This is a genomic window from Shewanella sp. 492, from assembly GCF_059338445.1.
The window spans coordinates 2,306,863-2,364,533 of record NZ_CM181702.1 but is presented as its reverse complement, the minus strand read 5'-3'; the positions used below and the strand labels follow the sequence as shown (position 1 = coordinate 2,364,533).

At 44.9% G+C, this 57,671-nt stretch carries 52 protein-coding genes, 2 tRNA genes and 3 rRNA genes (2 of these 57 only partly in view); 43 read left to right on the top strand and 14 right to left on the bottom strand.

The genetic code is table 11. The features are described from left to right. From AC5YBX_RS10650 to AC5YBX_RS10630, 5 genes are all read left to right on the top strand, one after another. On the top strand, positions 1-605 hold the 3' portion of the coding sequence (locus AC5YBX_RS10650) for a Rossmann-fold NAD(P)-binding domain-containing protein (RefSeq protein ID WP_475514206.1). Its footprint begins 208 nt before the window's first position; only the last 605 of its 813 coding nucleotides appear in the window; the start codon falls outside the window, past its left edge; the stop codon is at positions 603-605. Positions 606-969: 364 nt separating this feature from the next. Continuing rightward, positions 970-1,236: a DUF4212 domain-containing protein gene (locus AC5YBX_RS10645; protein WP_110456929.1), complete on the top strand. Its 267-nt coding sequence runs from the start codon at positions 970-972 to the stop codon at positions 1,234-1,236. A 12-nt stretch (positions 1,237-1,248) separates the two neighbouring features. Further along, positions 1,249-2,967, top strand: a complete 1,719-nt coding sequence (locus AC5YBX_RS10640; protein WP_494521546.1) for a sodium:solute symporter family protein — start codon at positions 1,249-1,251, stop codon at positions 2,965-2,967. Between the two features lie 359 nt (positions 2,968-3,326). Further along, a complete protein-coding gene (locus AC5YBX_RS10635) occupies positions 3,327-5,174 on the top strand; it encodes a DUF294 nucleotidyltransferase-like domain-containing protein (protein ID WP_494521547.1) in 1,848 nt (615 codons plus the stop codon). Between the two features lie 16 nt (positions 5,175-5,190). Then, positions 5,191-5,850 (top strand): exonuclease domain-containing protein, encoded by a 660-nt coding sequence (locus tag AC5YBX_RS10630; protein WP_494521548.1) that lies wholly within the window; start codon positions 5,191-5,193, stop codon positions 5,848-5,850. Positions 5,851-6,003: 153 nt separating this feature from the next. On the opposite strand, the gene AC5YBX_RS10625 is transcribed toward AC5YBX_RS10630, so the two are convergent. Next, positions 6,004-7,068 carry a ketoacyl-ACP synthase III gene (locus AC5YBX_RS10625; RefSeq protein WP_494523642.1) on the bottom strand — a complete coding sequence of 355 codons (1,065 nt, stop codon included), beginning with the start codon at positions 7,066-7,068 and terminating at the stop codon, positions 6,004-6,006. An 839-nt stretch (positions 7,069-7,907) separates the two neighbouring features. On the opposite strand from AC5YBX_RS10625, the gene AC5YBX_RS10620 reads away from it, so the two are divergent. Then, on the top strand, positions 7,908-8,492 hold the full coding sequence (locus AC5YBX_RS10620; RefSeq protein ID WP_494523641.1) for a uracil-DNA glycosylase family protein: 585 nt from the start codon (positions 7,908-7,910) through the stop codon (positions 8,490-8,492). Between the two features lie 180 nt (positions 8,493-8,672). Next, a complete protein-coding gene (gene gmhB, locus AC5YBX_RS10615) occupies positions 8,673-9,233 on the top strand; it encodes a D-glycero-beta-D-manno-heptose 1,7-bisphosphate 7-phosphatase (protein ID WP_494521551.1) in 561 nt (186 codons plus the stop codon). A 93-nt stretch (positions 9,234-9,326) separates the two neighbouring features. Here gmhB and AC5YBX_RS10610 read toward each other — a convergent pair whose 3' ends face one another. Continuing rightward, positions 9,327-11,495 (bottom strand): sulfatase-like hydrolase/transferase, encoded by a 2,169-nt coding sequence (locus AC5YBX_RS10610; RefSeq protein WP_494521552.1) that lies wholly within the window; start codon positions 11,493-11,495, stop codon positions 9,327-9,329. 46 nt (positions 11,496-11,541) lie between these two features. After that, positions 11,542-11,946 carry a hypothetical protein gene (locus AC5YBX_RS10605; RefSeq protein ID WP_494518880.1) on the bottom strand — a complete coding sequence of 135 codons (405 nt, stop codon included), beginning with the start codon at positions 11,944-11,946 and terminating at the stop codon, positions 11,542-11,544. A 473-nt stretch (positions 11,947-12,419) separates the two neighbouring features. Here AC5YBX_RS10605 and AC5YBX_RS10600 point away from each other — a divergent pair, with 473 nt between their 5' ends. The 21 genes from AC5YBX_RS10600 (at position 12,420) to rrf (ending at position 33,597) form a co-directional block, all read left to right on the top strand. After that, complete coding sequence (locus AC5YBX_RS10600; RefSeq protein WP_494523640.1) at positions 12,420-13,928, top strand: L,D-transpeptidase family protein; 1,509 nt, start codon at positions 12,420-12,422, stop codon at positions 13,926-13,928. Positions 13,929-14,486: 558 nt separating this feature from the next. Next, positions 14,487-14,633 carry a hypothetical protein gene (locus tag AC5YBX_RS10595; RefSeq protein ID WP_494523639.1) on the top strand — a complete coding sequence of 49 codons (147 nt, stop codon included), beginning with the start codon at positions 14,487-14,489 and terminating at the stop codon, positions 14,631-14,633. After that, positions 14,630-14,836, top strand: a complete 207-nt coding sequence (locus AC5YBX_RS10590; protein WP_494523638.1) for a Flp family type IVb pilin — start codon at positions 14,630-14,632, stop codon at positions 14,834-14,836. The genes AC5YBX_RS10595 and AC5YBX_RS10590 overlap by 4 nt, the downstream gene beginning before the upstream one ends. A gap of 92 nt (positions 14,837-14,928) precedes the next feature. Next, a complete protein-coding gene (locus tag AC5YBX_RS10585; RefSeq protein WP_494523637.1) occupies positions 14,929-15,498 on the top strand; it encodes an A24 family peptidase in 570 nt (189 codons plus the stop codon). Position 15,499: 1 nt separating this feature from the next. Beyond that, positions 15,500-16,864 (top strand): DUF8689 domain-containing protein, encoded by a 1,365-nt coding sequence (locus tag AC5YBX_RS10580; protein ID WP_494523636.1) that lies wholly within the window; start codon positions 15,500-15,502, stop codon positions 16,862-16,864. A gap of 53 nt (positions 16,865-16,917) precedes the next feature. Then, positions 16,918-17,760, top strand: a complete 843-nt coding sequence (gene cpaB, locus AC5YBX_RS10575; protein ID WP_494523635.1) for a Flp pilus assembly protein CpaB — start codon at positions 16,918-16,920, stop codon at positions 17,758-17,760. 37 nt (positions 17,761-17,797) lie between these two features. Further along, on the top strand, positions 17,798-19,255 hold the full coding sequence (locus tag AC5YBX_RS10570) for a type II and III secretion system protein family protein (RefSeq protein ID WP_494523634.1): 1,458 nt from the start codon (positions 17,798-17,800) through the stop codon (positions 19,253-19,255). Between the two features lie 15 nt (positions 19,256-19,270). Beyond that, positions 19,271-19,558 carry a hypothetical protein gene (locus AC5YBX_RS10565; protein ID WP_494518887.1) on the top strand — a complete coding sequence of 96 codons (288 nt, stop codon included), beginning with the start codon at positions 19,271-19,273 and terminating at the stop codon, positions 19,556-19,558. Beyond that, positions 19,558-20,877, top strand: coding sequence for a pilus assembly protein TadG-related protein (locus AC5YBX_RS10560; protein ID WP_494523633.1), 1,320 nt, complete (start codon positions 19,558-19,560; stop codon positions 20,875-20,877). The genes AC5YBX_RS10565 and AC5YBX_RS10560 overlap by 1 nt, the downstream gene beginning before the upstream one ends. 9 nt (positions 20,878-20,886) lie before the next feature. Further along, positions 20,887-21,360 carry a TadE family protein gene (locus tag AC5YBX_RS10555; RefSeq protein ID WP_494518889.1) on the top strand — a complete coding sequence of 158 codons (474 nt, stop codon included), beginning with the start codon at positions 20,887-20,889 and terminating at the stop codon, positions 21,358-21,360. Continuing rightward, complete coding sequence (locus AC5YBX_RS10550; protein ID WP_494523632.1) at positions 21,357-21,791, top strand: TadE/TadG family type IV pilus assembly protein; 435 nt, start codon at positions 21,357-21,359, stop codon at positions 21,789-21,791. Before AC5YBX_RS10555 ends, AC5YBX_RS10550 begins: the two co-directional genes overlap by 4 nt. Positions 21,792-21,881: 90 nt before the next feature. Then, positions 21,882-23,129 (top strand): CpaE/TadZ family protein, encoded by a 1,248-nt coding sequence (locus tag AC5YBX_RS10545; protein WP_494523631.1) that lies wholly within the window; start codon positions 21,882-21,884, stop codon positions 23,127-23,129. Between the two features lie 15 nt (positions 23,130-23,144). Beyond that, on the top strand, positions 23,145-24,470 hold the full coding sequence (locus AC5YBX_RS10540; RefSeq protein WP_494523630.1) for a TadA family conjugal transfer-associated ATPase: 1,326 nt from the start codon (positions 23,145-23,147) through the stop codon (positions 24,468-24,470). A gap of 11 nt (positions 24,471-24,481) precedes the next feature. Further along, positions 24,482-25,459, top strand: coding sequence for a type II secretion system F family protein (locus tag AC5YBX_RS10535; RefSeq protein ID WP_494523629.1), 978 nt, complete (start codon positions 24,482-24,484; stop codon positions 25,457-25,459). Between the two features lies 1 nt (position 25,460). Further along, on the top strand, positions 25,461-26,432 hold the full coding sequence (locus tag AC5YBX_RS10530) for a type II secretion system F family protein (protein ID WP_494518894.1): 972 nt from the start codon (positions 25,461-25,463) through the stop codon (positions 26,430-26,432). 51 nt (positions 26,433-26,483) lie between these two features. Then, positions 26,484-27,479, top strand: coding sequence for a tetratricopeptide repeat protein (locus AC5YBX_RS10525; protein WP_494518895.1), 996 nt, complete (start codon positions 26,484-26,486; stop codon positions 27,477-27,479). Positions 27,480-28,204: 725 nt separating this feature from the next. After that, positions 28,205-29,751: ribosomal RNA gene (locus AC5YBX_RS10520) — 16S ribosomal RNA — on the top strand. A 126-nt stretch (positions 29,752-29,877) separates the two neighbouring features. After that, a tRNA-Ile gene (locus AC5YBX_RS10515) sits at positions 29,878-29,954 on the top strand. Between the two features lie 135 nt (positions 29,955-30,089). Further along, positions 30,090-30,165: transfer RNA gene (locus AC5YBX_RS10510), tRNA-Ala, on the top strand. A 317-nt stretch (positions 30,166-30,482) separates the two neighbouring features. Continuing rightward, positions 30,483-33,376, top strand: a 23S ribosomal RNA gene (locus AC5YBX_RS10505). Between the two features lie 105 nt (positions 33,377-33,481). Further along, a 5S ribosomal RNA gene (gene rrf / locus AC5YBX_RS10500) occupies positions 33,482-33,597 on the top strand. The 16S, 23S and 5S rRNA genes sit together here with 2 tRNA genes alongside, the layout of an rRNA operon. Positions 33,598-33,797: 200 nt before the next feature. Here the strand turns inward: rrf and AC5YBX_RS10495 are convergent. Continuing rightward, positions 33,798-34,460, bottom strand: a complete 663-nt coding sequence (locus tag AC5YBX_RS10495; protein ID WP_494518897.1) for a YccT family protein — start codon at positions 34,458-34,460, stop codon at positions 33,798-33,800. Positions 34,461-34,627: 167 nt separating this feature from the next. On the opposite strand from AC5YBX_RS10495, the gene AC5YBX_RS10490 reads away from it, so the two are divergent. Both AC5YBX_RS10490 and corA read left to right on the top strand, forming a co-directional pair. Beyond that, positions 34,628-34,993: a hypothetical protein gene (locus tag AC5YBX_RS10490; protein WP_494518898.1), complete on the top strand. Its 366-nt coding sequence runs from the start codon at positions 34,628-34,630 to the stop codon at positions 34,991-34,993. Positions 34,994-35,183: 190 nt separating this feature from the next. Continuing rightward, positions 35,184-36,131 carry a magnesium/cobalt transporter CorA gene (gene corA, locus AC5YBX_RS10485; RefSeq protein ID WP_494518899.1) on the top strand — a complete coding sequence of 316 codons (948 nt, stop codon included), beginning with the start codon at positions 35,184-35,186 and terminating at the stop codon, positions 36,129-36,131. A 29-nt stretch (positions 36,132-36,160) separates the two neighbouring features. Here the strand turns inward: corA and AC5YBX_RS10480 are convergent, their stop codons facing one another. The 4 genes from AC5YBX_RS10480 to AC5YBX_RS10465 form a co-directional block, all read right to left on the bottom strand. Continuing rightward, positions 36,161-36,490, bottom strand: a complete 330-nt coding sequence (locus AC5YBX_RS10480; protein WP_494518900.1) for a DUF3135 domain-containing protein — start codon at positions 36,488-36,490, stop codon at positions 36,161-36,163. A gap of 127 nt (positions 36,491-36,617) precedes the next feature. Then, positions 36,618-37,883, bottom strand: a complete 1,266-nt coding sequence (locus AC5YBX_RS10475; protein WP_494518901.1) for a cyclic di-GMP phosphodiesterase — start codon at positions 37,881-37,883, stop codon at positions 36,618-36,620. Positions 37,884-38,157: 274 nt separating this feature from the next. Further along, positions 38,158-39,507 carry an ATP-binding protein gene (locus AC5YBX_RS10470; protein ID WP_494518902.1) on the bottom strand — a complete coding sequence of 450 codons (1,350 nt, stop codon included), beginning with the start codon at positions 39,505-39,507 and terminating at the stop codon, positions 38,158-38,160. Continuing rightward, the gene (locus AC5YBX_RS10465; protein WP_494518903.1) at positions 39,498-40,172 is read right to left on the bottom strand and encodes a response regulator; all 675 of its coding nucleotides are present in this window, start codon (positions 40,170-40,172) and stop codon (positions 39,498-39,500) included. Before AC5YBX_RS10465 ends, AC5YBX_RS10470 begins: the two co-directional genes overlap by 10 nt. Before the next feature lie 242 nt (positions 40,173-40,414). On the opposite strand from AC5YBX_RS10465, the gene AC5YBX_RS10460 reads away from it, so the two are divergent. The 3 genes from AC5YBX_RS10460 to AC5YBX_RS10450 are packed head-to-tail and all read left to right on the top strand — an operon-like array spanning position 40,415 to position 43,475. Continuing rightward, positions 40,415-41,269, top strand: coding sequence for a putative selenate ABC transporter substrate-binding protein (locus AC5YBX_RS10460; protein ID WP_494518904.1), 855 nt, complete (start codon positions 40,415-40,417; stop codon positions 41,267-41,269). Positions 41,270-41,272: 3 nt separating this feature from the next. Then, positions 41,273-41,959, top strand: a complete 687-nt coding sequence (locus AC5YBX_RS10455) for an ATP-binding cassette domain-containing protein (RefSeq protein ID WP_494518905.1) — start codon at positions 41,273-41,275, stop codon at positions 41,957-41,959. Beyond that, positions 41,952-43,475 carry a PhnE/PtxC family ABC transporter permease gene (locus tag AC5YBX_RS10450; protein WP_494523628.1) on the top strand — a complete coding sequence of 508 codons (1,524 nt, stop codon included), beginning with the start codon at positions 41,952-41,954 and terminating at the stop codon, positions 43,473-43,475. Before AC5YBX_RS10455 ends, AC5YBX_RS10450 begins: the two co-directional genes overlap by 8 nt. A gap of 270 nt (positions 43,476-43,745) precedes the next feature. Here AC5YBX_RS10450 and AC5YBX_RS10445 read toward each other — a convergent pair whose 3' ends face one another. Further along, the gene (locus AC5YBX_RS10445) at positions 43,746-44,339 is read right to left on the bottom strand and encodes an acyl carrier protein phosphodiesterase (RefSeq protein WP_494518907.1); all 594 of its coding nucleotides are present in this window, start codon (positions 44,337-44,339) and stop codon (positions 43,746-43,748) included. 174 nt (positions 44,340-44,513) lie between these two features. Between AC5YBX_RS10445 and AC5YBX_RS10440 the strand changes: the two genes are divergently transcribed. The 9 genes from AC5YBX_RS10440 to AC5YBX_RS10400 all read left to right on the top strand — a co-directional run bounded on the left by AC5YBX_RS10440 (position 44,514) and on the right by AC5YBX_RS10400 (position 52,654). Then, on the top strand, positions 44,514-44,678 hold the full coding sequence (locus AC5YBX_RS10440; RefSeq protein WP_494523627.1) for a hypothetical protein: 165 nt from the start codon (positions 44,514-44,516) through the stop codon (positions 44,676-44,678). A gap of 71 nt (positions 44,679-44,749) precedes the next feature. Beyond that, positions 44,750-45,790 carry a tRNA preQ1(34) S-adenosylmethionine ribosyltransferase-isomerase QueA gene (gene queA, locus AC5YBX_RS10435; RefSeq protein WP_494523626.1) on the top strand — a complete coding sequence of 347 codons (1,041 nt, stop codon included), beginning with the start codon at positions 44,750-44,752 and terminating at the stop codon, positions 45,788-45,790. A gap of 168 nt (positions 45,791-45,958) precedes the next feature. After that, positions 45,959-47,083 (top strand): tRNA guanosine(34) transglycosylase Tgt, encoded by a 1,125-nt coding sequence (gene tgt, locus AC5YBX_RS10430; protein WP_494518909.1) that lies wholly within the window; start codon positions 45,959-45,961, stop codon positions 47,081-47,083. Positions 47,084-47,111: 28 nt separating this feature from the next. After that, on the top strand, positions 47,112-47,444 hold the full coding sequence (yajC, locus tag AC5YBX_RS10425) for a preprotein translocase subunit YajC (RefSeq protein ID WP_028773077.1): 333 nt from the start codon (positions 47,112-47,114) through the stop codon (positions 47,442-47,444). 38 nt (positions 47,445-47,482) lie between these two features. Further along, positions 47,483-49,333 carry a protein translocase subunit SecD gene (gene secD / locus AC5YBX_RS10420; protein WP_475514189.1) on the top strand — a complete coding sequence of 617 codons (1,851 nt, stop codon included), beginning with the start codon at positions 47,483-47,485 and terminating at the stop codon, positions 49,331-49,333. 13 nt (positions 49,334-49,346) lie between these two features. Further along, a complete protein-coding gene (gene secF / locus AC5YBX_RS10415) occupies positions 49,347-50,294 on the top strand; it encodes a protein translocase subunit SecF (RefSeq protein WP_494523625.1) in 948 nt (315 codons plus the stop codon). A gap of 234 nt (positions 50,295-50,528) precedes the next feature. Continuing rightward, positions 50,529-50,846 carry a putative signal transducing protein gene (locus AC5YBX_RS10410; RefSeq protein ID WP_494518911.1) on the top strand — a complete coding sequence of 106 codons (318 nt, stop codon included), beginning with the start codon at positions 50,529-50,531 and terminating at the stop codon, positions 50,844-50,846. 252 nt (positions 50,847-51,098) lie between these two features. Next, on the top strand, positions 51,099-52,010 hold the full coding sequence (locus AC5YBX_RS10405) for a precorrin-2 dehydrogenase/sirohydrochlorin ferrochelatase family protein (RefSeq protein ID WP_494518912.1): 912 nt from the start codon (positions 51,099-51,101) through the stop codon (positions 52,008-52,010). A gap of 89 nt (positions 52,011-52,099) precedes the next feature. Continuing rightward, positions 52,100-52,654, top strand: a complete 555-nt coding sequence (locus AC5YBX_RS10400; protein ID WP_494518913.1) for a YaeQ family protein — start codon at positions 52,100-52,102, stop codon at positions 52,652-52,654. A gap of 80 nt (positions 52,655-52,734) precedes the next feature. On the opposite strand, the gene AC5YBX_RS10395 is transcribed toward AC5YBX_RS10400, so the two are convergent. From AC5YBX_RS10395 to AC5YBX_RS10385, 3 genes are all read right to left on the bottom strand, one after another. Further along, entirely contained in the window at positions 52,735-54,183 is a 1,449-nt protein-coding gene (locus AC5YBX_RS10395; RefSeq protein WP_494518914.1) for a carbon starvation CstA family protein, read from the bottom strand. Positions 54,184-54,369: 186 nt separating this feature from the next. After that, positions 54,370-55,080, bottom strand: a complete 711-nt coding sequence (gene btsR, locus AC5YBX_RS10390) for a two-component system response regulator BtsR (protein WP_494518915.1) — start codon at positions 55,078-55,080, stop codon at positions 54,370-54,372. Then, positions 55,077-56,771 (bottom strand): LytS/YhcK type 5TM receptor domain-containing protein, encoded by a 1,695-nt coding sequence (locus AC5YBX_RS10385; protein ID WP_494523624.1) that lies wholly within the window; start codon positions 56,769-56,771, stop codon positions 55,077-55,079. The genes btsR and AC5YBX_RS10385 overlap by 4 nt, the downstream gene beginning before the upstream one ends. A gap of 181 nt (positions 56,772-56,952) precedes the next feature. On the opposite strand from AC5YBX_RS10385, the gene AC5YBX_RS10380 reads away from it, so the two are divergent. Further along, a complete protein-coding gene (locus AC5YBX_RS10380; protein WP_494523623.1) occupies positions 56,953-57,195 on the top strand; it encodes a YecH family metal-binding protein in 243 nt (80 codons plus the stop codon). Between the two features lie 63 nt (positions 57,196-57,258). Here the strand turns inward: AC5YBX_RS10380 and AC5YBX_RS10375 are convergent, their stop codons facing one another. Further along, positions 57,259-57,603 (bottom strand): replication protein RepA, encoded by a 345-nt coding sequence (locus AC5YBX_RS10375; RefSeq protein WP_494518918.1) that lies wholly within the window; start codon positions 57,601-57,603, stop codon positions 57,259-57,261. After that, positions 57,590-57,671: the 3' end of an AAA family ATPase gene (locus AC5YBX_RS10370; protein WP_494518919.1), read on the bottom strand. The gene runs 587 nt beyond the window's last position; only the last 82 of its 669 coding nucleotides appear in the window; its start codon lies off the right edge, out of view; its stop codon occupies positions 57,590-57,592. The genes AC5YBX_RS10375 and AC5YBX_RS10370 overlap by 14 nt, the downstream gene beginning before the upstream one ends.

Genomic DNA, 57,671 nt, shown 5'->3' with positions numbered 1-57,671 from the left:
ATGCGATAGTCATTAATATCCCCCCAGGGCTTCGCCGTGGCGACACTGGTTATCTTGCGCGACTTGAACGTCTACTGACGCTGATGGGCGACCATGCCTATCAGCGCATTATCTTTATTAGCACCACAGGCGTGTATCCTGCTAATGGCAAGGTGCAACATGAAGCTGACGCCAAAGCATATAACGATACCAGTGAGATCCTGCTGCAGGCTGAAGCCATGTTTACAGGGGCGGTTGTTGTTCGATTTGCCGGATTGATGGGGCCTAAACGTCATCCGGGGCGTTTTCTAGTCGGTAAAACGGGCTTAACTGGGGCAATGTTATCGGTCAACATGACTCACCTTGATGATTGTGTCGGCGGCGTGATGGCCTTACTTACCCATCAAGGCCCACTGGCGCCAGCTTATAATATCTGCTCCCCCGATCATCCTAATAAGGTTGCATTCTATCAGCGCGCGGCGGCAATGCTCGGTTTAGCTGAGCCAGAGTTTGCCTCATCGGGAGATAAGGCCGAGGATAAAGTGGTCGACGGCTCGCTCATTTGTCAGCAGCTGGGTTATCAATATTGCCATCAGGATCTATTTAATACGCTTAACTTTTGTTAGCCCTTCAATTTAACAATAACTTGGTGTACTCACCAAGTTATTGTTAGCCAACATTGCCCGTTTTGCCAAGGTCAGAGTTTACTGCTTCATTTTATCCATACAAGTGTAACCATTTCTCAAGTCACCCGGCGCGCTAGTAATTAACGAATTAGTCACATTTCTGTTCGACATTAGTCTAATGTTGCCGTTTCATATTTTGCTTGCGTTACGCTTACGTAAACCTGTATCTGATTGTTTTTAAATTGTTAATTTAGAGCCCGCTAAAAGGTTTACGCTGGCGTTAGACTAAGGTCGTGATTGTTGTTGCGCAGATGCTTGCTAGATTAAATTTTGATTTAATCATAATTAGCACAGGGGAGTCGTAATGGCTTTTGAAAATAACGAAAAGGCAGAAGGATACTGGCGTGAGAATTTACGCTTGGTACTTGGACTGCTGGCAATATGGGCTGCTGTTTCATTTGGCTGTGGCATTTTACTGGTCGATGTACTTAATGAAATCCATTTTATGGGCTTTAAGTTGGGCTTCTGGTTTGCTCAGCAAGGGGCTATCTATGTATTCGTTGCGCTTATTTTTGTCTACGTGGCGAAAGCCAACACGCTAGATAAAAAATACGGTGTTCATGAAGATTAAGGAGTAACGAATATGGATATACAAACATTAACTTATCTGATTGTTGGCGCAACCTTCGCGCTTTACATTGGTATTGCGATTTGGTCTCGTGCTGGTTCGACTAAAGAATTTTATGTCGCTGGCGGTGGTGTCCATCCTATTATGAACGGTATGGCAACAGCGGCTGATTGGATGTCTGCAGCGTCATTTATTTCGCTTGCTGGTATCGTCTCTTTTGTTGGTTATGACGGCTCTGTCTACCTGATGGGCTGGACCGGTGGCTACGTATTACTGGCGCTATGTATGGCACCTTATCTGCGTAAGTTTGGTAAGTTTACCGTACCTGACTTTATTGGCGACCGTTATTATTCTCAGACAGCGCGCACGGTGGCGGTGATCTGTGCCATCTTTATCTGTTTTACTTATATTGCAGGACAAATGCGTGGTGTAGGAGTAGTGTTCTCACGTTTCCTCGAGGTTGAGATTGAAACTGGAGTGTATATCGGTATGGGCGTGGTGTTTTTCTATGCCGTGCTCGGTGGCATGAAGGGGATCACTTATACACAGGTTGCACAATATTGCGTATTGATTTTCGCTTTTATGGTGCCTGCTATCTTTATCTCTATCATGATGACGGGACATATTTTGCCGCAAATTGGCTTTGGGGCCGAACTGATTGATGCCGCGGGCAATGGGACTGGGGTCTTTTTGCTTGAGAAACTCGATGGCCTCTCGGCGGAACTGGGTTTCTCCCAGTATACAGAGGGCTCTAAGAGCATGATTGATGTGTTCTTTATCACTGGAGCCTTGATGTTTGGGACGGCAGGTTTACCACACGTGATTGTTCGCTTCTTCACGGTACCAAAGGTGAAAGATGCTCGAGTGTCGGCTGGTTGGGCATTGGTGTTCATCGCCATTATGTATACCACGGTGCCTGCTTTGTCAGCGTTCTCTCGTGTAAATATGATTGAGACCATTAATGGTCCAGATGCTAGCGGTGTTGCTTATGAAACTGCGCCTGACTGGATTAAAAATTGGGAAAAAACCGGTTTGATTAGTTGGGATGATAAAAATGCCGATGGAAAGCTTTATTATGCCAATGGTGAGGCCAATGAAATGACGATTGACCGCGATATCATGGTACTCGCAACGCCTGAAATTGCTAATTTGCCTGCTTGGGTTATTGCATTGGTGGCTGCGGGAGGCATGGCTGCAGCGCTGTCGACAACAGCTGGTTTGCTATTGGTGATTTCAACGTCGGTTTCACATGATCTACTGAAGAAAAACTTGATGCCTGATATCTCTGATAAAAAAGAACTTATGTATGCCCGTGTAGCGGCTGGTTTAGGCATCGTTATGGCTGGCTACTTTGGTATTAATCCACCCGGTTTCGTGGCTGCGGTGGTCGCGATAGCCTTTGGTTTAGCAGCATCATCCTTGTTCCCTGCGATCATCATGGGGATCTTCTCTCGCACCATGAACAAAGAAGGTGCGGTCGCAGGTATGGTAACCGGTTTGCTGTTTAGTGCTGCGTATATTATTAACTTTAAGTTTATCAATCCTGCAGATAATAATCCTGAGCATTGGTTATTGGGTATTTCGCCAGAAGGGATTGGTATGCTTGGTATGATAGTAAACTTTACCGTGGCCTTTATTGTCAGCAGAGTGACGACAGCCGTACCCCAAGATGTGGTGGATATGGTTGAGTCGATTCGCTTCCCTAAAGGGTCTGGCGAGGCGCATGATCATTAATCAATCATGATCTTAAGTTAAGAAGGAGCGCTGAGCGCTCCTTTTTTATGACTCTGGTTGCGTAGCATGATGTGTGGAGGCATTAATCGATTAGCTACGGTGTCATTGGGAATAAACATGGATAAATGTATCGATTTGGCTGGCCATAAGTCGTATAGCAAGATGTGATGACTCAAGGTTATAGTGATATTTAGCGGTGGTTTTATGTTGAGCGAGTCAAGCACATACTGTATTTATATCCATCCAGTCATGATAATAAGCCGGTGTGCCTTACATCTATCATTCGCTCACTGCTTCATTTTATTATGATAACGAGTTAGAGGATCAATCGATCCTCACATTACTTGATGAGGTCGATTATGGATGCCAGTGAGTTACAACCCATCACCGATTTTTTGCGCCAGCTTCCGCCATTTGACACTTTGTCTGCCAGCACTTTAGCGCGCTGTTGCCGTACGTTGACCATAGGCTACTACAGTAAAGCCTCAACCTATGTGCCGTTAGATGAAAGCCATCCGCAGTTGTATATCGTCCGCAGTGGCGCATTTGAGGTGCACGGTGATGACGGTGACTTAATTGATAGGTTAGGTGATGGCGACTTTTTTGGTTTTCCCTCTTTACTGTCTGGCGAGAAAATAAGCAATAAAATTCAAATTCTTGAAGATGGTCTAGTCTATCATCTCGACCCCGATACTTTTAATCAACTACGCAGTGAAAGCCGTGAATTTGATCGCTTTTTTAATCGCGCCTTTGCTAAACGTTTACGTCACCAAAGCCGTTTCAAGGCTAAAGAATTAGGCTCCACCAGTCGGGTGAGTAGTTTGATGTCTAAACAGCCACTGACACTCGATATCAACGCCAGCGTGACCCAAGCGGCCTGCTTAATGCGCGATTCGCGGGTGTCGTCCTTGTTAGTTATCGACAATCATAAACTGGCCGGTATTTTAACCGACAGAGATTTACGTAATCGGGTTTTAGCGCTGGGGCATGATGGCCAATTGCCTGTGCATCAAGCCATGACCAGCCATCCCATAACCTTATCCTCAAGTGCCTTAGTGTTTGAGGCGATGTTACTGATGAGTCAGCATAATATTCATCATTTACCGATAGTGGATAACGAGTTACCCGTGGGCGTGGTCAGTAGCACAGATATTTTACGCGGACAAAGCTCGCAGCCTTTATTGTTGATTGGTGAAATTGAGCGACAAAACAGTTTGGATAGTCTCATCGCTGTCAGTAAACAGATCCCGCTGTTGTTGCAAAACCTCATCAGCGCTGATGCCAGAGCCGAAGAGATTGGTCGCGTACTCACGTCGGTAACCGATGCCCTTACTCGGCGACTGATCTTACTTAATCAGCAGATCTTGGGCCAAGCGCCTATGCCTTTTTGCTGGTTGGCCTTTGGCTCTCAGGGGCGGCAAGATCAGGTGGCGTGTTCAGATCAAGATAACGGTTTATTGTTAGCCCATGATATGGATGAACAGGCCAAGGGGTATTTTGATGCACTCACCAAAGCGGTATGTGCCGGCCTAGATAGCTGTGGTTATATCTATTGCCCTGGTGACATCATGGCGCAAAACCCTCAATGGCAAATGAGTTTAAAGCAGTGGCAAAATAAGTTTCATCATTGGGTCGATAGCCCAGAGCCTAAGGCGTTAATGCATGCCAGCATCTTTTTTGATATGCGCTGTGTTTATGGGCCACAGAGTTTATTTGACAGTCTGCAATCGCAGGTGCTGGCATCGACTAAAGACAATGACATTTTTTTAGCTGGGATGGCGGGTAACTCGCTACAAGTCTCTCCGCCGCTGGGTTTTTTTAAAAAATTTGTCTTAGAGCGTGATGGTCAAGAGGTTAAAGGAATCGATTTAAAGCATAAAGGCAGCGTCTTAATTAACGATATTGCCCGTGTTTATGCGCTCTCAGCGGGGATTAAAGAGGTTAATACTGCCAAGCGCATCCGCTTATTGATGGAGCAAAACATTATTAATCGTAAAGATGCGCTTAACCTTGCCGATGCTCATGAGTTTATCGCACATATTCGCTTATCAAACCAGGGTTATCAATTTACCCATAATCAGCAGCTTAGCAACTATTTGATGCCCCAAAACTTGTCATCACTGGTGCGCCATCAACTGCGTGATGCCTTTAAAGTGGTGCATGATGCGCAGGCAGGTTTGAAGCTTAAGTTTATGCGGAGTTTTTAAGGTGCTGCATCAGTCCATGCTTAAAAGTCGTTTATGTTGGCGCACGGCAACAACCAAGCATCCACAGTTTAAGGCCTATCAGCAGGTATTATTGGATAATTTAGGCAAAACTATCGATCAAGTGAGTCTAGTGGCCATCGATTTGGAAATGACTGGGCTGAACCCTGCTTGCGATCAAATCTTGAGTATTGGTGTCGTCCCGATTCAGCAGGGGCGGATTTTACTGCAACAGGCACAACATAAACTGGTGCAAATTGAGGGCAGTGTCGGTCAAAGCGCTACCATTCACGGAATATTAGATATGCATTTGCAGCAAGCCGTGCCGATAAAAACGGCGATGCAGTGGTTTTTAGATGCGACTCAAGGCAAGGTATTAGTGGCGCATCACTCGCCCTTGGATTTAGCCTTCTTACAGGTCGGGCTTGCTCAAGCTTTTGATGAACACATTAAGCTGATGGCAGTTGATACCTTGGCGCTGGAAAAAAAGCGCTTGCTGCGTCAGCATGAGGTATTACAAAAGGGGGCCTTGCGCTTGGGCGCTAGTCGAGCCCGTTATGGGTTACCCGTTTATGCGGCCCACAATGCGTTAATCGATGCGATTGCCTGTGGTGAATTATTATTAGCTCAGGTTGCGGCCATGGGCGGTCACAGGCTTAAAGTGAGTGAGCTGTTTTAGCGGCATTCTTGGTTACCGATGAGCGCTGTAATTACATTTTGCTAAATGCGGTCAGTATTGGGCGTGGGTTATAAAAGCGCTTTAATAAAAAACGTCGGTCAATGCCGACGTTTTATCTTTATCAAGGCGTGTGCGCCCTAGATTGTATGGCGATTAACCACAGAAATGCTTAACGGCTTTGGCGACCAGTTCGATGCCGGTTTTATCACAAGGCGGCAGTTCAGCATCAGATGGGTTAATTGGGGTGATACGATCGCCCCATTTAAACAACACGGCTGCCGAGGTTAGGCCAGCGCCAAAGGCACAAGATAAAATGGTTTGATTCGGTTTAATCATCCCTTTTTCCAGTGCGTCGCAGATAGCAATCGGAATGGTTGCCGCAGAGGTGTTACCGTAATTGGCAATGTTGACCACGGCTTTTTCTTTAGGGATCTTCATGCGGCTGATTAGGGTGTCAATAATGCGCTCATTGGCTTGGTGCGGAATGACCCAGTCGATATCATCTTTATCTACGCCACATTTTTCAAGCACTTGGGTACTGAGTTTGCCCATGCCAGCGATGGCACGCTTAAAAATTTCTTGGCCATTGAATTCGATATAGAAGTCCAATGACGATGCGCTAAAGCGATCCATGGCGGTGCCAAAACTAGTTTTAAGGATGTCGCGCGCTGCAGGATCGTTATTCAGTTCATAGCCTAAAATACCACCGGCTTGGTCGCTCGCTTCCACTACCACGGCGCCAGCGCCATCGCCAAACAATACCGCGGTATCACGGCGTGACCAATCAAGATAATAAGAGAGACGTTCGGCGCCAATCACCAGTACTCGCTTAGATTGACCACTCTTAATTTGTGAGCTGGCCAGACCAAGTCCATAGAGAAAACCACTGCAGGCGGCGTTGATATCAAAAGCGCCACAGCTTGCGCCAATATTGGCTTGTACCGTTGATGCAATATTAGGAATTAAGGTATCTGGACTCGCGGTAGCTAAGATAATTAAATCGATATCACTGCCTTCAAGCCCGGCTGCAGCCAATGCACGCTGGGCGGCAACCGATGCCAATTCCGATGTGTTGACATGGCTAATGTGTCGTTGGCTTATGCCAGTGCGAGGCTTAATCCATTCATCTGACGTATCGATAAAAGTCGCAAGATCATGGTTTGTAAGCGTGGCGGGGGGAACACATTTTCCCCAACCTGTAATGGTGGCGTACTGCATCTTATATTCTCTCAAAATAATAAAGGCAGAAGCACAGCTCTGCCTTATCGAACTAATCTAAATAAGCCTAGCAATAAGTTGATAAATCAACCGTGATCTAGTCGACTTGTTGTGCAAGCAGATGCTTAAATGTATCTGCTGCATCTAATGTGTGTTCCCTAAGTACAGAAACGGATTTTCTACATCTCTAGCGGCACAGCACGAGTAGGATGCTATGGGGCAGCTTTAGTGCTAGTGCCTGTCAATAACAACTGTAAATGAATATTGCGGTCGAGATTGGTGTTTACATCATAATAAAATCAAGCGTCCGGGCGATTATCGGCTTGATAGAAACAGGTATGAAACTGGCTATTGAGTTCACTCCTGCCACCAGAGATACGGTGTATATTGCTTGCTTGATCCAACGCAGTTTTACAGACAGATTCCGCTTACTGCGATATCTCCTGACTGCATGTTCTCTCTTAAGGTTCTCACTACACTTAGTTTGTATACTTTGTGAACACATAAGGCCAGCTCGGCTCATACTTGTCGTAATGTATATGCATGATAGTCGCTGAGCCGGATAAGATTACCGTTTATAACGCTATAAATAAAGGGAAACTGTGGTTTCGCTGTACATAAAATGACGCTTGTAAGCCAGTGTAAGCCGAGGTGATGTGTGTATGATTGGCCTATAATGGCGCATTAGGTTAACGGTAGTGTTTGAATTTATCGTTATGGTTTAGATAAGCTCACGGCAAACCCGTGGATCAATAGCAAAATAAGGCAGGTACATCATTTCCAGCGACATCATTATCATCAATTCAAAGCGGCAGCTTTTAGCAGATCAAGGCTCGACGTTGAGTCGGTTAGTCAATGAGGTAGCGCAGTGCCAGTTGTGCCGAGCGTATTTACCGTTGGATGCTCGGCCGATCATTCAGGCGGCGGCGCAGGCTAAAATTTTGATCGCAGGACAAGCGCCCGGCAGGGCGGCAAATGAGACCGGTGTGCCTTTTCATGATGCCAGTGGTGAGCGCTTACGTCAGTGGTTGGGTGTTAGTCGTGAGCAGTTTTATGATCAGCAGTTGTTTGCCATTTTACCTATGGCGTTTTGTTATCCTGGCAAAGGCAAAAGTGGCGATCTGCCGCCTAGGCCAGAATGCGCCGTAATGTGGCGACATAAACTATTAAGTCAGCTGACAGAGGTTAAGCTGACCCTAGTGATTGGTCAATATGCCCAAGCCTACCATTGCCCAACGCCTAAAGGCAGTGTTGCCTTAACCTTGACTCAGCGAGTCAGAAATAGCTGTACCGATCAAGATGAAGTATTGCCGTTGCCTCATCCTAGCCCGCTCAATAACCGCTGGTTAAAGGCCAATCCATGGTTTGAAATTGAAGTCTTACCTTCGCTAAAACAGCGGGTTGCTGAAATTATTGCTGACTAATTTGAACTCAGGTTTACCAACAAGATAACTTTCACTGTGGAACATGAGTTTAAAACCCTAGTCAATAAGATAATTTTATTCATTTTGTATTCATTATAGAGATAGAGCGGTGCATTTTAGTGATTGTGGTGTGATAATAGTGTCCATTAAATTGTGTTGTTCTGATTTGGGGTATTTCCTGTGAATCCTGCTGTGTTCCTAGATAGAGATGGTGTCATCAATATTGACCATGGTTATGTACATCAAGTGGATGATTTTGAATATATTGACGGTGTATTCGAGGCGTGTGCCGAATTAAAGCAGATGGGCTATAAACTGGCTGTAGTCACCAATCAGTCAGGCATCGCCCGTGGACGCTATAGCGAAGAGCAATTTCACCGTTTAACCGAATGGATGGATTGGAACTTTGCCGATAAAGGCGTTGAGTTAGATGGCATCTATTACTGTCCGCATCATAGTGATAAAGGCATTGGTGAATACAAAATCGATTGTGACTGCCGTAAACCCAAGCCGGGAATGCTCAATAGTGCGGCGCAGTTTTTAGCGATCGACCTGTCAACATCGGTCATGGTTGGCGACAAGCGTGATGATATGTTAGCAGCTGAAGCAGCCGGTGTCCCAACACGTATCCTAGTTCGTACCGGTAAAGAGGTGACTGATGAGGCCATTGCCGCTGCGACCGTGGTTCTCGATTCAATCGCCGATGTGCCTAAGTACCTACGTACTTTGGCAGCGGGTTAACGGAGACGCTCATTCCAAAGTGAACTCTGCCACGCATTATTTAGCTTAATCGTGAACAATAGCGTTGACTGCCGCCTAAAGATTATGTGGTGGTTAGCGCGATAATGGAACATCTTGTCCCTTGACATACTGTGCGTGATCAGTGTTGACAGCCCTGTTTTTGCTTAGCTGTAGCTTAAATGAAGGGCTGCATGCGCTGCGTGGTGTACCAATAAAATCTGCTTGATAGTGCAAGCATAATGAATCGAGCATCGTTTCCCAAGGCGCATTCCCCGAATAATCGCTGAGGTTATGCCAGCGCTTGTTTGCCGTATCCACTAAGATAAGCCGTTCATCTTTAGGCAGCATAACCAGTTGCCAGTGCTCGGCATACACTGAGCGTTGCTTTAATTGGATATTATTGTAATAGGACTCAGGTTTCATTACCGCTCGTCCATCATCCCTTATCTCGTAATGGGATGCGGTTTCTGACATCACCTTTTTATTATCGATAAAGCTGGTATTAATTGAACGCACTGGCAGTGACGATTCGACAAATATATGTCTGTTATTACTAAAGCTCAGCTCCTGTGGCAGTTCTTCGCCATCGAATATCATGTCTTCATCTATCGATGCTCTAGAGGCGGTATGGGTGAGTTCTGACATTATTGTTGGTGCTAGGTCAATCAATGAAAATAAACCCTCTACTTTGCCAGCAGGGTTTATCGGTTTACCATCTCGATACCTTAATGAAGCGAGCACCACCTGCGATTGTTCCTGAGATAGAATGTTTGTGCCATGTCCCCATGCGGCGACATTGAGTGCTGTTGGAACAATAGCAGGGTCTGTTTGTACCAAACTATCAGCGGCAACGAGCTTATCTTGACTCAATAAAAAGCCTTCACCGTGATCCGATAACAGGTAGACCACAGCGTTGTCTAGTAGGCCGCCTTGGCGCAATTTGCCGATAAAGTCGGCAATCTGTACATCAACTTTTTTAATCATTTCGCTGTACATATAGTGATTGTAATTACCATCCCAACGTGATTTATCCAGCTCGATAAAATCCTTTGAGGTGAAAGGCCAATGTAATTGACAAAAATGTACCGCTAAAAAATTAGGTTTATCGACCGACAAACTCTGAAGAACCTCATGATTAAACAGCAAAGGATCGTAAGTTTTCCCATAGGCGCGATTGATATAGAGATAGGGAAATAACTTGCGCGATAGCGGAGCATTAATCATTAAGTTAACCAAGGGGAGATCAGCTACATTCGAGATAACTGCATCGGCAGCCCCTACTTTGGGGCCAACAACGCGATCGAAGCCATAACTAGCATCGATTTGATTGAAGCGGCGCTCATCGATGGCATAGGTGGTCTGATAGCCACTGGCAGAAAGCTGCTTTAATATGGGAAACGGTTTTTCGACGAATTCTGGCGGTGCAAGGTTAAACCTAGCGCCGTTATTAATGGGGTATAAGCCTGATAAAATCCCCATCCACGCTACATAAGTACGACCTTGCGGCGTATAGGTTTGATTATAAATCAATGATTGCGACAATAACTGATTCAGTGTTGGTGCAAGCGATCTATCGGCGCCGCGATAAGCAAGGTGATCTGGACGTAAACCATCAATACCGATAATAAAAATATTAGGCTGATCGTGACTCTTGGGGAGCGTCGGTGTGCTTGTGTTGCTGCTAAAAAGATAAACAGGCACCAAGCTAAACACCAATAGGCTAATGGTGAATAGAATGCTTAGTCCTCTTTTCTTACTAGCGATGGTGTCCATCAAAGCATAAACAAGATTCGCTAACAGTAATAGCGCTAAAGTCGCTACTGCTATACCGCTTGCCAGCGGCGTGCCACGAAAAAAACCCAGTAACGATGTCGGATAAAAATAGGCATTTGCTGACAGCACAAAAATGCAGTGCACTAGTAACAGCACCAACCAAATTTGTGTTTTGACATTATCATTAGAGCAGGTAGCAAACCATGGGCGGCAGGAAAGGGTGATCACCAAAGCCCAACCTATATGCAGTACCAAGACCATTAGCGCAAAATAGATCAGGTCTAACACCAAACCACTACTCACTAAGTGCTCATCTTCGATATGAGTCATAGCATTGGCAATTGAAAAGACAGAGTAATACTGGATTAGCTGTTTATAGTTAATCGCAATAACAATAAACAACACCAGCAAGGCAAACGTTCTGAAAAAGGTGCGCGCAAGTGTGACAGTGCTTGCTGGGGTAATGTTATGTTTTATTGTATTAGGCATAGTCTCTCAATCATATCTTGCTATGAGGGTTTAAATACCTCGGCTTTTACTTTAGTTTGTCGAGTTCAATAGCGCCATCGATAGGCTGCTGTGTATTTAGCTTTAGGTCCTGTGTCGAGTTCGATGCTGCGCGCGCAATCTTGCGACTCGTTGGTGGGGTCGCGCTGTCAGTGTCAAGCCTATCTACAGTTGACTCGTTTATCTGAGTGGCCATATTGACTTGAAAGTCATCGAAATTAGCCAATAAAGTATCTTCATTACCCGATGGCCAATCACCCAGTAATAGATAACGCTCTGCTAATGTCTTACCCGATTCAGTGTCGGACTTTAAGGCTAGATGCGTTTTTACCCCTCTCCAGGCTGGGTAGATAATGGTCAGTAATAATAGGCTTATTAGCACGATTAATATCACTTGCAGTCGCTGCGGCTGAGTTAATTTTATATTGTTCATGCTTAATAATTATCCTGCACTCTTTACATAGGTAACATAGGTAACATAGGTAATAGCTGCATATAGGCAATCGCTACGGCACTGCATTTATGTCGCTGTGATTAATCTGATATTTCAAGTATAGATGACTCATTAATCTCTGATGTCAGTCGCGCTGTTTAGCATACGTAAGCTTGACAAAACTAGCGGCTTTATCCTATTCACTTATCTAAAAAAGGTCATACAACAAACAATAGTCCCTAATCATCTTGTTTAAAAGTGATGTATGAGCTAAACCTGAGCTAATGACTACACTTAAGTGGACCTTGGCATCATTTCATTAAGGTGGCTTATTATTAAACTTTGACCGTGATAAACGCCTCTATGATTCGATTTTATACTTTGAACTCTAATCGTGACTGGCAGCAGTACTCAATGTTGTTAGGTGGGTGCTAGGTATATATGAACTCAGATAAATGGATGATATCGACAACATGAAACCTTATTTACTCAGCGAACGATTACTCGCATTTACCTGTGTTTTGCTCTACCTCATCGGCCTGCCAGCGTTGGTGACGGCTGAACCAGTCTTACAGACAGCGCAGCTTAATCAGCCAGTGAAACATGAGCCGGCGTTTATTTGGCTCAATGAGCAAGGCCCGAAGCCAATTACGCTCGATATGCTCTCACTCGCGCAAGACCTAGGCTTTTGGCAGCCAACAAACGAGCCATTGGCTGGCGCTTATACTCCAGCTTCTAATGCGGTAGATGACCGCTATTCACAACTATTTATCGATATGATCCAAACCATAAGGCTAGGACAGGGCAATGCAGCGCTGTTGAGTGTGGAACAATTACGCCGCGCCGCACAAGCTCAGCGGTTACATAACCTGCTCGATAGCATGTTACCCGAACATAAACAGGTGCAATTGTTACGCGAGCAAATTAGGCACTATCAACAACTTGAACGATATGTATGGCCATCAATTTCGCCCATGTCATACCGTTTTGGACAAAGATCGCCCGAAATAGCCAAATTGCGCTGGATGCTGACTCAATTAGGTGACTTACCAGCTAAGGCGCCTAACAATTATCGTGATGCGATTTATGATCCTGTCCTCGTTAGCGCCATCAAGCATTTTCAACTAAGGCACGGATTAACTCAAAGCGGAGAACTCGATAACGCGACGCTGCAAGCCTTACATATATCACCATCGCAGCGAATTTTGCACCTGCGCCAAGCCTTATTTCGCTGGTTTGCGTTACCCACGCAACTGCCGCAACGCTACCTGTGGGTCAATATTCCGGCCTACCAATTACAGATCATGGAAAATGACACCAGCGTATTGAATATGCGAGTGATTGTCGGCAAACCCGCCACGCCGACGCCACAAATGGTGACCACACTTACGCTAGTGACATTGAACCCGACCTGGACCCCGCCCAGAAGTATTGTTTATGGAGAGTTATTGCCTAAAAATGGCCGCTCGCCAGGGTATCTGGCTGCCCATGGGTTTGAGCTGCGTAAAGTCAGTCAAGGTCATTCTTCAGTGATACCATTGGCAAACCAATCGTCTAAGCAAGTTGCCGCTCTACTGAGCGAGTATCAACTCGTGCAGCAACCCGGCGCTAATAATTCATTGGGGCGCTATCGATTTTCTATTCCAAATAATGAAGCGATTTATCTGCATGACACCCCGATTAAGTCGCTGTTTACCCATCAAGACCGCGCCTTGAGCCATGGTTGTGTGCGTTTGGAACAAGCTGATGCCTTAGTTAACTATCTATTAAATCAGCATATTAAGCAGTTGCCCGCGGTTATTAAAGATGCGTTAACACAACCATCGCCGCGTTATATTAAGTTAGCAGAACCGTTGCCCGTATTAATGACCTATTTAACCACTTGGATAGATACGAATGGAGTGGTGCAGTTTCGCCCCGATATTTACCAGTTAAACCCCCCCTTAAGGCGAATAGAGGACAGCCTAGCGATTAGGCGCTAGCCCGTCACTCCTAGCTTTTCACTTATAGCTCGTCACTTATAGCCCGCTCAAGCATCGCCTATGATGTATTTCTTATGACTCGGTTAATCTAGGTTAATAACGGCTAAAGGATAACGGCGCTGAAGTCGTTAGCTGTGTATTGCGTTATAGCATTAGCCTAGTCATTTTCGCTGTCTTGGAGGTGCCTTACTGTCGCCCAATAAAGCTGTCACATAACAATGCAACATCAAGCCTTATGCTTCCTTTTACGACAACATTCTTGCTACTACTTGCTATTAAGCGTCTTGCCTAAACTCATTGTATTGGAAATATAATGTTGCCATAAAGCGCAATAGCCTTGCGGTAATTATTTATTTTTTATTTTTAAGCTGTGTATTGTAAAAACTTTGCTACCTTTAAATGTAACAGCAATGTGAAATGGTGCGATTTTACCTCCAATTGCTGCACAGCAGGCTAGGTCGCGAGCGTTAGGGCTTGTACCTGCCATTATCAACGATTGGCAATAGTAACCAATGCTCGACAACAAATAATGGCACCGTTGAATACAAGGAAAACGAGATGGTGAAGCAGAAAGTGAGTTATGAAAGTGAGCTAGATGAGCATAAGCAAGTTTACGTATCGCGTCATGATATCACTCAGTATCTCGGCACTCAGTATCTCGACAGTATGCCCTTTAGGTCGTTAGTCGTTAGGAGAAAATTATGAACCTTACTAACATATTGAAAGATTTTATTGAAGATGAAAGTGGCTTAACGGCAGTGGAGTATGCCATCGCCGGTGGCTTGGTGGTCGGCGGTATGATTGCTGCGTTTAACCTATTAGGTGATAACGCAACGAGTAAAATTAACTGTTTAGCGGGTGCAGTTGAGGGCGCGAGTGCCGATTGTACGACAGCTGCAGGCTCTTAAGATAACTAACTTAGTATGGATTGCCTAGTTTGCCCTACAAGCTAGGCTTTCATAATACTTATTTTGTGCCTATTTAAAGAGATCCTATCTCGATGACAGATGCCCAGTTAGTGCTTCAAATTACGTTGGCAGCGCTGTTTTTTATCATCGCCATCGCTACCGACTTAAGATCGCAACGCATTCCTAATGCCTTGTCACTGGCAGCGATTTTCTGTGGTTTTGTCATCAACGGATATTATGCGCAGCTTAGTGGCTTGCTGTTAGCTAGCTTTGGTTTTGCCCTGGCATTTATCATCTTGTTTCCGGTATTTGTGATTCGGGTTCTCGGCGCTGGCGACATTAAGTTAATGATGGGGATTGGCGCCTTAATGGGGCCAGAATTATTAGCCTGGAGCCTGTTATATGGCGTTGCAGCAGGCAGTGTCACCAGCTTGATACTTGTGGTGTGGCGCACCGGTTTTAGTGGTGTAGTCAACACGCTTAAGCGTTATTGGGACTGCATTTACTGCAAAACCTATTTCAAACCTGAGTCTGGCGAAGCAGCGGGACAAAAAGTGCCCTATGCTCCCGCATTGGCCATTGGCTGGCTGGTGGCTTGCAGCATCAACTATGATTTACCCAGTATTTATTTGCAGTTAAGCCATTCTTTAGCGGGGGCGTAATATGTTGCGAGCGGATGTGGACCATAATGCGACAGTTGAGCCATTGTCTAAGCCATTGTCGCAACATACAGAGTTGCAACAGACTGAACCTCAAAATGTTGTAGACGTTAGTCAATTAGCGCCTAAGCCTATTACCTTAGACGCCACAGGGCTTTCAGAGTCCTTATTGTTAGATCTCTTGGTAAAACATATATTTAGCGCAGGAGTGCTCACCAAAGAGTTGATGGTTGCTAAAATGGGTATAACTGGGGGGATTTTACAATACCTGCTCGATACCGCCAAAAAGTTAGGTTGGGTTGAAAACCGTCAGACTACAGCAGATGGTCAGATGCGCTATGCCTTGAGTCATACGGGTGAGATACATGCTAAGTTGGTTTTTAGCCGCAGCGGTTATCTCGGTCTCGCTCCCGTGCCGCTTAAACAATATATTCCCATCTGTAAGCAGCAATCGAGCCGAGCTCGCCCCATCACCTATGAGATGCTCGAACAAGGCCTTAAGGCGCTCGTGTTACCCCAAGATCTGCTTTATAAAATCGGGCCTGCCATGAATTCCAGTCGGCCAGTATTGATCTATGGCCCACCGGGCACAGGTAAAAGTTACCTGTGTCGTCACCTTAATCTTACTTTAGGCGATGCGGTACTTATTCCCTATGCGATTGCCATAGGGAATGAAATCATACAAGTTTTTGACCCTGAGTTGCATCATCGCACAGAAGTGGAGGCGATAAAGAACCCTTTAGACTTAGGCAGCGGTCACGATCCAAGATGGATCAAGTGTCAACGCCCTCTGAGGATCACCGGCGGTGAGCTTACTGCTGAAATGTTAGAAGTACAGTTTGATACTCACAGCCGCACCTATATGGCCCCGCTGCAGCTCAAAGCCAATAATGGCATTTTATTGCTCGATGATTTAGGTCGGCAACGTATCAGCGCCAAACAGCTTTTTAACCGTTGGATTATTCCGATGGAAGAGCATAGAGACTTTTTAAATTTACAGTCGGGCGAACATTTTGAGATCCCATTCGAGCTGATTCTACTCTTCTCTACTAACCTAGATCCTAAAGAATTAGTCGATGAAGCATTTCTTCGACGACTCGGGTACAAGATCCATTTTGAGGCATTAGATGCACAGCTTTACCGTAAAATTTGGTTTCGGGTGTGTGATGAGCTTGGGCTGAGTTGCAGTGAAGAGACGTTTTTGCATTTGATTAACCAATACCATCAAAAATTCGCTAAGCCACTGATCCCTTGTTATCCACGTGACTTACTCGGGATCATGTCTGATCAGATCTGTTTTATGAAACTTAAACCAGAGGTAACACCATCACTCATTGACTCTGCTTGGTCCATCTATTTTGTTGAATAATGAAAATAAAGATATGTTTTAGTTAACATTTTAGTTAACAACGGGAGTTCACTATGAATAACAAAACGATTCTTTTTGTCGTCTTGTCGCTGATATTTGGTGTGATGGCGGTTTTCCTCGCTCAAAATTGGCTCGAGTCTAACAGCAGTGTTGCTAATGTGGCTGATACCACCAGTGTTGTCACTGTCTCTAGCCTAGTGCCTATGGGCACCATTATCGATCGTAAACATTTAGTCTTAACGCCCGTGCCCGAAGGTATAGTACCTCAAGGCTCGGTGACAAAGTTTGAAGATGCCGAAGGTAAAGTCGTTAATCAAAAACTCTATCCTGGTGAAATATTACGCCAAGAAAAACTCACTAACAAAGGTGAAGGCAGCACACTAGCTAGCCTTATTCAACCTAACATGCGTGCGGTTACCATCAGGGTAAATGATGTGGTTGGCGTAGCGGGTTTCTTATTGCCCGGAAACCGAGTGGATGTGATTAACCTCTTTAAAGAGGGCGATTATAAAACTGATGTAGTGCTCTCTAACGTAAAAATTCTGGCTATCGATCAACGAGCGTCGAATGATGAAAATAAACCCATGCTGGTTCGTGCAGTTACCTTAGAGCTGAGCATGGATCAAGCCGAGCAGTTGTTGGTTGCTAAAGGACGTGGCTCATTGCAGTTAGCCTTAAGAAACCCCAATGATGATGCACAGGTTGAAGTGGCTCTGCTCAATCAAGAGAAAGTCGTGCAGCTCGAGCCGATAAAACCACTTGTAGAGACACAGCCGTCAGCCACTGTTAAGCCTGCCATGCCAACGGAGAAAGTGGTTTATGCTCAGTCTAATGCTAAAGCGAAAGTCCTGATATTGAAGGGAATGAAAGAGCAAGAAGTTAAGGTGAATGACTAATATTTAATACAACCAAAAGGTTGAAAAGGAGTGGACTATGCTGCGTTCGACTGGCAAAACTTGGGAGCTAGGATGCGTGTTCTTGGTATTCATTTCGGCCTTGATACATCTACCAGTCATGGCAGGTGGGCCATTTGAGGGGGCAAAAGAGCTAAAGCAGATCCCTATTTTTAAGTCTCGTGTTTTACAACTACCTAAATCAGTACATAGAGTCTCTGTCGGCAACCCTGATATCGCTGATATCAAGCTATTGCCCAAAAACAACCTATATATATTAGGCAAAAAGCTGGGTAGTACCAATGTGATGATTTGGGATGAAAATGAAATATTAACCAGTGTCATGGATATAGAAGTGACCCATGATTTAAATGGTTTAAAACTGCGTTTACATGAGTTTTTACCCACTGAAAATCTGGCGGTGCAAACCTCTCAGGGGCAACTATTGTTAAGTGGTCAAGCCTCTAATTTACAAAAAATGAATACCGCCGTCGAGTTAGCTCAGGCTTATGTGGATTCATCGCCTACAGTGGGCAAACCCAAAAGTACCGTGCTAAATATGATGACCATTGGAGGCGGGCATCAAGTCATGTTAGAGGTAGTAGTGGCAGAAGTTCAACGTGAAATTGCGCGTCAATTTGATTCTAAGTTTTTGATATTTAATCAAGGATCAAACCTTTCTGGCGGTGTCGTCGGTGGCGGTGGTGGGTTTGTTGACTCCGCTATCGGCGGGATTAGTAGTAAAGGTTTTTTTGCTCAGTATATTAATCAAGATTTATTAATGAACTTTGCCCTTGATGTGGCTAAACAAAATGGATTGGCCAAAGTGTTAGCCGAGCCAAATGTTACCGCCATGAGTGGTCAAACGGCTGAATTTTTATCTGGTGGTGAATTCCCCATTCCAGTTCCAGATACCAATGGCAGTACTACCATTCAATATCGTGATTTTGGTGTTGGGGTGAAATTTCTCCCTACAGTATTAGATTCTGGCCAGATAAACTTAAATTTAAACGTAGTCGTGAGCGAAGTGAGTAATGCCAATTCTGTGTCGTTATCTGGCAATAATACGAGTGCAGTATTGGTGGTCCCCTCTTTGGTTAAACGCAGTACCGCCACAACGGTTGAGTTAGCCGATGGCCAAACGATTGCGATAAGCGGCTTGATCAGTGATAACTTGCGAGAAAATATCGATAAGGTACCGGGTCTTGGCGATGTTCCAGTATTAGGGCAGCTCTTTTCCAGTAAGAGTTTTCGGAGTGGTCAAACCGAGTTAGTGATTTTAGTGACGCCTCGCCTTGTAAGACCTTTCAATAAAAAAGATATCACTTTGCCTACTGATGGATTTGTTGCCCCCTCTGATGTTGAGTTTTATTTGCTAGGTAAGAGCTCGACCAAAGAGCGCCCTGAGGATAAAACCCAGACGCCATACGAGCCCGTGATGTCTAATGTCAACATTGAAAATAGTGGTACTCAACAAAAATATGGGCATTCACTGTAGATTGGAGTGTTAAGTATGAGTCATTTTAATATCAGAGCCAGTGTGGTGCACAAGTGGGCCGTGGTCTTACTCAGTTTGTTTTTATCTGCTTGTGCCAATGAACATAATTTCGAGATGGGAGAGAGCTATCAACAGGTTAAAAATGTTCAAATTCTCGATCCTGAGGCATCAGTGCGTAACGATGGCTTAGTCTTAAGTCTCGAGGGTAACTATGGCCGTAAAGTGATCTTGAAGTACCGAGATAGTAATGAAGCTCCTATTAAGGCGAAAGAGCTTAGCTCGTCGACTATATTGGAACAATGATGATGAAAAGCTTGAAAATATGTATCACCACAAGTCGCGATTCAATATCGAATCTCGACTCAGGCCGTCAACGCGGTGCAATTTTAGTGATGTTTACCATAGGATTATTTTCGTTACTTGCAGTGGCGGCTTTGGCGCTTGATGGTGGTCATATGTTACTCAGTAAAAGTCGCTTGCAAAATGCAGTTGATGCATCAGCCTTGCATGCGGCTAAAGTGCTCGATAATGGAGCCACATTAGCCGAAGCTAGGCAGGCTGCGGTGAGTATGTTGACTCAAAATCTTGCATTTAAAGAAAATAATGAACTCGAAACTAACATCAGTTTTACGCCTGCTGATTACAGCACCAATTCTGTAACCAGTCACATATCAGTTGAATTTTCCGCCTTACCCGATCCATTTATTCCAGTCGCAATTGAGGGCAGTGAGTATGTTCGAGTAAAAGTTGAAAATGTCGGTTTAGATAATTTTCTTGCCCAGCTGTTGAACTTTAACAAACGTGTTAGGGCTTCAGCCGTTGCTGGGCGCAGTACCGATATCACCTGTAATAATAAACTTGTGCCGTTACTGGTATGTGCAGTCAATGATGATCCTGACTATACGGTAACTGACGCCAGTGGTCAGCAGGTCGCAGCCCCCTTTGGCATAGTGACTAACAGCCTGTACGCCATGAAGTCGGGATCGGGACAAGCTAATGCGCCCGCAATAGGCCCGGGTAATTTTCAGTTGCTGGCACTAGAGGGTACGGGGGCGGATATTTTACGAACGGCATTGGCAGGGGGGTATTCAACTGATACTTGTGTTGGAGCGGGGGATTTGGTGCCAACTAAGACAGGTAATAATGTTGGTCCCGTTGCTCAAGGGCTTAACACCCGTTTTGGTCAGTGGCAAGGCGGTGGGTTGGATCCTGCTGACCATCCAAGGGATCGCAATATATGCCAAGGAGTGCGCATCACGATTGATAATGATGGCAATATAGAAAACCCCAATGCGGACTACTATAGCTATGCCGATTATTTAGCCGATAGTAATACGGGGAATTGTATCGATGATACTATCGAGCCTAATAGCCGTAGAGAGATGCCTGTGGTTATTGGTTTGTGTGATGGGATTAGCAACGGACAGACAGATATCGAGGTAAAAACCACAGGCTGTTTTTTCTTAGTGCAAGATGTTGATCAAGGTGGACAAGAGTCTTTTGTGGTGGGGGAGTTTGTTACCGAGTGTCCCGGCACTGGGAGTGCATCGGTTGATCCTGATTTTGTCAGTAACAACCACACCATAGTGCTGTATAAAGATCCTGATAGTCCAGACTCTTAGGAGAACGCTATGAACTATTCGTTACAAAAGGGCATCGCGGCAGTAGAGATGACCATTCTATTGCCCTTTATGTTACTGCTGGTGTTTGCAACGGGTGAGTTGGGCCGTTTTATATTTCAATATAATACCCTGACGAAATTAGTTCGCGATGCTGGTGTCTATTTAGGCGCTCATGCCGATACCCGACAAACCACATTGCTGCCTTCACCGTTTATTGATGAGGAGTGTGGTTATTGTATTTCAGAAACCAAAAACTTACTTATTTATGGCAATGTGAGTGGAGGGCAAAGCCCATTATTAAAAGGATTAAGCCCGGCTGATATTACTATTAGTGAGTCACCAGTAGGCAGTCGTCGGTTAGTTATTTCTGTGTCCTACAATTGGCAACCTTTATTTGGCGAAAAACTAACCACATTTGGTTTGGGCGATGAGATTGATCTTAGTTTTAACTTGAATACTCACTACGCGGTAACCGCATTATGAAGCCGCAAAAGGGAGTCTATACGGTTGAGTTCGCTATTGTTGCTGGCGTTTTTTTTATTTTGTTATTTAGTGCAATAGAAGTTGGCAGACTCATATACACCTATAATGTATTGCAAGAAGCATCTCGCCGTGCGGCCAGATTAGCTATCGTCTGTCAAACGAGCACCAATATCGACAGCTTAGCCCTGTTTAATGGCGCAAATTTAGTGCCTAACTTGACGGCAGACAACCTAGACATTAGCTATCTTGATCGTGGTGGTTTAGCGGCAACAGGAGCCGATATCGAACTTGTCAAAGCAGAAATTAAAAATTATCAGCATGAATTTTGGGTACCAGGTTTACGCATGACGTTAAACTCGCCTGTCTTTACAACTACCCTACCGAGGGAGAGTTTAGGGGTTTTCCCCGGAGGAGCAACTGTCTGTCAATAATAAACGGTCTGTCAATAATAATAGTTTATTGTTTAACATTAACGACTATAGTAATGATAGGGTCAGTTGTTGTCATTCAAGGTTGATTATATGGAAAAACCATTAAAATTGTTTACTACAGAATCGAGTGATGCGTTAAATTTGGAGGAGAAAATGGATTTTTATATGCCTTCTCCACTCAATGTCTTGTTGATCGATGTGAAAAAAGAGTTTTTACCCCAAATTGAGGCTAATTTAACGCAATGTGTCAATTTACATTGGGAAAAGACGGCAGATTTAACTGGAAGTAAAAATACCGATGTTTCAGGTAAGTCGTTTAACTTAATTTTATTGGTGATCCCAAATGAAGAGGTATTAGCTCAACAAGCCTTAGCATGCGCTGCTAGTTATAAATCAGAGGTGATTATTCTTGGGAGAGATACGCCACAAAAAGTATTACGGCATGCATTTCAATATGGAGTAAGTGATTTTATTCCTCTGGATGCACCCGATATTGAATTGATCACCGCGCTTAAAAATATTGCACAGCAGTTAAACACTAAGGCTGATCTTGCGCCTGTATTAGCCGTGGTTAACGGTAAGGGGGGGTCTGGTGCAAGTTTTATTGCATCAAGTCTGGCCGCCATCGCCGCTGAGCGTGGTGATATGGATGTGGCTTTGTTAGATACCGATTTACATCATGGTGCGTTGGCTCATATTTTAGGGGTTGAACCCAATTATTACCTTGTTGATGCTTTACAGGCGTTAGATGAGCTAGATGAGGTGGCATTGCGTAGTGCAATGATATCGAAAGGCAAGTTACATTTGCTAGCGGCGGCTCCTTTTTCATTATTGAACTTACACCATGATATTAAGTTGGAAAATATATATGACTTATTATGGAAATGTCGTCAATATAATGATCAGGTTATTTTGGATTACTCTCGTGGTCCAGAGTATTGGAATATAGAGTTACTTCGTAATGCCGATATTTTAGTGGTGGCACAACAAAATTTAATCATCATTCGAGAGGTGAAGGCGCTTATTCAACAATTGATTAATCATTTGGGCATTACCAAGGATAGGATCCATATATTAGTTAATCGATATGATAAGTCAGATACTCAAATAAAATTAAATGATATTAAGCAGGCAGTCGGTATCGACTCTGTGTTTGTTGTAGAGAATGATTATAATTTAGCGAGCCAGTGTGAGGATTTAGGTAAGCCCATTACTGAAATAGCTAAAAAACAACGAATGTATCTTGACTTACTAGAGTTAACACAACAATTAATTCCTGCTAAAGGCAGTGAAGCAAAGCAAGCGAAAGGTTTTTGGGCGCGTTTATTGGGGCATTAGTTGAGGCATCAGATTATGGATAATATGAGTTTGGCTGGTAAAGATAGTTATCAACCCCTGAGTGTTGAAGAGCAACAGCTCAAGATCAAACTGTATGATAAATTACTCAGCGTGATGGATCTTTCATTGATTGAAACTGTTTCAGCAGACCAAGCTCGTGGTCAAATAAGTGAAATATGCGAACGGCTTATTAATGAACTGCATGTTCCAATTAATCTAGCCTCTAGAAAAAGATTAATAAAACTCATAATAGATGAAGTGTTAGGCTTAGGGCCATTAGAGACCTTATTGGCGGATCCGACGATCTCTGACATTTTGGTCAACTCTTTTGATAGGGTTTATGTCGAGCGTCGAGGTAAATTAGAACCCGTAAATATTAAGTTTCATAGCAATGCCCACCTGCTCAATATAATTGACCGTATTGTTTCTAGTGTCGGACGCCGTATTGATGAGTCCTCTCCTATGGTTGATGCTCGATTAGCTGATGGCTCTAGGGTCAATGCGATTATTCCTCCTTTAGCCTTAGATGGCCCTTCGCTCTCTATTCGACGCTTTTCTGTCGATAAATTGACCGCAAAAGAGTTGATCGAATATGGCTCGATCACTGCAGAAATGGTTGAACTGCTCCAAGGCGCGGTTAAAGGCAAGTTAAATGTATTGGTATCAGGCGGAACCGGTAGTGGTAAAACAACCTTACTTAATATGCTGTCTGGCTATATTCCCTCTAATGAGCGTATTGTGACGATTGAAGATTCAGCTGAACTCCAATTACAACAGCCCCATACCGTTAGGTTAGAGACTCGTCCACAAAATATTGAAGGTCGTGGTGAGGTGACTCAGCGAGATCTCGTCAAAAACTGTTTGCGAATGCGACCAGATAGAATCGTTGTGGGAGAGGTCCGTGGTGGTGAAGCATTAGATATGCTTACAGCGATGAATACTGGTCATGAAGGATCGCTCACAACATTGCACGCCAACAGCCCTCGAGATGCACTCGGCAGATTAGAATACATGGTCTGTATGGCTGGATTTGATATGCCAGTGAGTAATATTAGAACTCAAATTGCTTCAGCGATAGATTTGGTGGTTCAGCTTGAACGCCAAGAAGATGGACGCAGGCGCGTAATTAGTATTCAGGAAATTAACGGTATGGAAGGGGATATCATTACCATGTCGGAGATATTCCGTTTTACCCGCGAAGGTATCGATGAACAAGGTCAAATTAAGGGGCGTTTTGAGGCAACTGGCGTAATACCAGGTTTTCATTCTAAACTCAAACAACATGGCATCGATTTACCATATCAATTATTTAATTGTGGTGATCCTTTCGCTAAGTTCTAGGAGCTTTATCTATGCCTTCCAATGAAATGATATTTTTAGGGTTAATATTCATCGCTGTTATTTTTCTTTCTCAAGCCCTGTTTTTACCCGTATACAGTCCACAGCGTGCTAACACAGCACAGGTTCGTAAACGCTTACAGAAGTTATCGCAAGAATCGGGTGATGGTGTACTTGAAACATCGTTACTGAGGAAAAACCGATTAAGTAAAGTGGGCGCAATAGGTCGAGCATTAGAGCATATAGGTTTTATAGAAGATTTAAGTTATCGACTTGAACTGGCTGATTACCGTTTGTTAGGTCACCAATTCTTGCTGTTGACACTAGCTATAGCCAGTTTGGTAGGAGTGGCGAGCTGGTGGTATATGCGCGAACCATTAATGACTCTGTTTGCTATTTTGATGGTTTTCATGTTGTTCTTTTTTAAGCTCAATAGGGATACAGCTAAAAGGATGGATGCAATTGAAGCCAGCTTTCCCGATGCGCTTGATGTGTTAAGACGAGCCTTACAAGCTGGTTATTCTTTTTCTGATGCCATTAAGTTAGTGACTGAAGAGATGGATGGTCCATTGGCTAAAGAATTCAGCCTAATGTTCGCAAATATCAATTACAGTAAAGATACTAAAAGAGCTATTCTCGGATTTATTGAACGTGTACCAAGTGTGTCTGCAATGGCATTTTCAAGCGCGATTATGGTACAGAAAGAAACGGGTGGTAATTTAGCGGAAAATATCGATAACTTGTCAAAAGTTATCCGTAAACGTTTTATGTTTCGACGTCGAGTGAGAACTCTATCAGCAGAGGGACGGCTTTCTGCTTGGATCTTAATTTTATTGCCATTCGTACTCTTTGCGGTGATTTACTTACAAACCCCTAGCTATGTTGGCGAACTGACAGGAACTGAAGATGGGCGACGCTTATTAGTATGGGGCGCGATTGGCATGACACTGGGTGGGCTTTGGATCAGTAAACTGATTAGGATTGATATGTGATATGGACTACTTAATAGGACTTATAAATCAGGCTTTTGACGATCCCCAACATGTAAAATGGGCTATTTACATTGTTGCTGCGATAGCGGGAATAACATTAGCACTCTCTGTTTCATTTCTCATTAGCGGTGTCTACTCTCCCGTAAGGAAGCGTTTGCAGCATATTACAGGCGATAAGAGTCAATCAGTTGTTGATGAGCAGAGTGAAGTCAATAAAACCTTAGAGCATGGTATTGGTAAGCTAGGTAAACTCTCTTTTTTGAATCTATCGAATGATGAAACCCGTCGACTACTGATCCATGCTGGCTTGCATTCAGATAATGCATTAGCGGTATTTAGTGCCATTCGGCTCTTGTTGCTCTTGATTGGTGCAGTGATCTCTATTGTGCTGCTGCAATATTTTAATGAGTTGTCAGCCATGATCAGTATCTATTTAGTTTGTTTGATCATGGGCGTTTTCTTTTTGGCTCCATCAATGATTTTGACCTATATGGCGAATAAACGTATGCGTGCATTGCGGATTGGATTTCCCGATGCACTTGATCTACTCGTTGTTTGTTGTGAGGCTGGATTAGGACTTTTAGCAGCTTTACAGCGTGTAGCCAGAGAGCTGTCATTAAGTCATCCCGATTTATCCAGTGAACTCGAATTAGTGTGTAATAAAGTTAGAGCAGGTCTGACAATAAAAGTGGCCTTGAATGAGTTTACAGAGCGCACAGGTCTAGAAGATATTAAGGGACTCAATTCGGCTATTTCACAGAGTATGAGATTAGGTACTGGGATTGCTGCTACATTAAGGGTATTTTCGGAAGAGTATCGAGATAAACGCTTACAACAAGCTGAAGAACAAGCAGCCAAGATGGCTGTAAAAATGATATTTCCGATGATGTTTTGTATATGGCCCTCTTTCTTTATTGTTGCCGTGGGTCCAGCTGTACTGAAAGTGATGAAAGTCTGGGGGCAAGCTTTCTAAACATAGAATGTGGCCATATGCGAGTAATGAAATAAATCAGGGAGCGAGTTTATGTTTATAAGGTATTGGGGAGAGCAGCGCTTGGCTGTTATGGCATTGGTATTTACTCTCATGCTGAGTGGCTGCGCGTCTACCAATGAGGAAGTTCAAATTTCAACAAAACCGCAGCGCCAAGATCTATATCAGGGACAATCACAAGTTGCTTTAGGTGTAAGTGCGCCTTTGTCTGAGGAGGATGCACTTGATCGAGCCATCAATGCTGAGCGAGCGGGTGATCTCGATAAGGCACTATATGCTTATATTCAAGCGCTAGATTTTAATCAGAACAATGCCGATACCTTTTATCAAATTGCTCGAATACATTTGGCTAAAGGGAATAAAGAGATTGCGTTTAAAGCGTATAACGAAGCCTTAGTTATCGCCCCTGATCATATATTGGTCAATGCTGAATTAGGGATACTTGAGATTGACCGACGTCAATATGCATTGGCTCGCAAACATCTTGAAAAAACGGTCATGCTCGATCAACAAAGATTAGCTGAGCGGAAGACTAATACAGCTAAAGCAAGCAACCTTGCTTTAGATGAGTTGTCTCCTTTACGAGTGTACAACGCGCTGGGGATTTTAGAAGATCTGGAGAATCATCATCAGGCGGCTAGAACTTATTTTTTGTTGATATTAGCTTTTCAACCACAATCGTCGGTAATCGCGACTAATATAGGTTACTCATTTTATCTCGTTGGTGACTACGAACAAGCGGAAGCCTATCTCAAGCAGGCATTAAGAGCAGATCCTAGTTTTAGTCGAGCCTGGTCAAATTTAGGTTTGGTATACATACGTAAAGGATCCTATCGAAAAGCTTTAGCTAGTTTCGAGCAGACGATGTCCACAGCCGATGCATTAAATGATCTTGGATACTTTTTAATGTTAGAAGGAAAGTATGAGCAAGCGATCACTCTGTTTAAGCAAGCGATAGACACTTCGCCAACCTATTTTGAGCGAGCACAGAAAAACCTTAAGATAGCATTAGCCTCTAAAATTAATTAACAAAATATTGTATTAACCTGACTTGGCAGTTGCTAGGTCTTTTTTTGAGGCATCTTGGCTTGGGCAATATGGTTTTCACAGGGATTATTCTAAAACTATTAAAGGAAAAACGAACTGCAGTCATAAGCACTAACTCAAAACATCTTCCTACGTATCGCCCTACAAGAGTACCTAGGCATAGGATTAACAGGGTAAACAGTGTACTAATATTGTGCTAGAAAGCCTCGGTGGGTGGATTTTTAAGCGAACGCTCCAGTGTGGTAAAAATAAGGGTTGCGCTATCATTAGCAATCCCTATAATGCGCAACCACTGACACGGCGAAGCTCGCAGAGACAAGTCGTAAAGCACTAAGTAACTTGGTTAAACACCTAGCTTACAGCGTGGTCAGGCACTGAAAAGTACCGCGTCAAAAAGTTTTCAAAAACTGCTTGACGCGAACCACGGATTGCGTAGAATACGCAGCCCTAGCCACTTGGAACTACCGAGATGTGCTAACGCTCTTTAACAATTTATCAAGTAATCTGTGTGGACACTCACAGGTGTTGAGTTAATCGAAATTGCCTAACCTTAGGGTTGGCAATCAAAGAATTAAATCAACCAATTCTTTCACTTTCTCTCACGAGAGGTGATGAGTGTTCATAGCAATATGTACAAAGAATTAATCGCAAGATTAGTTCGAACAGAATTCGTTGAGCCGTTTGACGTAAGTCAAACAACAAAACTTTAATTGAAGAGTTTGATCATGGCTCAGATTGAACGCTGGCGGCAGGCCTAACACATGCAAGTCGAGCGGTAACAGGAAGAAAGCTTGCTTTCTTTGCTGACGAGCGGCGGACGGGTGAGTAATGCCTAGGGAACTGCCCAGTCGAGGGGGATAACAGTTGGAAACGACTGCTAATACCGCATACGCCCTACGGGGGAAAAGAGGGGACCTTCGGGCCTTCTGCGATTGGATGTACCTAGGTGGGATTAGCTAGTTGGTGAGGTAATGGCTCACCAAGGCGACGATCCCTAGCTGTTCTGAGAGGATGATCAGCCACACTGGGACTGAGACACGGCCCAGACTCCTACGGGAGGCAGCAGTGGGGAATATTGCACAATGGGCGCAAGCCTGATGCAGCCATGCCGCGTGTGTGAAGAAGGCCTTCGGGTTGTAAAGCACTTTCAGCGAGGAGGAAAGCTTAAGCGTTAATAGCGTTTAGGTGTGACGTTACTCGCAGAAGAAGGACCGGCTAACTTCGTGCCAGCAGCCGCGGTAATACGAGGGGTCCAAGCGTTAATCGGAATTACTGGGCGTAAAGCGTACGCAGGCGGTTTGTTAAGCGAGATGTGAAAGCCCCGGGCTCAACCTGGGAATTGCATTTCGAACTGGCAGACTAGAGTCTTGTAGAGGGGGGTAGAATTTCAGGTGTAGCGGTGAAATGCGTAGAGATCTGAAGGAATACCGGTGGCGAAGGCGGCCCCCTGGACAAAGACTGACGCTCAGGTACGAAAGCGTGGGGAGCAAACAGGATTAGATACCCTGGTAGTCCACGCCGTAAACGATGTCTACTCGGAGTTTGGTGCCTTGAGCACTGGGCTCCCAAGCTAACGCATTAAGTAGACCGCCTGGGGAGTACGGCCGCAAGGTTAAAACTCAAATGAATTGACGGGGGCCCGCACAAGCGGTGGAGCATGTGGTTTAATTCGATGCAACGCGAAGAACCTTACCTACTCTTGACATCCAGAGAATTCGCTAGAGATAGCTTAGTGCCTTCGGGAACTCTGAGACAGGTGCTGCATGGCTGTCGTCAGCTCGTGTTGTGAAATGTTGGGTTAAGTCCCGCAACGAGCGCAACCCTTATCCTTATTTGCCAGCACGTAATGGTGGGAACTTTAGGGAGACTGCCGGTGATAAACCGGAGGAAGGTGGGGACGACGTCAAGTCATCATGGCCCTTACGAGTAGGGCTACACACGTGCTACAATGGCAAGTACAGAGGGTTGCAAAGCCGCGAGGTGGAGCTAATCTCACAAAGCTTGTCGTAGTCCGGATTGGAGTCTGCAACTCGACTCCATGAAGTCGGAATCGCTAGTAATCGTGGATCAGAATGCCACGGTGAATACGTTCCCGGGCCTTGTACACACCGCCCGTCACACCATGGGAGTGGGCTGCACCAGAAGTAGATAGCTTAACCTTTCGAGGAGGGCGTTTACCACGGTGTGGTTCATGACTGGGGTGAAGTCGTAACAAGGTAGCCCTAGGGGAACCTGGGGCTGGATCACCTCCTTACCTATACGACTAACTTAATGTTTGTTGAGTGTTCACACAGATTACTTGATAGAAAGAAAGAGCAAAATATCGAAAGATAATTTTTGAGGGATTTGATTCAGTTAGAATTAAATAACCAAAAAGAATGGGTCTGTAGCTCAGCTGGTTAGAGCGCACCCCTGATAAGGGTGAGGTCGGTGGTTCAAGTCCACTCTGACCCACCAAATCTTCGTTTATTCTATGTTAACTTATTACTCGTTTAGTGAACTAAACGTCGCAACAAGTTACCTTGACTAAACTCGATTTGGCTTCGCCAAAATTATTTGGCATTCGATATATTTGTTTGACTGCATGTAAATGGGGCTATAGCTCAGCTGGGAGAGCGCCTGCCTTGCACGCAGGAGGTCTGCGGTTCGATCCCGCATAGCTCCACCATTTACTTGCACATGGATAGAGATGCCAAAGATAAATGCAAAATTTATCTTTGGCTTTTTTAAGCCCGCTCTTTAAAAATTTGGAAAGCTGATAGTGTTAATGTGAAAGGGATAGTGACGTACTTGTACGTGATTATTTGTAGCATTGACGCGAAAATTAAAATTGAGTTCTCAAACACTTAAATCAAGTGCCGAGTCATTGTAATGATGATTCATGAGTATTCTTTTGGCGAAAGTAAACACCATTAGTTGCGATACAACATCAAGCTTACCCGCTTGATAAAGTTTGTTTCCTTGTGAAACTCATTTGGGTTGTATGGTTAAGTGACTAAGCGTATACGGTGGATGCCTTGGCAGTCAGAGGCGATGAAGGACGTAGTAACTTGCGAAAAGCGTTGGCGAGCTAGTAACAAGCATTTGAGCTAACGATGTCCGAATGGGGAAACCCACATGCATAAGCATGTATCACAACATGAATACATAGTGTTGTGAGGCGAACCCGGGGAACTGAAACATCTAAGTACCCGGAGGAAAAGAAATCAACCGAGATTCCCCTAGTAGCGGCGAGCGAACGGGGATTAGCCCTTAAGCGTAGAGGGTGTTAGTGGAATGTGTTGGAAAGCACAGCGGCACAGGGTGATAGCCCCGTACATGAAAACTAACTTTACGTGAAAACGAGTAGGACGGGACACGTGACATCTTGTCTGAACATGGGGGGACCATCCTCCAAGGCTAAATACTCCTGACTGACCGATAGTGAACCAGTACCGTGAGGGAAAGGCGAAAAGAACCCCTGTGAGGGGAGTGAAATAGAACCTGAAACCGTATACGTACAAGCAGTGGGAGCGGTTCTTGAGACCGTGACTGCGTACCTTTTGTATAATGGGTCAGCGACTTACATTTTGTAGCGAGGTTAAGCGAATAGCGGAGCCGTAGGGAAACCGAGTGTTAACTGCGCGTTTAGTTGCAAGGTGTAGACCCGAAACCCGGTGATCTAGCCATGGGCAGGTTGAAGGTTGAGTAACATCAACTGGAGGACCGAACACACGTATGTTGAAAAATGCGGTGATGACTTGTGGCTGGGGGTGAAAGGCCAATCAAACCGGGAGATATCTGGTTCTCCTCGAAAGCTATTTAGGTAGCGCCTCGAGCGAATACCATTGGGGGTAGAGCACTGTTAAGGCTAGGGGGTCATCCCGACTTACCAACCCTTTGCAAACTCCGAATACCAATGAGTACTACTCGGGAGACACACGGCGGGTGCTAACGTCCGTCGTGAAAAGGGAAACAACCCAGACCATCAGCTAAGGTCCCAAAGTTATTGCTAAGTGGGAAACGATGTGGGAAGGCTTAGACAGCTAGGATGTTGGCTTAGAAGCAGCCATCATTTAAAGAAAGCGTAATAGCTCACTAGTCGAGTCGGCCTGCGCGGAAGATTTAACGGGGCTAAGCAATACACCGAAGCTATGGGTACTAGCGCTTGCGCTAGTGCGGTAGAGGAGCGTTCTGTAAGCCGTTGAAGGTGAAGGGGTAACCCACGCTGGAGGTATCAGAAGTGCGAATGCTGACATGAGTAACGATAAAGGGGGTGAAAAACCCCCTCGCCGAAAGACCAAGGGTTCCTGTCCAATGTTAATCAGGGCAGGGTGAGTCGACCCCTAAGGCGAGGCCGAAAGGCGTAGTCGATGGGAAACAGGTTAATATTCCTGTACTTCTGCTAACTGCGATGGAGAGACGGAGAAGGCTAGGCTAGCGCGGCGTTGGTTGTCCGCGTTTAAGGCTGTAGGTGGTGCACTTAGGCAAATCCGGGTGCACATACACTGAGAGTTGACGACGAGGTTCTACGGAACTGAAGTAGTTGATGCCATGCTTCCAGGAAAATCTTCTAAGCTTCAGGTTAGCAGGAATCGTACCCCAAACCGACACAGGTGGTTGGGTAGAGAATACCAAGGCGCTTGAGAGAACTCGGCTGAAGGAACTAGGCAAAATGGTACCGTAACTTCGGGAGAAGGTACGCTCCTGTTGGTGATGAGACTTGCTCTCTAAGCTGACGGGAGTCGCAGATACCAGGTGGCTGCAACTGTTTATCAAAAACACAGCACTGTGCAAACTCGCAAGAGGAAGTATACGGTGTGACGCCTGCCCGGTGCCGGAAGGTTAATTGATTGGGTTATCTTCGGAGAAGCTCATGATCGAAGCCCCGGTAAACGGCGGCCGTAACTATAACGGTCCTAAGGTAGCGAAATTCCTTGTCGGGTAAGTTCCGACCTGCACGAATGGCGTAATGATGGCCACGCTGTCTCCAGCCGAGACTCAGTGAAGTTGAAATTGCGGTGAAGATGCCGTATACCCGCGGCTAGACGGAAAGACCCCGTGAACCTTTACTATAGCTTGGCACTGAACATTGACCCTACATGTGTAGGATAGGTGGGAGACTTTGAAGCAGGAACGCCAGTTCTTGTGGAGTCAACCTTGAAATACCACCCTTGTAGTGTTGATGTTCTAACTCTGGCCCCTGAATCGGGGTTGAGGACAGTGCCTGGTGGGTAGTTTGACTGGGGCGGTCTCCTCCCAAAGAGTAACGGAGGAGCACGAAGGTTGGCTAAGTACGGTCGGACATCGTACGGTTAGTGCAATGGCATAAGCCAGCTTAACTGCGAGACATACACGTCGAGCAGGTGCGAAAGCAGGTCATAGTGATCCGGTGGTTCTGAATGGAAGGGCCATCGCTCAACGGATAAAAGGTACTCCGGGGATAACAGGCTGATACCGCCCAAGAGTTCATATCGACGGCGGTGTTTGGCACCTCGATGTCGGCTCATCACATCCTGGGGCTGAAGTCGGTCCCAAGGGTATGGCTGTTCGCCATTTAAAGTGGTACGCGAGCTGGGTTCAGAACGTCGTGAGACAGTTCGGTCCCTATCTGCCGTGGGCGTTGGATGATTGAAGGGAGCTGCTCCTAGTACGAGAGGACCGGAGTGGACGAACCGCTGGTGTTCGGGTTGTCATGCCAATGGCATTGCCCGGTAGCTACGTTCGGAATCGATAACCGCTGAAAGCATCTAAGCGGGAAGCGAGCCCTAAGATGAGTCATCCCTAGGACTTTAAGTCCTCTAAAGGGCCGTAGGAGACTACTACGTTGATAGGCAAGGTGTGTAAGCGTTGTGAGGCGTTGAGCTAACTTGTACTAATGACCCGTGAGGCTTAACCATACAACCCAAAAGGATTTCTAACTAAGTGAATACTTAGCGAAAGAATACCGACACTTGATTTAGTGTGACTCAAATTTAAAACAGCTTTCTAAATTTCCAAATTTGTCTGGAAACCATAGCATTGTGGTACCACCTGATCCCATCCCGAACTCAGAAGTGAAACGCAATCGCGCCGATGGTAGTGTGGGGTCTCCCCATGTGAGAGTAGGTCATTTCCAGACGCCTAATACTTCTCGAAAGAGAATCGATAAATCCCCAGCACTTCGTGTTGGGGATTTTTTCGTTTAACCGCTGTTGAAATTAACGTTGTGAGCTCCAATATTCATGTTGGGGTCACACATCTTCAACATTCACCACATCCTTGTGGCAACTAGATTTGGCTCACTATCTTGTGTTAAGAAGCCGAATAACGTGCAGTGGGTTACTTGGATTTGGCTGGTTCAATGGCATTTATTTTGGCTTTAAATGCTTGGCGAGTTTGTTCATTGGCTTGTTGATACCAAAAATCGAGCATCTGACTAATATTAATCTGAGTTGTATTATCAGGGCTGTCAGTTACTGAAACCTGTGTTGCAGTCAAAGATGTTGCTATAACTTGTGGTTGCATCTTGATGGCTGCAGCTGCTGCGCTGAGGTTATATTGATTGATCTCCTCTCGGTAATTACGACCTATCTGGATACCATCTTTAGTTAGTGTATCAATACGATAGTCGATTTGTTGGCCATTGTCGTCGATGATGCTGACCTTGGGGTGTTGGTTAAATTTATCTGCATCGCTAGTAGAGTTAATTTTGGGCAAACTTATTTTGTATTTTGCATTTTGCCCGGTGAAAGTCACAATGACAGCTTCAGATATAAAGCGTTGATTTTGCCCTTGATGGCGAAAGTTAGCTAGGTATTTGAATACTATCTGCTGCTCGCCATCCTCTGCGGTTAAGTTGGTTGTGTCAGTTTCTTGTGCATTGAATAGTAATGGCTTAGTGTTAGCCGGTAAGCTGACACTGATAGCTGCTAAGGTTGTTGGCGCTATGAGCATCGCACTGAGAAGCCCTAATTTAGAAAGTAATGGATACGGTATTTTCATATAAAACTCAGATAATGATCAGCTCACAATTATATAGCACTTAAGTCAGATGTTGAAAATGACAGTTAAAAATCATGGACAACAATTTGTCCAGTGTGAGGTATTAATAACAGTAATTTAAATGCGCTAGGGTTATAATTTATCTCGGTTTATTGATGGAGAGTGCCGTGCTAACCAAATTGTTGGTAACCTTGTTAATTATTGCTGGTGCATTATTTTATGTTCGTAAACCGGCGCGTTATGAGCAGACTGAAACCGCCACTCAATTTGGCCAGCGACTGCTATTTCGTTATGTTGCCATGGGCTTTGTCGTGTTTGCGTTGCTCGGTAGCGCGCTGTATTGGTATTGGACTTGGCAAGATGGGGAGCAGGTTGTTAGCGTTAGCATTGTTTCACCTTTAGAGGATAAAGTTAATATCTATCAAGTGCATAAGCGGGATATAAAAGATAATGAGCTCACTACAGTCGATGGTATTAAGATCCGCTTGTCGACTCAAGAACGGATAATTATTGCGCCAGTCGATGTCAAATAACACAATTTCTGTCGCGTAAGTCGGTATCAAACAACATCACATGTAATTGCTGATAATTAAGTTATCGCAGATGCCACTAGTTTTATCTTAACTGCTAGCCAATTGTGCTTGATTCGGTACAATAAAGATTCATTCACCCTGCGCTTCGATGGCACCCCTTTTTCATCAGAGTGTTTTTTCAGGAGGCCATATGATCACAGCTTATGTCTATGAAGAGAATAAGTTATCTATTATCGAATTGAACGTCCAAGACAGCGTTCCTGATGGGACATTATGGCTAGACCTGTTCAAACCCGAAGATGATGAACGTGAGTGGTTACGAGGCTATTCATCAGAAGAATTGCCTGAAGAGGAAGATATTAACGAGATTGAGGCTTCGGCGCGTTTTTATCAAAATAAAGATGGTTTACACATCAACTCTTTGTTTCCCCAGCGTGTTGGACAAGACGTAAAAGGCGTCAACATATCATTTAACCTTCGTAGTCATTTTTTGGTGACGTTACGTGAAGACGATGTCGGCCTCATTCGTTTACTGCGTAATTACCTGCGTTTGGGCAGGTTGGATGTGAAAACCCCGCAAGCGTTATTTTTAGAGTTGTTTAATCTAAAAGTGGACTACCTATCTGATTTAATTGAGGATGTTTATTCTGTTCTCGAAAATGTCGGCGATCGAGTATTTGAAAGTGATGAACTTGACGATGTGTTTAAGTTAATTACTTTACAGGAAGATTCTAACGGTAAAATTCGCCTTAGTTTGCTCGATACCCAGCGCTCGCTGCGTTATATGCAGCGCTATTATCGTGGCAAGCTAACAGATGATGATTTAAAAGATCTACGTGAGATGTTGTCTGATATTGAATCCCTGATGCCACACAGTCAGTTTATTTTCGACAAGCTAAACTTTTTGCTCGATGCTGCTATGGGCTTTAGTGGTTTGCAGCAAAATAAGATTATTAAAATCTTCTCGGTTGCAGCGGTCATTTTCCTGCCACCGACCGTGATAGCGAGTGCCTATGGAATGAACTTTGCTAATATGCCAGAACTGAGTTGGCAGTGGGGCTATCCGATGGCGATTTTGATGATGTTTGGTAGCGCTGCATCAACTTACTTTTTCTTTAAGCGTAAGGGCTGGCTATAGCGAGTGGCACTTAATGGTTAACCCTGTAGTTAAGAGTTGATTTTACTCTCTTTAATTACCTTAAGTTGAACTACTTGGGCTTTATTATCTCGAAATCTTTGTGGCTCCGTTATGACCTGATTCAGCGAAGTGAATTTGTCATTCATTAACTTTAATGTCAAAAAGCATTTTGCATATGGATTACTACAGCGCGACATCTGTAAGCTGAGATTATGCTGCAATGATTCTAGCTGCGCACGTGTATTGGGCGCAGCTTCATCAATAAGTGCTTGATTTAGATTTTTTTGCAGCGCAGCCAACTGTTCAGGCGCATGTTGTGCAAGCCAGTGCAAACTATCAAAGTCTGGAAGTTCAACCATATTCCCCAACCTGTCTTTAGTGCTTATCGCTCGACTAATCTGCTTTATTCTAGTCGCAGATAGTCAATAACGGTAAGCTGTTCCTTGAGGTTTGGATATATCTCAAGGGCGCTGACGGTCGGTTACCTTATGATTTAGCTGAGTTACCAAAGTAATAACTTACCCTTTCTCTAGGGCTCAGATAATTGTGGATTTTTTCTGGCAAGGCTGATGGGGCAATACAGCGAACAATGGTTAAGCCTTCGGTCTCTAAATCGACGATAGGGGCTTGATCTTTCGGGACCTGCGCATCATAAACCAAAATTCTTGGAAATAATATTTTTTCTAAATTAACCGCCATCACTATGGCAAATTGTCCGCTAGACAGTTCGACAATACTGCCGGGTGGATAGATGCCGAGCATTTTGATCAACTTACCAATGGCGTCTTGATTAAGCTTTTGTTTATAGTTTTTATATATATAAGCCAACGCTGCATAAGGGGTTCGAGCCTTTATTTGACCATCGGGATGGCAGAGCTGATCATAAAGATTGATCGCCGCGACCAATTGCGTCGGTAGGCCTATGCCTTCTTGTTTTAGCCCACGTGGATAGCCTGAGCCATCTAAAAATTCATGGTGGTCACGTACGATGTCCATTGCGTTAGCAGGGAAGTTATCTGCTAACCTTAATAGTGCCACACCCATAGTAGGATGCTGTTTAATAAAATTAATTTCAGGTTGAGTCAGCGGAGTTTTCTTGCGCATTAATTGTGCAGGTACTTTCAGTTTGCCTATATCATGAAATAAGGCGCCGAGTCCGACCGCTTCAATATCTGCTCGTGACCATTGCAACTCTTTTGCGACCATCATAGAAAGTACTGCCACATTGAGCGAATGATGATAGATGCCGTCATCGTCTTTGGCATCGGCCATAAGGTGCAAGACTAAGTTATCTGAATTAAGTAGTTGCTCTGCTATATCACTCACTAGCTCTTGTGCATCATTAATGGCGTTGAGTGGGCGCAGTTGTAATTTGGTGATCAGGCTGCGCATCATGGCAACCGAGCGACCGAACTGTTGTTCAGTTTTTTGTAGATCGCGCCTGAGCCGTTGCAGGTATTCTATTCTGTTTAATTTATTTTGGTTCATCTGGGCACTTAGCACATCAAGCTTTTTGTTGGTTTTAGTGTCGTCGATTTTCTCCGTGACGACTTTGCTCAATGGCGGTACGCTGCTTTTATCTAAGTCGACAAATACAAATTCGATGCCTAAGTTTTTAATTAATTCTATCTGTGTGTTCTGTTTGAGTTTGAATGAGTTAAATAGAAAGGGATGCTCTTTCCATGAGACAGGTAATCGCACGAAATTGCCTGTTTGTAGTTGATTAACATTGACTTTACAGCTTTTGCTCATGTGATGATTAGTTTGCCTGAATGTGACCGGGTATTTTATATGAAGCGGATGACTTTACAATTCATTAGGCTATGTTGCAGTAAAGATGTAGGCAAAATATATTGAAACAGAGAATGTTATCACAGGAATGCGATAACAATGCTTCATCGTGCAATTCGGTAGTGATGCTTAGTTAGGCAAGAGGAAGCATGATAGTGATAACATTCCCTGAGTGACAATTTGGATTGTTACTCAGGGAATGTTTAATTACACCAGTGAATTTGTTGATTAGCGATTAAAGAGGGATGGTGATAATAAACTTGGCACCTTCAAGAGCTGATGTTTCAATTGCCATATGGCCATTATAGCTGATGACGATTTCATGACAGACAGCGAGGCCGATCCCTTGACCCGGTTTTTGCGTATCGGCGCGCACACCTCGCTCGATGATACGTTGGCGGATACTGTCAATAACGCCGGGGCCATCATCTTCAACGATCAACACAAACTCACCGTTGTCGCTGTAATAGGCACTCACCGTTACTTGGCTGATACACATCTTAAAGGCATTTTCCATTAAGTTGCCACATAACTCCATTAAGTCGCCTTTATCGCCAGGGAAAACCTGCTCTTTAGGGATGTTAGCGCTAAAGCTAATCTGTTTATCACGATAGACTTTAAACAGCATTTGCGCGAGTTGATCAACTAAAGGGGCGACGGGAGTTTGTTGCCGCTTAAGCCCTTTACGTCCAAGCATGGCACGCTTTAATTGATATTTTACTAGCTGATCCATTTGGCTAACTTGTTGCATGATCTTTTCGCTAGCGCTGTTTTTATCCAGGCTGGCATCATCGGTAATAGCATGTACTGCGGCCAAACGTGTTTTAAGGCTGTGGGCTAAGTCATTCATGGCATTTTGGTAACGTTCTTGCTGGGCGCTCGATTGCTGTAACAGTTGGTTGAGTGCTTGTGTCACGCCCTCAAGTTCGACCGGATAATCGTTCGATAATGCCTTGGCCTTACCACTGCTGACTTGTTGTAACTCGTTACGCAGGCGTACTAATGGCCGCATTCCCCAATAAGCAGCACTGATTAATAATACGAATGCTAAACCCAGTACCATGGCGAGGCGCCAATAGGTGCGTCGGCTGAACTTATCTAGTTCTTGCTCTAATTTTTGTGCATCTTTCATCACCAATAAGTTGTATTTATTTTTGGCGATTTCGACCGACAGTAAATAGACAAAGTAATTTTTATTATCAGCTAGGGTCAGGTAGTAAGGCGGGGCATCATGTCTAATATGGTTAAAGCGCTCGCAGGTATCGAATAAACCACGATCGGCAGCTAATGATGAGGTCCAAACTTGCGCGAATGCTTCATTACAACTAGCGATAATATAACGCTCGGGGGTGTTATTTTCTGTCAGCCATTGGCTGTCATCTGGGATCAGGTTGTTTTCTTTTAATTCTGCGGCGACTTTGGGGATCTCTGCGATCAACTGCGCCGTCTCTTCATTATAATTATTTTGAGCATAGAGAATATTAACCAGCCAAGCTAAGCCAAAGCCCACTAAAGCAATAATGGAGAGTGAGGTCAGGAATAACCGCGTCAGCAGGCGGCGTTTGAATTTGAACTTTAACTGCATACGAGATTAAACTTATAGCCTTGACCACGGATGGTGGCTATGGGGTTGTCTAAATCACTCTTAGCGAGTTTTTTTCGTAGGCGGCTGACCATCACTTCAATGGTATTTGGGTCGCCTTCTTTATCGCCATAAATCACATCCAAAAGGCGCTGCTTGGCGACAACCTCGTGACAATGGCGCATGAGGTATTCTAATATTTGATATTCAAATGCGGTCACCTCCATTGGCTCTCCATCGAGAGTGACTTGTTTAGCGGCTAAGTCTAATTGCAGTGGACCACTGGTAATTTGTGGTTTAACAAACCCAGCACTGCGGCGCACGAGTGCATCTAAGCGTGCGACCAACTCCTCTTTTTGAAACGGTTTAACCAGGTAGTCATCGGCGCCTGCATTTAAGCCCTCGACTTTATCTTGCCAGTTGACCCGTGCGGTCAAAATAAGGATAGGGGCTTTAAGCCCGGCCTGTCTTAAGGTGTGAATAAGGCTAATGCCATCTTGGTCGGGTAAGCCTAAATCGACAATGGCCACATCGATTGGATAATTGGTTGCTTGATAAAATCCCTCTTTGGCGGTGAGGGCCACTTGAACCTTATTGCCTAAATCACTCAGTTGTACATTGAGGTGATGGGATAAGATGGGATCATCTTCAACAATCAAAATTCTCATTCGCGTGGGCCTTAATGTTATGGGTGAGTTTATTTTAGTGTAACCACTTCTATTGCTCATGCTAATTGAGCTAAGCCGTTAAAGCCATTAGTTTATAACCGTTTAACTTAACCGTTGCTGACTTACCTTGCAGCGACTAACTTAATATTATCAATTGCCTTGGAGACTAAGCGTTTTATCACCTATGAATTTAGGCCACTAATGGTTAGAATCGCGTCAATATTGAATAATAGGACTATTCTATGCCTTGGCTTAACGCTGTTGTTATACTATTTGTGTGTTTATATTTACCGACAACATGGGCGACGGGCTTCACGTTTACCGCGATCCCTGATGAAGATGAAAGCCAATTACAGACCCGTTTCGATAAGGTTGCGCGCTACCTAGAAGCAGAGCTTGGGGTCGAGGTTAACTATATTCCGGTTAAGTCTTATGCCGCAGCCGTTACAGCCTTTCGAAATAATCAAGTGCAGTTAGCCTGGTTCGGTGGCTTGTCGGGTGTGCAAGCTAGGCGTTTAGTGCCTGGCTCGAAGGCTATTGCCCAAGGTTTTGAAGATCAATCGTTTAAAAGTTATTTTATTGCCCATCATTCAGTGCAGTTAATGCCATCGAACCATTTTCCTAATTTAAACGGTTACACTTTTACCTTTGGTTCTAAAGGTTCGACGTCGGGTCGATTGATGCCGCAATTTTATATTGAGCGCAATATGGGCAAAAAGGTCGCCGATATCTTTACTCGGGTAGGCTTTTCTGGCGATCACAGTCGGACTATTGTCCAGGTTGAAGCGGGGGCTTATCAGGTGGGCGCGGTCAATTATAAGGTGTGGCAAAGTGCGGTTGCGAATGGGCAAGTAGACACAGGTAAAGTGCGAGTCATCTGGGAAAGTCCCAGTTATCCCGATTATCAGTGGACGTTACGCGCAGGGGTTGATGAAACTTATGGTGCAGGTTTTGGCGACAAAGTAAAAATGGCACTGCTGAACATGGATCAACCTGACTTATTAGCGAGTTTTCCTCGGCAAGCTTTTGTCGCAGCCGATAATGAAGATTATGAGCCCATTGCCACAGTGGCGGTTGCCATTGGTTTATTAGATTAGGCTATGCTAACAATCAAAGATCTGTCGATAAGTTACGGCAATAAACGGGTGCTCGATAAGTTATCATTGACGCTTCACCCTAGCGAGAAACTGGCGATAGTCGGCGAGTCTGGTGCAGGAAAATCAACGCTACTTAACTATATTTATCAGCAGCTTAAAGATAAATCGGCTTTGTGTGCTCAATCACAAGGCCTAGTGGATGCCCTCAGTGTCTATCACAATGTTTATATGGGTGGGCTCGCGCGCCATCACTGGGTGTATAACATCGCCAACTTAGTGTGGCCGATGGCGACGCGGCAGGTTGAAGTGGACAAGCTTTGTCAGGCGTTATCGCTTGATGTGGCGTTAACGACTAAGGTATCTGCGTTATCTGGAGGCCAGCGTCAACGTGTCGGGTTAGCACGCGCCTTGTATCAGCAACAAGCGGTGTTTATAGGGGATGAAGCGTTTTCTGCGCTCGATCCTATGATGGCCAATCGATTGGTGGAGCAGGTGATAGCCCAGCACGATGCTGTCGTGATGGTGCTACATGATCGTTATCTGGCACTGAATCACTTCGACCGTATTATTGGCCTGCGTGATGGAAAAATTGCCTTGGATAGGCCGGCTAAACACTTGAACGAGCATGATCTGGCCGTTTTTTTTGATAATAGCTTAGACAGCGCCGCCACGGCGCGTTCACATGCCTAACCCGTTAAGCTTTATTGGCCCTTGGCAAGGTTTAACCTTAGCACTTTGGGCAATGGCTTTGGGCTGTAGCTATTTTGCCGATATTACCATTATCTCTCTCGATCCTTGGCATGAGCTATCTCGTATGCTGCTCGCCATGCTTACCCCAGATTTTTTCGCTACAGAATCAATTATTAACGCCTTATGGTTAACCGTTAGTTTTGCGCTGCTTGGTGTCAGCGTGGGGTTACTCTTAGGTTCGCCCTTGGTGTTGATCTATCATTTGCCTTGGGTGTCCGGTGTTTGCGCCATGGTGCGAGGCATTCATGAGATATTTTGGGCGTTACTGTTTTTACAACTGTTTGGCTTATCACCACTGACCGGAATACTGGCCATCGCCTTGCCCTATGGCGCGACTTTCGCCCGAGTGTTTCATGATATTTTACAACAATCACCTAGCACGACGCTCGAGAGCCTGCCTGCTAAGGTCGATAATATTAGCCGCTATTGTTACGGCAAAGTGGGACATGTTTATCCATTAATGCTGGCTTATATCCGCTATCGATTTGAGTGTGCACTGCGCAGCAGCGCAGTACTGGGTTTTATTGGCATGCCGACGCTAGGGTTTTATCTTGAAACTGCATTTAGTCAGGGAAATTATCAAGAAGGGGCGGCGCTGCTGATCTTATTTGTGCTGTTGATCGGTACCATTTCATGGTGGGCTCGTAGCCTGCTGTTGCCTTGGTACTTATTGGCGGCGCTGTTAACACTGCCGACAATAACCGTGTTAGATAGCCAATTAATTTGGCAATTTATTAGTTATGATCTACTACCCCCCGGGCTGCGCGGTATCGTTCATCACCAGATTGAGCTTAGCCAAGGGTGGTGGCAATTTAGCCGCTGGTGGCAGCAGCTAACCTTTGAGCAGGTGTTACCAGGGGTTGGTGCCACATTGGTGTTAGCCTTATGTGCATTAGGCGCAACCCAATTATTGGCGCTGGTTGGATTTTATATCGCTAGCGGTTATCGCGGCAGTCGTTGGAGTGCTGCGCTGGGGAGAGCTGTGCTATTGGTGCTGCGCTCGTTGCCTGAGTATTTATTGGCGTTCATTTTTATGTTGCTGCTTGGTCCCTCTATGTTGCCAGCCATCGCTGCACTGGCGCTGCATAATGGGGCCTTGATTACCTACTTAGTGGTAAGGCAAGAGGAGATACTTAAGCCCAGCGGTACCTATCAGCGGCGAGCCGATCATTTTGCTTTTGAGATCTTACCGCGCATCTATCCTAACTTGATGTCGTTGCTGTTTTATCGGTTTGAGGTGATATTAAGAGAGACAGCCATTTTTGGTGTATTAGGCGTAGCGACGTTGGGGTTTTATATCGATAGTGCCTTTGCCGAAATTCGCTATAGTAATTCACTGTATTTACTTATCATTACGGCGCTAATGAATGTTATTGTTGATCATAGCGCGCGGCGATTATTAGCCAATAGGCTACCCCAAGGGGTTAACCTAGGGGCACCATCTTGTGTGGCTTAGCGTTAAGGTTTCAGTAAAGGCTTTAGCTTTGCTAAAGCTTACGCTAAAACGCCGCGAGGCTTCTATGATGCTTTTAACTGTGATAAATCCGGTGTTGTAGATAGTAGTGGTGGTTCAGATGTCATATCACATTGATGTTTTACTTCCAGAAACCGTCAATCGGCTGAATCTGGCACAGGGCTAGTCGTTTGTGAGCTAGCCACCTGTGGATGAAGTGGTTATGTCGCCTAAAGGATATGCCCAGATTTATTGAGGATAACACCAAGCGAGTTAGAGGAAGTCGCTCGGTGTCTGTCTGCTCCAAATACGGCTATAGGCCATCAGCTGTGGATAGAAAGTCCGAAATGCAATTTCGATCTCGATATCCATTTTGATGACAGTGTCTACCGCGCCGTTAAAAATATCAGGTTTTGATACGCGCTTGGCAACCGAGGTTATCGCTCGATGTAATCCCTCTTGAGCTTGGTAGGCCACAAGCCAATTTTGCTGGCGCATGGCGGGAATAATATCAAGCAGCGTTTGGGGCAGGTGGGGCGTGCTTTCTAATGTTGTATAGGCGTGCTCTGCAAACTGGCTTAATGATTGGTTATGGTATTCATCCCAATATTTGGCCAGCATATGATCAAAGGCTAAATCGATTAATATCGGCGCAGCCCGTTGCAATTGCGCCGGGAACGCGGCGCGGAGCTCTTTGGTCAGCTCGTGACTGTCGGTAAGAGAATCAATCTGTCTGTGTAACCAAATACCTTGTTGTAATGGTTTTGGATGGTCAATGATATTGCCTTTAGCAAAGTCACCTGCCAAGTTGGCGCCCAGAGAAGTGTTACTGTTGTCTGCGAGATGAAGATGAGCCAAAAAGTTCATTTGATATGATGTATTTTCTTTGTTAAAGCAGGTTTTTCACGTTATCATGCCCGCTGGTGCTAAGGAACCTTTATTTTATGCAGAGTGAGCGTACGATGCAATCATAGGCAACTTAAGGATGTGCACCTAGTGAGTTTCCCTTCATATTAACGGTATCGGTTTTAAGGATCATGGATGATGATGTTGAACTGGTTTTCAAAGCTATTAAGTAAAAAGGAACAACCACAACGTAAGCGTGTACAGGTTGATATTCCAATAGAACAACACTGCTATCGTAAAGATTTTTTTTACATAAAAGCCAACCCTGTTGTCGTCAAAGAAGAGGACAGCATTAACTAGTGGGTTTGCCTTGATCTTCTCTGTGTCTGCCAATAGACTAGCGGCCGATTTATGTTAAACAGAGACTAACTATGCGTGTTGCCGATTTTTGTTTTGACCTACCTGATGAACTGATCGCTAGGTATCCTATGCCCGATCGCAGTAGTTCGCGTTTATTGACGCTCGATGGCACTAGTGGCGAGTTAGCCGATAAACAATTTACCGATATTTTACAGATGGTAAATCCTGGCGATCTCATGGTATTTAACAATACCCGAGTGATCCCCGCACGCCTATTTGGTCAAAAGCAAACCGGTGGCAAACTAGAGATATTGGTCGAGCGTATGCTCGATGATACACGCATTTTAGCCCATGTGCGCAGCTCTAAATCGCCCAAGCCCGGTAGCATAGTGTGCCTTGACGGCGGCTATGAAATGACCATGCTTGAGCGTCATGATACGCTGTTTGAACTTGTGCTTAACAGTGACAAGACCATTTTAGAGGTGCTCGAAGAAGTAGGGCATATGCCATTACCGCCTTATATCGATCGTCCAGACGAAGATACCGATAAAGAGCGCTACCAAACGGTTTACAATCAAAATCCAGGCGCGGTAGCAGCGCCCACCGCGGGATTGCATTTTGATGATGCCTTGCTTGCGGCTTTAAAGGATAAGGGCATCAATATCGCCTTTGTGACTTTACATGTCGGTGCTGGGACCTTCCAACCTGTGCGGGTGGATAATATCCTCGAACATAAAATGCACTCAGAGTGGGCTGAGGTTTCACAGCAAGTGGTTGATCAAATCACGGCCACCAAAGCGGCGGGTAACCGTGTGATAGCTGTAGGTACCACGTCAGTACGTTCACTGGAAAGTGCAGCCAAAGCCAGCCAAGGTGAACTGCAACCTTTTAGTAGTGATACTGATATCTTTATTTATCCAGGTTATGAGTTTCAAATTGTCGATGCGCTCGTCACCAATTTCCATCTGCCAGAGTCGACCTTGATCATGTTGATTAGTGCATTTGCTGGTTTCGACGAGGTAAAAAACGCCTATCAACACGCGATCGCTCAAAAATACCGCTTTTTTAGCTATGGCGATGCCATGTTTGTGACTAAAAAACCGAACACATAAGTGATTTTGCTTTAAAATACCTACCCACTATATAAGGTGGGTATTTTTTTATGTTTTTTCAGGTTAAGGGTTGATACTCAATTGTTTGCCCTTATCTCTATTGTTCATTAGTGTCTAAAACCATAGGCACAATATTGGTGTCAGACTGTTTCTCTGGCGAGGTAAATTATGAAATTTGAATTAGATACAACCGATGGTCGTGCACGTCGCGGTCGTTTAGTGTTCGAACGTGGCACGGTGGAAACGCCTGCGTTTATGCCTGTTGGCACTTACGGTACAGTGAAAGGAATGACACCAGAGGAAGTACGTGCTACTGGTGCCGATATTCTGCTGGGAAACACCTTTCACCTTTGGCTACGACCAGGCGAAGAGATCATGCGCAAGCATGGTGACTTACATGATTTTATGAACTGGCAACGCCCAATTCTGACCGATTCTGGCGGATTCCAAGTGTTCAGTCTGGGTGATATCCGTAAGATCACCGAAGAGGGGGTGCACTTCCGTTCGCCAATCAATGGTGAGAAGATTTTCCTCGATCCTGAAAAGTCGATGCAAATTCAAGACTCGCTTGGCAGTGATGTAGTGATGATTTTTGACGAATGTACGCCATATCCTGCAACAGAAGATGAAGCGCGTAAGTCAATGCAGATGTCCTTGCGTTGGGCTCAGCGTTCGCGCGATGAGTTCGATAGGCTGGAAAACCCCAATTCCCTCTTTGGTATTATCCAAGGCGGTGTATACGAAGATTTACGTGATGAAAGCCTAGATGGGCTAGTTAATATTGGTTTTGATGGTTATGCCATCGGTGGTTTAGCGGTTGGTGAGCCCAAGGAAGATATGCACCGTATTTTGGAGCATGTGTGTCCTAAAATTCCAACTGATAAGCCACGCTATTTGATGGGGGTCGGTAAGCCAGAAGATTTAGTTGAGGGCGTACGTCGCGGCGTAGATATGTTTGATTGTGTTATGCCAACACGTAATGCTCGTAACGGTCATCTGTTTACCAGTGAAGGCGTTATCAAGATCCGCAATGCGCGGCATCGTGATGACACTTCACCACTTGATGCTAAATGTGATTGTTATACCTGTAAGAATTACTCACGGGCATATCTGTACCATTTAGATCGTTGCAATGAAATCTTAGGAGCACGTTTAAATACCATCCATAACTTACGTTATTACCAAATGTTGATGGAAGGTTTGCGTGGCGCAATTGAGACAGGTACATTAGACGCCTTTGTTGAGGAGTTCTATACCAGTCAAGGTCGTGAAGTTCCTAAGTTATCCGATTAATACTTACAGCTAATAAGAAGAGAGAATTATGTTCATTTCAAATGCATATGCAAACGCAGCAGGCGCACCAGCAGGTGGTGGCACCATGGAATTGATTTTCATGTTGGTCATTTTCGGCTTGATTTTTTACTTTATGATTTTCCGCCCGCAATCCAAGCGCGTTAAAGAACATAAGAACCTAATGAGCTCATTGAGCAAAGGTGACGAAGTGTTAACCAGCGGCGGGATTTTAGGCAAGATCGCTAAAATCAGTGATGAAAATGATTACGTGTTACTCACCATCAATGAAACCAGCGAAATCACAATTAAAAAGGATTACATTGCGGCTGTTTTGCCTAAAGGGTCGATTAAGTCACTTTAAGTTGTAAATAAGTCACTTTAAGCCAAGAGGGCGATGGTGTGTTAAATAAATACCCAATGTGGAAAAACCTAATGGTGATGTTCATCATCGCCATAGGTGCTTTCTACGCAATACCAAATTTATTTGGTGAAGACCATGCAGTGCAAGTGGTCGCGACACGTGGTGCCGAAGTTAGCGTATCGACTCAGATACAGGTCAATGAGTTATTGTCGACAAAAGGCATTGAAGTTAAGCGCTCTGAACTTGAAAATGGTCAACTGTTAGTGCGTGTGGCGAATGCGGATCAACAATTACTCGCTAAAGAGGCCATTGCGGACTCACTCGGTGATAAGTATGTTGTCGCGCTCAACTTAGCCCCGGCAACGCCAAAGTGGTTAGAGTCACTGGGCGGTAGCCCAATGAAACTAGGCCTAGATTTGCGTGGTGGTGTGCACTTCTTAATGGAAGTGGACATGAGCGAAGCTATTCGTAAGATGACCGAGGCTAAAATCGCTGATTTTAGAACCGATCTTCGCAGCGAAAAAATTCGTTATGCCGGTATCCGTAATAGCGCTAAAGGTATTGAGATTAAATTCCGTGATGCCGATAGCCTTGCTAAAGCTGAACGTTTTCTCAAGACGCGCAGTAATGACATGGTGTTCAGCGATATCTCATCGAATGACAACTATTTGTTACTAGCAAACATGAGTGAAACTTACCTTAAGCAAATTAAGGAAGAAGCACTGCAGCAAAACATCACTACATTGCGTAATCGTGTTAACGAGTTGGGTGTGGCAGAACCTGTGGTTCAGCGCCAAGGGGCTGAACGCATCATCGTCGAATTACCTGGGGTGCAAGATACCGCGCGCGCCAAAGATATTTTAGGTGCAACGGCGTCAATTGAGTTCCATATGGTTGACGAAAAAGCCGATGCGGCTGCCATCGCAAGTGGGCGTATCTCTGCGGGATCACAAGTCTATAACCGTCGCCAAGGTGGTCAAGTGGTGCTGCAAAAAGCGGTCATGCTAACCGGTGATCATATTCAAGGTGCTCAACCGAGTTTTGATGAATACAGCCGTCCACAAGTGTCGATTAACCTCGATGCCAAAGGTGGCGCTATCTTCTCAAATGTGACCAAAGACAACATCGGTAAACCGATGGCGACCTTGTTCATAGAGTATAAAGATAACGGCGCGAAGAACCCTGATGGCAGCGTTAAGATGGACAAGATTGAGGAAGTGATCTCAGTGGCGACCATTCAAGCGCGTTTGGGACGTAACTTCGTCATTACCGGCCTAGACCACTCTGAAGCGCAAAACTTAGCCTTGCTACTGCGTGCTGGAGCCTTGATTGCTCCTGTATCGATTGTTGAAGAACGTACCATTGGTCCAAGCCTTGGTGCCGAAAACATCGAAAACGGTGTTCAGGCAATGGTATGGGGTATGGCTGTCGTACTTATCTTTATGTTGGTCTACTACCGTGGTTTTGGTTTGATTGCCAACCTCGCGTTAACGGCTAACCTAGTGATGGTGGTGGGCGTGATGTCGATGATCCCTGGCGCGGTGTTAACCCTGCCTGGTATTGCTGGTATGGTGTTAACCGTGGGTATGGCTGTTGACGGTAACGTGCTTATTTATGAGCGTATTCGTGAAGAACTTCGCGCGGGCCGCAGTGTGCAACAAGCGATACACGAAGGTTATGGTAATGCGTTTTCAACCATTGCCGATGCGAACATAACCACCTTTATGACAGCGTTAATTCTATTTGCCGTGGGTACCGGTGCCGTTAAAGGCTTTGCGGTGACACTGATGATAGGTATTGCCACGTCGATGTTTACCGCCATTGTCGGCACTCGCTCTATTGTGAATGCGATATGGGGTGGTAAGCGCGTGAAGAAACTGTCTATTTAAGGGGAAGTTGACTATGTTCCAGATTTTATCAATAAAAGGCACGATCAACTTCTTACGCCATGCGTTGCCGATCAGTATCTTGTCAATGATCTTAGTGGTAGGTTCATTGGCCTCGTTAACGTTTAAAGGCATTAACTGGGGGTTAGATTTTACTGGTGGTACAGTGGTTGAGATGGAGTTTTCTCAACCGATTGATCTTAACCAGTTACGCAGTGTGTTGACGTCAGATGCGACCGATGGTGCCGTGGTGCAGAACTTTGGTTCGAGCCGCGATGTGTTGGTACGTTTACCTGTGAAAGCGGATATCAAGAGTGATACGCAAGTGGAGCACGTGATGGAAGCCGCCAGTGCTATCGATCCTAGTGTGGTCCAAAAGCGCGTCGAGTTTGTCGGTCCGCAAGTGGGTAAGGAACTTGCTGAGCAAGGTGGGTTAGCGGTATTAGTGGCGCTGATCTGTATCCTTATTTATGTGTCATTTCGTTTCGAATGGCGTTTAGCCATGGGCTCGGTGGCCGCGCTGGCTCACGATGTGATTGTTACCTTAGGGGTATTTTCGTTATTGCAACTGGAATTCGACTTAACGGTGCTGGCGGGTTTACTCACAGTTGTCGGCTACTCACTTAACGATACCATTGTTGTGTTTGACCGTATTCGTGAGAATTTCCTCAAGATGCGTAAAGGTACCCCTGAAGAGATTGTCAATACCTCAATCACTCAAACTATGAGTCGTACCATTATTACTACTGGTACCACCTTGGTGGTTGTTGTGGCACTATTCCTTAAGGGGGGCACCATGATCCATGGCTTCGCGACAGCCTTGCTGATGGGGATTTTCGTGGGTACTTTTTCATCAATTTACGTGGCGAGTTTCCTTGCTGTGAAATTGGGGATCAACCGCGAACACATGATGCCTGTTGAGATTGAAAAAGAGGGTGCCGATCAAGATGCATTAATGCCTTAAACAAACAGAAGCATCAACGATAAACGTAATTTATCGTTCTGTTTTTAACAGTTTAATGTCATCAATCATGTTGTTGATGTAAAAAGCCACATTCTGTGGCTTTTTTTGCATCAAGATGTTGGTTTTTTGATCGCGTTTTTCTCGACAACCAGCCCTGATTGACGTTAGGATGTTGGCGGTTAATTGATTCGCCTAACCATTCGCTGTCTGAATTGTTGCAGTAGGAGAAAACACATGGAAGAACGTACTAGGTTAGTCGCCGGTGGCAACTTGTTACAAGCCCATAGTTGGAAAGGGATGCTCGAAGCTTGTGGTATAGAGGTTGAGCTGCGTGGTGAAGCGCTGCTAGGTGGCATTGGCGAACTGCCAACCGATCTGCAAGATGTTGAGCTTTGGGTTACCGAGTCACAATATGAGGCGGCCAGAGCACAGCTTGAAACTCTCAACACTGAGAGTCCACAATGGCAGTGCCTTAAGTGTCATGAGATGAATGAAGGCAGTTTTGAATTGTGTTGGCATTGCAGTGCCGAACGAAGTGAACGTTTGAGTTAATAAACTATCTTGCTGACTTGTGAATAAGCGATTTTAAGTGTTATCACTTATCTTGATTCACCTAAGTCATATTGGCTCTTTGCTTGCCGAGTAGAACTTACGTAGTTGCCATTGCAATAGGGCGTATGTTCTGCGTTTGTCACATCAGCTAAATGCTGGATGCTCTATTGTGCCAGTCGCCTTACTTGAGCGCTAATGCTATTATTTACTTACAATTATTCCCTCCGCTTTAGCTAAAGAGAGCGCTTCCTTATGCAGTATTTCCCTTTATTTGTTGATACTCAATCCCTGCGAGTTTTAATTATTGGCGCTGGCGAAGTGGCCAGTCGCAAATTGGATCTACTCAGTCGAACCTTAGCCGAAATTGAGGTGATTGCACCTGATATTTGTGATGAGGTGCGATCTTATGCCAGACAAGGTCGGATAAGACTACATCAGCGAGCGGCCAACACAGATGATATTGCCAATGTCGATCTGTTATATTTGGCAACTGCCAATGATGCGTTTAACCGTGATATGGCACTGCACGCGACCGTGAAGGGAATATGGGTCAATGTGGTTGATTCTCCCGGCTTATGCCGTTTTATTACCCCATCAATTGTCGATAGAGGTCGCCTGCTGGTGGCCATAAGCACAGCGGGTGCTGCGCCGGTGTTTGCCCGCGAGCTACGTTCACGTTTAGAAACTTGGTTGCCTAACTCCCTCAGTGAACTGTTTGATTTTATTGCCGAGAGGCGAGTTGAGGTGCAGCAACGTTTACCTGACTTTAGTCAGCGTAAGCTATTTTGGGAGCAGTTTTTTATCAGCAACGGCGATAAGTTTGATGCTGATACGCTTAGGCGCTATGACAATGCGTTTAGGCAGCTATCGAATGAGGGGGAGATTTTATTGATTGACGATCAAACCAAAGTTGAGCTGCTACCGATAGCCGCCATGCCTTTATTACAGCGAATAGACACACTTTGTAGCGATATTGCGCTGCCTAGCGATTTAGTTGAATTAGTCCGCCGTGATGCGTCGCGAGCGAGTATGCCTTCTCTGAGCGTTATCAATGCCCAGTATGCTAAAGGTGAGCGAGTGTTGCTGTTTGCGGAGGTGGCGACGATTTCAAGGCTGGTTGCTCATTTTCCCATGGCGAAGTGGCTGCGCGGTGGGTCGCTATAGCGCGATTGCAGCCATTTGCGCAGTATCGGCTGTGTGTTGCTTGGCGTAATTAAGGTAAACTAGCCGTATCATTCATAATTTTGATTAATATGGCCCCTAAAGCAACGGTTTATAAAGCCAATCTACAGATAGCTGATATGGATCGTGGATATTACCACGATCATAACCTTACCCTCGCGCAGCACCCGTCAGAAACCGATGCTCGTATGATGTTGCGCCTGCTGGCCTTTGCCCTTAATGCCAGCGATAGCTTGCAGTTTAGCAAAGGTTTATGTGTTGAAGATGAGCCGGAGTTGTGGCAAAAATCATTGAGCGACGAAATAGAGCTCTGGGTTGAGTTTGGTCAAAGTGATGAGAAATGGGTTCGAAAAGCCTGTGGCCGTTCAAAACAGGTGCAGTTGTTTGCTTACGGCGGACGCAGCGTACCGATATGGTGGCAACAAAATCAACAAGCGTTTGCACGTTATCAGAATTTAAAAGTGTGGAATATTCCCGAAGATGCGGTAAAAGCCATGGGTGAGCTGGTGAGTCGCAGCATGATAGTGCAATTTAATATTAGCGAAGGCGAAATTTGGATGTCTAATGATCGCGGTAGTGTGCAGATTATTCCCGAGGTGCTAAAAGACCAGGTGCTAAAAGAGTAGTGCTTGCTTATATTTGAGTGTTAAAAAAGCCAGTCTCCAGACTGGCTTTTTTACAGGTGTGCAAGGCGACTTATGCGTGGTTAAGCTTTTTCTACCAAAGATGTTTCATCCTCATCCTCGCCTTTACCTTTGGTGTTAACCATGATGAGCGCGGTGATGACGAGCGTTGACACTACACCAGCAATCGTAGATAGCATCATCGGTAGGCCTGCGCCTAAGGTTGCCGAGTTGAGCAGGAAGCTTATCACCACTGTGGTCATAAACATCGCTGGGACGGTACAGATCCAATGGAACTTATTGTGACGCAGTAAGTATGCAGATGCCGTCCATAACATCATCACTGCGGTTGTTTGGTTAGCCACACCAAAGTAGCGCCAAATCACCCCAAAATCGACTTGAGTTAAAATCGCGCCCATGATGAACAGTGGGATAGCCAACAATAGACGTTTAGGTAGCGCAGTTTGTGGTAGCTTAAAGAACTCGGCTAAAATCAAGCGGGCCGAACGAAACGCCGTATCGCCAGATGTGATAGGCAAAATAATGACACCTAAGATAGCCATAAAGCCACCCACAGCGCCCAACAAGCCAGTTGATGCTTCATATACTACGTTAGCGGGGTTACCTGCCATACCGGCATTGAGCCCTTCAACACCGCCGAAGAAAGATAAGGCGATAGCACACCAGATAAGTGCAATGATCCCTTCGCCTATCATGGCGCCGAAGAACACAAAGCGGCCGTTAGATTCATTTTCTACACAACGAGCCATTAGCGGTGACTGAGTCGCGTGGAAACCTGATATCGCACCGCAGGCAATAGTGATAAACAGGGCAGGCCACAGTGGCATGTCATTGGGATTAAGGTTGGTTAAAAAATCGCTTGCTTCAAAGCCAGGTAACAGAGAGTGTTCGCTCGACACGACTAGCGCTATGGTTAACCCTACAGACATGAACAGCAATAAGGCGCCGAAGAAAGGATATAGGCGACCGATAATTTTATCTACTGGGACAATGGTTGCGATTAAATAGTAAGTAAAAATAATCCCTACGAAGATGCTAATATCCCAGCCGGTTAACTTGCCGAGCAAACCAGCAGGCGCAGAAATAAACACCACACCGACCAGCAAGAGTAGGATGATGGCAAAAATATTCATAAAATGTTTGGCACTTTTGCCCAGGTATTTACCGGCAAGATTAGGTACCGACTGGCCATTATTTCTTACCGAGAGCATGCCTGAAAAATAATCGTGGACTGCACCAGCAAAAATACAGCCGAGCACAATCCATAACATGGCGGCAGGGCCATAAAGTGCACCTAAGATAGGGCCAAAGATAGGCCCAACACCGGCAATATTAAGCAGTTGGATAAGGTAGACCTTACCTTTAGACATGGGGACAAAATCTACCCCGTCGGTTTGGGTAAAGGCGGGCGTTTGACGCGCCTCATTTATGCCGAAGACTTTTTCAACAAATTTACCGTAGATGAAGTATCCGCCAATTAGCAGGCCGACACACATTAGAAACCACATCATAATCTATACCCCCAGTGAAAAACACGCAGAGTGTATCGCCTGTGAGAGAGAATAAAATCGACATTTAGGTGAGTGGTCGTATCAAGCGATTAAGCGGTTATTTAAGGCGGTTAACGGTTTGGCTACTGGGCGAGCACAAGCCCCTGCGCGTCGAGTCATTCGTGTAAATGGGAGCCTAGGAGCTAATCAATGAAAGCCAAATAGCTGTTTTAGTGGTTTTAAAAATCGCCGTGATACAGGTATCGTTTTGCCTGAATGGGTAATAACATCAGCGCCATTTTCCTGCATCACAATTTCACTGATAGCGTGGGGCGCAACAAGATACTGCTTGTGACAACGTATTAGCGCTGTCTTCTCTTCGAGTACTTTAAGGGTGAGATGCGTATGCACCTGCTCATTGGCGGTGGTAACATGGATGCCGCTTAAATCGCTGAACGCGTATTCGACATCTCTGATGTTAATCACTTTGAGGCGATTGCCGCAATAACAGGGCACATGTTCCAGTGTTGTGGGTAAAATGGCGCTCAGTGAGGGTTGGGGCAAATCTTTACGTAGACGATGAATGCTGGTCTGCAAGCGAGCTGCATCAATGGGCTTAAGCAGATAGTCAAAAGCATGATTGTCAAAAGCTTGAATTGCATATTCATCATAGGCGGTGACAAATACTACTCGGGGCATAGTATCAGGATCCAGCATGGCAACCATTTCAAGGCCAGTAATTTTGGGTATCTGAATGTCTAAAAAAATCAAATCAGGCTTTAATTTGCTAATCGATTGTATCGCCTCAATGGCATTAGCACATTGGCCGATCACCTCAATATCGTCATAGACGTTGAGTAACTCTTGTAATGCATCGCGGGCAAAGGGCTCATCGTCAATAATTAAACAGCGGATCACTTTGACTGTCCTATTGGGCTGGTGGTTAACGGTAAGGTAATGGTTATTTGCGTATATTCATCGCGGCTCGATGTTATCGTGACGCCAAAGCTATTGCCAAACAGATTTTGAATGCGTTTATGCACAATCGACATGCCCAGGCCTGAGTTATCTGTCTGCTGCGTTGTGTCATATAATCCTGCGTTATCGGTGACTTGCAAAATTAATTGGTCGTTGTCGGCTCGTCCACTTACCCTTATCTCACCAGGCTCAATAAGGTGAGATGTACCATGTTTAACGGCATTTTCGATAATGGGCTGTAGGGTAAATGCGGGCAATTTATGATGATGCAACGAGGCTGGAATATCGATCTCGACACTTAATTTATCGAAAAAGCGCGCTTTTTCTATCATAAGGTAGGCGTCGATATGTTCGAGTTCATCCGTTAGGGTGACCAGGTCTGTGGTGCGTTTTAAGTTGATGCGTAAAAATTGGGCTAAGTGTTGGATCAGTTGGCGCGCCATTACTGGATCACGGCCAATAATGGCAGCGATGGTGTTTAAGGCGTTAAACAAAAAGTGAGGATTGACCTGAGCTTGCAGTAGTTTTAGTTCTGATTGTGTCAATAAATTCTGCTGTTGTTCGTAGCGGCCATATAGGATTTGATTAGACATTAATCGTGCAATACCTTCGCCCAATGTCTTGTTAATATTTAAAAATAGTTTGTTTTTGGGTTCATATAACTTAATCGTGCCGATCACTTCTGACTCACATCGCAGCGGGATCACTAGGCTTGAACCTAAGCGGCATTGATTAGAGATTGAACAGGCATAACGCGTTTCCACTCCATCGGCAAACATGACACAATTTTGCTCGATTGCATCTTGGGTGATTTTCGATGAAATGGGGGTGCCAGGAATGTGATGATCATCGCCGATGCCGATAAAGGCCAGCAGTTTTTCTCGGTCGGTAATGGCTACGGCGCCAACATGGGTTTCTTCAATAATGATCTGCGCAACTTTAGTGCTACTCTCTTGATCGAAGCCTCTGGATAACCCCCCAACGCTGCGCTCGGCAATTCTGAGCGCTTTAGTCGAAAATGCCGATGATAGCTTATCGAACATGGTTTTTTGGTCGCGCACCATACTCATAAACAGCGCGGCGCCGATTGAATTAACCAGCAGCATGGGAAGTGCAATCTGTTTGACCAGTTCAACCGCATCATCAAAGGGCTGTGCTACGGCGAGAATAATCCCCATCTGCATCATTTCGGCTGAAAAGGTCACTAAGCAAACGAGCAGGGGAGTATAAACCAATTCACTCCTGTCTAATTTACGTAGATATAAACCGACGAGCCCGGCTGAAAAGCCTTCTAATGTGGTTGAGATGGCACAGGCCAGATCGGTAAAGCCGCCCAAGCTGTAACGATGCAACCCCCCCGTTAAACCAATCAAAAAACCAGTAACCGGGCCGCCGAGTAAGCCGCCTAATACCGCGCCCATGGCACGGGTGTTGGCAATGGCATCGTTTGTCTGCTCACCAAAGTAGGTGGCCAAAATACAAAAGCCTGAAAAGATAAAGTAGATGTAGATTTTATGGGGTAAGCGGGTCGCGGTTTCGGCAAACAGCTTAAATAGCGGTGTTTTACTCAGTAAGTAAACGATCACTAGATATAAACACATCTGTTGGGTTAACAATAAAATGAGCGGCATAAAAACAGATGTTCCTATAACGGCATGAGCCAAGCCATCGGCAGAGTGGTGTAATGGGACTCTTGAGCATAGCACTAGCCCTTAAGGGACCACAACTGTTCACTTTGCGCTATAGCGCATGGTTTTAATATCAATAATAAGTTATAACATGCGTATTAATTAAATCTTTATTGAGGTTACGATGTCAGACTCGATTCATGGTCATCAAGTGATGCAACTTATGCTGTCTTTAGGCGGCGCTATATCGAAAACAGAACTTATGAAATTAATGGCGACTCAGTTTGGTGAACAGGCAAAATATCATACGTGCTCGGCGACAGAGATGTCGGCTGAGCAATTGATTGCTTTTTTAGAACGTAAAGGTAAGTTTATTGAGTCAGCAATGGGAATTGAGACCGCAGTCGATAAAATTTGTCATCATTAGCCTTTAAAGTGTTTGGGCCGCGACAGTATACGCGGCCCTATCACATCACTAACGCTTCGCTAGTTAATCTTGGTTTTCATCAATAAGCAGCTCTATGGCTTGTGGTGACTTGTCGGCAAAATCTTTAATCATCATCCGGATAAGTCGAGACTTGGCTATTTTATTGTCTCTGGCCAATTGATTAAGCTGTGCAATACAACTTTCAGTGAGCGTGAAAGTGGCGTGGCGAAAAATTTTACTCGATTGCTTCTTAAGGCTAACCGTCTGCTTGGCTTTATGTTTCTTCTTGGTACGCTGGGATAGGCTGGGTTGGCCAAATGCATAATTGTTGGCATCTTCGATAAACTCTTCAATCGAGAGTGATTTTCGCGGCTTAGGCTTACGCCGCTTCAGATCAGTTAAGCTCATAAGAATTTTCAGGTGGTATGGCGAGTAGTTCATCGCTAATAGCACGTATTTCGATGGCGGCTTTACCG

Excerpts from the sequence above, each read along its gene's own strand:
- AC5YBX_RS10495 (WP_494518897.1), bottom strand. The coding sequence starts at position 34,460 with ATGAAAATACCGTATCCATTACTTTCTAAATTAGGGCTTCTCAGTGCG.
- AC5YBX_RS10405 (WP_494518912.1), top strand. The coding sequence starts at position 51,099 with ATGCAGTATTTCCCTTTATTTGTTGATACTCAATCCCTGCGAGTTTTA.
- AC5YBX_RS10475 (WP_494518901.1), bottom strand. The coding sequence starts at position 37,883 with ATGAGCAAAAGCTGTAAAGTCAATGTTAATCAACTACAAACAGGCAAT.
- AC5YBX_RS10400 (WP_494518913.1), top strand. The coding sequence starts at position 52,100 with ATGGCCCCTAAAGCAACGGTTTATAAAGCCAATCTACAGATAGCTGAT.
- AC5YBX_RS10630 (WP_494521548.1), top strand. The coding sequence starts at position 5,191 with ATGCTTAAAAGTCGTTTATGTTGGCGCACGGCAACAACCAAGCATCCA.
- AC5YBX_RS10625 (WP_494523642.1), bottom strand. The coding sequence starts at position 7,068 with ATGCAGTACGCCACCATTACAGGTTGGGGAAAATGTGTTCCCCCCGCC.
- AC5YBX_RS10440 (WP_494523627.1), top strand. The coding sequence starts at position 44,514 with ATGATGATGTTGAACTGGTTTTCAAAGCTATTAAGTAAAAAGGAACAA.
- secF (WP_494523625.1), top strand. The coding sequence starts at position 49,347 with ATGTTCCAGATTTTATCAATAAAAGGCACGATCAACTTCTTACGCCAT.
- AC5YBX_RS10465 (WP_494518903.1), bottom strand. The coding sequence starts at position 40,172 with ATGAGAATTTTGATTGTTGAAGATGATCCCATCTTATCCCATCACCTC.
- AC5YBX_RS10525 (WP_494518895.1), top strand. The coding sequence starts at position 26,484 with ATGTTTATAAGGTATTGGGGAGAGCAGCGCTTGGCTGTTATGGCATTG.
- AC5YBX_RS10470 (WP_494518902.1), bottom strand. The coding sequence starts at position 39,507 with ATGCAGTTAAAGTTCAAATTCAAACGCCGCCTGCTGACGCGGTTATTC.
- AC5YBX_RS10560 (WP_494523633.1), top strand. The coding sequence starts at position 19,558 with ATGATGAAAAGCTTGAAAATATGTATCACCACAAGTCGCGATTCAATA.
- AC5YBX_RS10530 (WP_494518894.1), top strand. The coding sequence starts at position 25,461 with ATGGACTACTTAATAGGACTTATAAATCAGGCTTTTGACGATCCCCAA.
- yajC (WP_028773077.1), top strand. The coding sequence starts at position 47,112 with ATGTTCATTTCAAATGCATATGCAAACGCAGCAGGCGCACCAGCAGGT.
- AC5YBX_RS10610 (WP_494521552.1), bottom strand. The coding sequence starts at position 11,495 with ATGCCTAATACAATAAAACATAACATTACCCCAGCAAGCACTGTCACA.
- AC5YBX_RS10565 (WP_494518887.1), top strand. The coding sequence starts at position 19,271 with ATGAGTCATTTTAATATCAGAGCCAGTGTGGTGCACAAGTGGGCCGTG.
- AC5YBX_RS10445 (WP_494518907.1), bottom strand. The coding sequence starts at position 44,339 with ATGAACTTTTTGGCTCATCTTCATCTCGCAGACAACAGTAACACTTCT.
- AC5YBX_RS10385 (WP_494523624.1), bottom strand. The coding sequence starts at position 56,771 with ATGCCGCTCATTTTATTGTTAACCCAACAGATGTGTTTATATCTAGTG.
- AC5YBX_RS10590 (WP_494523638.1), top strand. The coding sequence starts at position 14,630 with ATGAACCTTACTAACATATTGAAAGATTTTATTGAAGATGAAAGTGGC.
- AC5YBX_RS10460 (WP_494518904.1), top strand. The coding sequence starts at position 40,415 with ATGCCTTGGCTTAACGCTGTTGTTATACTATTTGTGTGTTTATATTTA.
- AC5YBX_RS10450 (WP_494523628.1), top strand. The coding sequence starts at position 41,952 with ATGCCTAACCCGTTAAGCTTTATTGGCCCTTGGCAAGGTTTAACCTTA.
- corA (WP_494518899.1), top strand. The coding sequence starts at position 35,184 with ATGATCACAGCTTATGTCTATGAAGAGAATAAGTTATCTATTATCGAA.
- AC5YBX_RS10595 (WP_494523639.1), top strand. The coding sequence starts at position 14,487 with ATGGTGAAGCAGAAAGTGAGTTATGAAAGTGAGCTAGATGAGCATAAG.
- AC5YBX_RS10645 (WP_110456929.1), top strand. The coding sequence starts at position 970 with ATGGCTTTTGAAAATAACGAAAAGGCAGAAGGATACTGGCGTGAGAAT.
- AC5YBX_RS10570 (WP_494523634.1), top strand. The coding sequence starts at position 17,798 with ATGCTGCGTTCGACTGGCAAAACTTGGGAGCTAGGATGCGTGTTCTTG.
- AC5YBX_RS10585 (WP_494523637.1), top strand. The coding sequence starts at position 14,929 with ATGACAGATGCCCAGTTAGTGCTTCAAATTACGTTGGCAGCGCTGTTT.
- tgt (WP_494518909.1), top strand. The coding sequence starts at position 45,959 with ATGAAATTTGAATTAGATACAACCGATGGTCGTGCACGTCGCGGTCGT.
- AC5YBX_RS10580 (WP_494523636.1), top strand. The coding sequence starts at position 15,500 with ATGTTGCGAGCGGATGTGGACCATAATGCGACAGTTGAGCCATTGTCT.
- AC5YBX_RS10455 (WP_494518905.1), top strand. The coding sequence starts at position 41,273 with ATGCTAACAATCAAAGATCTGTCGATAAGTTACGGCAATAAACGGGTG.
- AC5YBX_RS10550 (WP_494523632.1), top strand. The coding sequence starts at position 21,357 with ATGAAGCCGCAAAAGGGAGTCTATACGGTTGAGTTCGCTATTGTTGCT.
- AC5YBX_RS10380 (WP_494523623.1), top strand. The coding sequence starts at position 56,953 with ATGTCAGACTCGATTCATGGTCATCAAGTGATGCAACTTATGCTGTCT.
- AC5YBX_RS10635 (WP_494521547.1), top strand. The coding sequence starts at position 3,327 with ATGGATGCCAGTGAGTTACAACCCATCACCGATTTTTTGCGCCAGCTT.
- AC5YBX_RS10605 (WP_494518880.1), bottom strand. The coding sequence starts at position 11,946 with ATGAACAATATAAAATTAACTCAGCCGCAGCGACTGCAAGTGATATTA.
- AC5YBX_RS10555 (WP_494518889.1), top strand. The coding sequence starts at position 20,887 with ATGAACTATTCGTTACAAAAGGGCATCGCGGCAGTAGAGATGACCATT.
- AC5YBX_RS10600 (WP_494523640.1), top strand. The coding sequence starts at position 12,420 with ATGAAACCTTATTTACTCAGCGAACGATTACTCGCATTTACCTGTGTT.
- AC5YBX_RS10640 (WP_494521546.1), top strand. The coding sequence starts at position 1,249 with ATGGATATACAAACATTAACTTATCTGATTGTTGGCGCAACCTTCGCG.
- AC5YBX_RS10395 (WP_494518914.1), bottom strand. The coding sequence starts at position 54,183 with ATGATGTGGTTTCTAATGTGTGTCGGCCTGCTAATTGGCGGATACTTC.
- AC5YBX_RS10375 (WP_494518918.1), bottom strand. The coding sequence starts at position 57,603 with ATGAGCTTAACTGATCTGAAGCGGCGTAAGCCTAAGCCGCGAAAATCA.
- cpaB (WP_494523635.1), top strand. The coding sequence starts at position 16,918 with ATGAATAACAAAACGATTCTTTTTGTCGTCTTGTCGCTGATATTTGGT.
- queA (WP_494523626.1), top strand. The coding sequence starts at position 44,750 with ATGCGTGTTGCCGATTTTTGTTTTGACCTACCTGATGAACTGATCGCT.
- AC5YBX_RS10535 (WP_494523629.1), top strand. The coding sequence starts at position 24,482 with ATGCCTTCCAATGAAATGATATTTTTAGGGTTAATATTCATCGCTGTT.
- AC5YBX_RS10540 (WP_494523630.1), top strand. The coding sequence starts at position 23,145 with ATGGATAATATGAGTTTGGCTGGTAAAGATAGTTATCAACCCCTGAGT.
- AC5YBX_RS10545 (WP_494523631.1), top strand. The coding sequence starts at position 21,882 with ATGGAAAAACCATTAAAATTGTTTACTACAGAATCGAGTGATGCGTTA.
- AC5YBX_RS10480 (WP_494518900.1), bottom strand. The coding sequence starts at position 36,490 with ATGGTTGAACTTCCAGACTTTGATAGTTTGCACTGGCTTGCACAACAT.
- AC5YBX_RS10410 (WP_494518911.1), top strand. The coding sequence starts at position 50,529 with ATGGAAGAACGTACTAGGTTAGTCGCCGGTGGCAACTTGTTACAAGCC.